The organism is Streptomyces sp. NPDC031340 (genome assembly GCF_055569945.1).
This window is the reverse complement of record NZ_JBVIIE010000035.1, coordinates 1-56,658: the sequence shown is the minus strand read 5'-3', so window position 1 is coordinate 56,658 and position 56,658 is coordinate 1. Positions and strand designations below refer to the sequence as shown.

49 protein-coding genes and 1 pseudogene (1 of these 50 only partly in view) are annotated in these 56,658 nt (G+C 72.2%); 29 read left to right on the top strand and 21 right to left on the bottom strand.

The annotated features are described in order from the left end of the window. A protein-coding gene (locus ACZ5GT_RS25835; RefSeq protein WP_469030808.1) for a M14 family metallopeptidase crosses the window boundary here: on the top strand, nucleotides 1-1,248 show its 3' portion. It extends 90 nt beyond the left edge of the window; the window shows 1,248 of its 1,338 coding nt (coding positions 91-1,338); its start codon lies off the left edge, out of view; it ends in the stop codon at nucleotides 1,246-1,248. 68 nt (nucleotides 1,249-1,316) lie between these two features. On the opposite strand, the gene ACZ5GT_RS25830 is transcribed toward ACZ5GT_RS25835, so the two are convergent. Further along, entirely contained in the window at nucleotides 1,317-1,835 is a 519-nt protein-coding gene (locus ACZ5GT_RS25830; RefSeq protein WP_469030804.1) for a hypothetical protein, read from the bottom strand. Between the two features lie 167 nt (nucleotides 1,836-2,002). Here ACZ5GT_RS25830 and ACZ5GT_RS25825 point away from each other — a divergent pair, with 167 nt between their 5' ends. Beyond that, a complete protein-coding gene (locus ACZ5GT_RS25825; RefSeq protein ID WP_469030801.1) occupies nucleotides 2,003-3,280 on the top strand; it encodes an amino acid deaminase in 1,278 nt (425 codons plus the stop codon). A 32-nt stretch (nucleotides 3,281-3,312) separates the two neighbouring features. After that, nucleotides 3,313-4,923, top strand: coding sequence for an N-acyl-D-amino-acid deacylase family protein (locus ACZ5GT_RS25820; RefSeq protein ID WP_469030797.1), 1,611 nt, complete (start codon nucleotides 3,313-3,315; stop codon nucleotides 4,921-4,923). A gap of 18 nt (nucleotides 4,924-4,941) precedes the next feature. Here the strand turns inward: ACZ5GT_RS25820 and ACZ5GT_RS25815 are convergent, their stop codons facing one another. Both ACZ5GT_RS25815 and ACZ5GT_RS25810 read right to left on the bottom strand, forming a co-directional pair. Further along, nucleotides 4,942-5,787 carry a S1 family peptidase gene (locus ACZ5GT_RS25815; RefSeq protein ID WP_469030793.1) on the bottom strand — a complete coding sequence of 282 codons (846 nt, stop codon included), beginning with the start codon at nucleotides 5,785-5,787 and terminating at the stop codon, nucleotides 4,942-4,944. 410 nt (nucleotides 5,788-6,197) lie between these two features. Next, nucleotides 6,198-7,082, bottom strand: coding sequence for a hypothetical protein (locus ACZ5GT_RS25810; protein ID WP_469030789.1), 885 nt, complete (start codon nucleotides 7,080-7,082; stop codon nucleotides 6,198-6,200). A 126-nt stretch (nucleotides 7,083-7,208) separates the two neighbouring features. Between ACZ5GT_RS25810 and ACZ5GT_RS25805 the strand changes: the two genes are divergently transcribed. The 3 genes from ACZ5GT_RS25805 to ACZ5GT_RS25795 all read left to right on the top strand — a co-directional run bounded on the left by ACZ5GT_RS25805 (nucleotide 7,209) and on the right by ACZ5GT_RS25795 (nucleotide 10,579). Further along, nucleotides 7,209-8,420 (top strand): pyridoxal phosphate-dependent aminotransferase, encoded by a 1,212-nt coding sequence (locus ACZ5GT_RS25805; protein ID WP_469030787.1) that lies wholly within the window; start codon nucleotides 7,209-7,211, stop codon nucleotides 8,418-8,420. 99 nt (nucleotides 8,421-8,519) lie between these two features. After that, complete coding sequence (locus ACZ5GT_RS25800) at nucleotides 8,520-8,954, top strand: SCO4983 family protein (RefSeq protein WP_469030784.1); 435 nt, start codon at nucleotides 8,520-8,522, stop codon at nucleotides 8,952-8,954. 350 nt (nucleotides 8,955-9,304) lie between these two features. Further along, nucleotides 9,305-10,579 (top strand): glycosyltransferase, encoded by a 1,275-nt coding sequence (locus tag ACZ5GT_RS25795; protein ID WP_469030781.1) that lies wholly within the window; start codon nucleotides 9,305-9,307, stop codon nucleotides 10,577-10,579. 59 nt (nucleotides 10,580-10,638) lie between these two features. Here ACZ5GT_RS25795 and ACZ5GT_RS25790 read toward each other — a convergent pair whose 3' ends face one another. Continuing rightward, a complete protein-coding gene (locus ACZ5GT_RS25790) occupies nucleotides 10,639-10,860 on the bottom strand; it encodes a hypothetical protein (protein WP_469030779.1) in 222 nt (73 codons plus the stop codon). Further along, nucleotides 10,857-11,108 (bottom strand): hypothetical protein, encoded by a 252-nt coding sequence (locus tag ACZ5GT_RS25785; protein ID WP_469030777.1) that lies wholly within the window; start codon nucleotides 11,106-11,108, stop codon nucleotides 10,857-10,859. The genes ACZ5GT_RS25790 and ACZ5GT_RS25785 overlap by 4 nt, the downstream gene beginning before the upstream one ends. Nucleotides 11,109-11,906: 798 nt before the next feature. Here ACZ5GT_RS25785 and ACZ5GT_RS25780 point away from each other — a divergent pair. The 4 genes from ACZ5GT_RS25780 to ACZ5GT_RS25765 are packed head-to-tail and all read left to right on the top strand — an operon-like array spanning nucleotide 11,907 to nucleotide 16,288. After that, complete coding sequence (locus ACZ5GT_RS25780; RefSeq protein WP_469030775.1) at nucleotides 11,907-12,980, top strand: hypothetical protein; 1,074 nt, start codon at nucleotides 11,907-11,909, stop codon at nucleotides 12,978-12,980. Then, nucleotides 12,977-14,146, top strand: coding sequence for a toxic anion resistance protein (locus ACZ5GT_RS25775; protein WP_469030773.1), 1,170 nt, complete (start codon nucleotides 12,977-12,979; stop codon nucleotides 14,144-14,146). The genes ACZ5GT_RS25780 and ACZ5GT_RS25775 overlap by 4 nt, the downstream gene beginning before the upstream one ends. After that, on the top strand, nucleotides 14,143-15,690 hold the full coding sequence (locus ACZ5GT_RS25770; RefSeq protein WP_469030771.1) for a substrate-binding and vWA domain-containing protein: 1,548 nt from the start codon (nucleotides 14,143-14,145) through the stop codon (nucleotides 15,688-15,690). Before ACZ5GT_RS25775 ends, ACZ5GT_RS25770 begins: the two co-directional genes overlap by 4 nt. Continuing rightward, a complete protein-coding gene (locus ACZ5GT_RS25765; RefSeq protein ID WP_469030769.1) occupies nucleotides 15,677-16,288 on the top strand; it encodes a hypothetical protein in 612 nt (203 codons plus the stop codon). The genes ACZ5GT_RS25770 and ACZ5GT_RS25765 overlap by 14 nt, the downstream gene beginning before the upstream one ends. Before the next feature lie 420 nt (nucleotides 16,289-16,708). Here ACZ5GT_RS25765 and ACZ5GT_RS25760 read toward each other — a convergent pair whose 3' ends face one another. Next, on the bottom strand, nucleotides 16,709-18,532 hold the full coding sequence (locus ACZ5GT_RS25760; protein ID WP_469030767.1) for a phosphoenolpyruvate carboxykinase (GTP): 1,824 nt from the start codon (nucleotides 18,530-18,532) through the stop codon (nucleotides 16,709-16,711). Between the two features lie 337 nt (nucleotides 18,533-18,869). Here ACZ5GT_RS25760 and trhA point away from each other — a divergent pair, with 337 nt between their 5' ends. The 4 genes from trhA to ACZ5GT_RS25740 all read left to right on the top strand — a co-directional run bounded on the left by trhA (nucleotide 18,870) and on the right by ACZ5GT_RS25740 (nucleotide 22,832). Then, the gene (gene trhA, locus ACZ5GT_RS25755) at nucleotides 18,870-19,616 is read left to right on the top strand and encodes a PAQR family membrane homeostasis protein TrhA (protein WP_469030763.1); all 747 of its coding nucleotides are present in this window, start codon (nucleotides 18,870-18,872) and stop codon (nucleotides 19,614-19,616) included. Nucleotides 19,617-19,746: 130 nt separating this feature from the next. Further along, a complete protein-coding gene (locus ACZ5GT_RS25750; protein ID WP_469030760.1) occupies nucleotides 19,747-21,435 on the top strand; it encodes an MFS transporter in 1,689 nt (562 codons plus the stop codon). A 5-nt stretch (nucleotides 21,436-21,440) separates the two neighbouring features. Continuing rightward, the gene (locus ACZ5GT_RS25745) at nucleotides 21,441-22,073 is read left to right on the top strand and encodes a TetR/AcrR family transcriptional regulator (protein WP_469030757.1); all 633 of its coding nucleotides are present in this window, start codon (nucleotides 21,441-21,443) and stop codon (nucleotides 22,071-22,073) included. Between the two features lie 33 nt (nucleotides 22,074-22,106). Continuing rightward, nucleotides 22,107-22,832 carry a Mut7-C RNAse domain-containing protein gene (locus tag ACZ5GT_RS25740; protein ID WP_469030753.1) on the top strand — a complete coding sequence of 242 codons (726 nt, stop codon included), beginning with the start codon at nucleotides 22,107-22,109 and terminating at the stop codon, nucleotides 22,830-22,832. A gap of 49 nt (nucleotides 22,833-22,881) precedes the next feature. On the opposite strand, the gene ACZ5GT_RS25735 is transcribed toward ACZ5GT_RS25740, so the two are convergent. The 5 genes from ACZ5GT_RS25735 to ACZ5GT_RS25715 all read right to left on the bottom strand — a co-directional run bounded on the left by ACZ5GT_RS25735 (nucleotide 22,882) and on the right by ACZ5GT_RS25715 (nucleotide 31,649). Further along, on the bottom strand, nucleotides 22,882-25,290 hold the full coding sequence (locus tag ACZ5GT_RS25735) for a galactose oxidase-like domain-containing protein (RefSeq protein ID WP_469030749.1): 2,409 nt from the start codon (nucleotides 25,288-25,290) through the stop codon (nucleotides 22,882-22,884). Next, a complete protein-coding gene (locus ACZ5GT_RS25730) occupies nucleotides 25,287-26,510 on the bottom strand; it encodes a glycosyltransferase (protein WP_469030746.1) in 1,224 nt (407 codons plus the stop codon). Before ACZ5GT_RS25730 ends, ACZ5GT_RS25735 begins: the two co-directional genes overlap by 4 nt. After that, the gene (locus ACZ5GT_RS25725) at nucleotides 26,507-28,156 is read right to left on the bottom strand and encodes an ArnT family glycosyltransferase (protein WP_469030744.1); all 1,650 of its coding nucleotides are present in this window, start codon (nucleotides 28,154-28,156) and stop codon (nucleotides 26,507-26,509) included. Before ACZ5GT_RS25725 ends, ACZ5GT_RS25730 begins: the two co-directional genes overlap by 4 nt. Continuing rightward, a complete protein-coding gene (locus tag ACZ5GT_RS25720; protein WP_469030741.1) occupies nucleotides 28,153-29,430 on the bottom strand; it encodes a glycosyltransferase in 1,278 nt (425 codons plus the stop codon). Before ACZ5GT_RS25720 ends, ACZ5GT_RS25725 begins: the two co-directional genes overlap by 4 nt. 191 nt (nucleotides 29,431-29,621) lie before the next feature. Continuing rightward, a complete protein-coding gene (locus ACZ5GT_RS25715) occupies nucleotides 29,622-31,649 on the bottom strand; it encodes a thioredoxin domain-containing protein (RefSeq protein ID WP_469030738.1) in 2,028 nt (675 codons plus the stop codon). Nucleotides 31,650-31,837: 188 nt separating this feature from the next. Here ACZ5GT_RS25715 and ACZ5GT_RS25710 point away from each other — a divergent pair, with 188 nt between their 5' ends. Further along, nucleotides 31,838-35,038, top strand: a complete 3,201-nt coding sequence (locus ACZ5GT_RS25710; RefSeq protein WP_469030736.1) for a tetratricopeptide repeat protein — start codon at nucleotides 31,838-31,840, stop codon at nucleotides 35,036-35,038. 48 nt (nucleotides 35,039-35,086) lie between these two features. Here ACZ5GT_RS25710 and ACZ5GT_RS25705 read toward each other — a convergent pair whose 3' ends face one another. Together ACZ5GT_RS25705 and mca are read right to left on the bottom strand one after the other, a co-directional pair. After that, nucleotides 35,087-35,338 carry a hypothetical protein gene (locus ACZ5GT_RS25705; RefSeq protein ID WP_469030733.1) on the bottom strand — a complete coding sequence of 84 codons (252 nt, stop codon included), beginning with the start codon at nucleotides 35,336-35,338 and terminating at the stop codon, nucleotides 35,087-35,089. Beyond that, nucleotides 35,331-36,212 (bottom strand): mycothiol conjugate amidase Mca, encoded by an 882-nt coding sequence (gene mca, locus ACZ5GT_RS25700; protein ID WP_469030731.1) that lies wholly within the window; start codon nucleotides 36,210-36,212, stop codon nucleotides 35,331-35,333. The genes ACZ5GT_RS25705 and mca overlap by 8 nt, the downstream gene beginning before the upstream one ends. 198 nt (nucleotides 36,213-36,410) lie before the next feature. Here mca and ACZ5GT_RS25695 point away from each other — a divergent pair, with 198 nt between their 5' ends. Continuing rightward, complete coding sequence (locus tag ACZ5GT_RS25695) at nucleotides 36,411-36,809, top strand: DUF4307 domain-containing protein (protein WP_469030728.1); 399 nt, start codon at nucleotides 36,411-36,413, stop codon at nucleotides 36,807-36,809. 178 nt (nucleotides 36,810-36,987) lie between these two features. Continuing rightward, nucleotides 36,988-37,488: a transcription elongation factor GreA gene (gene greA, locus ACZ5GT_RS25690; RefSeq protein WP_469030726.1), complete on the top strand. Its 501-nt coding sequence runs from the start codon at nucleotides 36,988-36,990 to the stop codon at nucleotides 37,486-37,488. 66 nt (nucleotides 37,489-37,554) lie between these two features. Here the strand turns inward: greA and ACZ5GT_RS25685 are convergent, their stop codons facing one another. The 3 genes from ACZ5GT_RS25685 to ilvA all read right to left on the bottom strand — a co-directional run bounded on the left by ACZ5GT_RS25685 (nucleotide 37,555) and on the right by ilvA (nucleotide 40,826). Continuing rightward, nucleotides 37,555-38,355, bottom strand: coding sequence for an ABC transporter permease (locus ACZ5GT_RS25685; RefSeq protein ID WP_469030724.1), 801 nt, complete (start codon nucleotides 38,353-38,355; stop codon nucleotides 37,555-37,557). Beyond that, a complete protein-coding gene (locus tag ACZ5GT_RS25680) occupies nucleotides 38,352-39,368 on the bottom strand; it encodes an ATP-binding cassette domain-containing protein (protein WP_469030722.1) in 1,017 nt (338 codons plus the stop codon). Before ACZ5GT_RS25680 ends, ACZ5GT_RS25685 begins: the two co-directional genes overlap by 4 nt. A gap of 228 nt (nucleotides 39,369-39,596) precedes the next feature. Beyond that, nucleotides 39,597-40,826 carry a threonine ammonia-lyase gene (gene ilvA / locus ACZ5GT_RS25675; protein WP_469030719.1) on the bottom strand — a complete coding sequence of 410 codons (1,230 nt, stop codon included), beginning with the start codon at nucleotides 40,824-40,826 and terminating at the stop codon, nucleotides 39,597-39,599. Between the two features lie 163 nt (nucleotides 40,827-40,989). On the opposite strand from ilvA, the gene ACZ5GT_RS25670 reads away from it, so the two are divergent. The 3 genes from ACZ5GT_RS25670 (at nucleotide 40,990) to ACZ5GT_RS25660 (ending at nucleotide 42,586) form a co-directional block, all read left to right on the top strand. Further along, nucleotides 40,990-41,496 carry a MarR family winged helix-turn-helix transcriptional regulator gene (locus ACZ5GT_RS25670; protein WP_469030930.1) on the top strand — a complete coding sequence of 169 codons (507 nt, stop codon included), beginning with the start codon at nucleotides 40,990-40,992 and terminating at the stop codon, nucleotides 41,494-41,496. Between the two features lie 297 nt (nucleotides 41,497-41,793). Continuing rightward, nucleotides 41,794-42,303 (top strand): sigma factor-like helix-turn-helix DNA-binding protein, encoded by a 510-nt coding sequence (locus ACZ5GT_RS25665; protein WP_469030716.1) that lies wholly within the window; start codon nucleotides 41,794-41,796, stop codon nucleotides 42,301-42,303. Nucleotides 42,304-42,337: 34 nt separating this feature from the next. After that, a complete protein-coding gene (locus ACZ5GT_RS25660; protein ID WP_469030714.1) occupies nucleotides 42,338-42,586 on the top strand; it encodes a hypothetical protein in 249 nt (82 codons plus the stop codon). A 3-nt stretch (nucleotides 42,587-42,589) separates the two neighbouring features. On the opposite strand, the gene ACZ5GT_RS25655 is transcribed toward ACZ5GT_RS25660, so the two are convergent. Then, entirely contained in the window at nucleotides 42,590-43,744 is a 1,155-nt protein-coding gene (locus ACZ5GT_RS25655) for a cystathionine gamma-synthase (protein ID WP_469030710.1), read from the bottom strand. A gap of 155 nt (nucleotides 43,745-43,899) precedes the next feature. Here ACZ5GT_RS25655 and ACZ5GT_RS25650 point away from each other — a divergent pair, with 155 nt between their 5' ends. Then, nucleotides 43,900-45,018: a hypothetical protein gene (locus ACZ5GT_RS25650; protein WP_469030708.1), complete on the top strand. Its 1,119-nt coding sequence runs from the start codon at nucleotides 43,900-43,902 to the stop codon at nucleotides 45,016-45,018. Between the two features lie 384 nt (nucleotides 45,019-45,402). On the opposite strand, the gene ACZ5GT_RS25645 is transcribed toward ACZ5GT_RS25650, so the two are convergent. Both ACZ5GT_RS25645 and ACZ5GT_RS25640 read right to left on the bottom strand, forming a co-directional pair. Further along, nucleotides 45,403-45,996, bottom strand: coding sequence for a DUF4291 domain-containing protein (locus ACZ5GT_RS25645; protein ID WP_469030705.1), 594 nt, complete (start codon nucleotides 45,994-45,996; stop codon nucleotides 45,403-45,405). 224 nt (nucleotides 45,997-46,220) lie between these two features. After that, nucleotides 46,221-46,601, bottom strand: coding sequence for a transposase (locus ACZ5GT_RS25640; RefSeq protein WP_469030928.1), 381 nt, complete (start codon nucleotides 46,599-46,601; stop codon nucleotides 46,221-46,223). A 209-nt stretch (nucleotides 46,602-46,810) separates the two neighbouring features. Here ACZ5GT_RS25640 and ACZ5GT_RS25635 point away from each other — a divergent pair. The 3 genes and pseudogenes from ACZ5GT_RS25635 to ACZ5GT_RS25625 all read left to right on the top strand — a co-directional run. After that, nucleotides 46,811-47,035 (top strand): annotated as a pseudogene (locus tag ACZ5GT_RS25635) (DUF4291 family protein); the annotation flags it as partial. A gap of 232 nt (nucleotides 47,036-47,267) precedes the next feature. Further along, nucleotides 47,268-47,816: a TetR/AcrR family transcriptional regulator gene (locus tag ACZ5GT_RS25630; protein WP_469030699.1), complete on the top strand. Its 549-nt coding sequence runs from the start codon at nucleotides 47,268-47,270 to the stop codon at nucleotides 47,814-47,816. Further along, complete coding sequence (locus ACZ5GT_RS25625; RefSeq protein ID WP_469030694.1) at nucleotides 47,813-48,466, top strand: hypothetical protein; 654 nt, start codon at nucleotides 47,813-47,815, stop codon at nucleotides 48,464-48,466. The genes ACZ5GT_RS25630 and ACZ5GT_RS25625 overlap by 4 nt, the downstream gene beginning before the upstream one ends. A gap of 264 nt (nucleotides 48,467-48,730) precedes the next feature. Here the strand turns inward: ACZ5GT_RS25625 and msrA are convergent, their stop codons facing one another. Then, nucleotides 48,731-49,243 (bottom strand): peptide-methionine (S)-S-oxide reductase MsrA, encoded by a 513-nt coding sequence (msrA, locus tag ACZ5GT_RS25620; RefSeq protein ID WP_469030691.1) that lies wholly within the window; start codon nucleotides 49,241-49,243, stop codon nucleotides 48,731-48,733. Nucleotides 49,244-49,670: 427 nt separating this feature from the next. On the opposite strand from msrA, the gene ACZ5GT_RS25615 reads away from it, so the two are divergent. Beyond that, a complete protein-coding gene (locus ACZ5GT_RS25615; RefSeq protein WP_469030688.1) occupies nucleotides 49,671-50,894 on the top strand; it encodes a glycosyltransferase in 1,224 nt (407 codons plus the stop codon). A gap of 2 nt (nucleotides 50,895-50,896) precedes the next feature. On the opposite strand, the gene ACZ5GT_RS25610 is transcribed toward ACZ5GT_RS25615, so the two are convergent. After that, the gene (locus ACZ5GT_RS25610) at nucleotides 50,897-53,620 is read right to left on the bottom strand and encodes a helix-turn-helix transcriptional regulator (protein ID WP_469030684.1); all 2,724 of its coding nucleotides are present in this window, start codon (nucleotides 53,618-53,620) and stop codon (nucleotides 50,897-50,899) included. A 254-nt stretch (nucleotides 53,621-53,874) separates the two neighbouring features. Here ACZ5GT_RS25610 and ACZ5GT_RS25605 point away from each other — a divergent pair, with 254 nt between their 5' ends. From ACZ5GT_RS25605 to ACZ5GT_RS25590, 4 genes are all read left to right on the top strand, one after another. Next, entirely contained in the window at nucleotides 53,875-54,183 is a 309-nt protein-coding gene (locus ACZ5GT_RS25605) for a hypothetical protein (protein WP_469030677.1), read from the top strand. Between the two features lie 353 nt (nucleotides 54,184-54,536). Then, nucleotides 54,537-55,289 (top strand): DUF4386 family protein, encoded by a 753-nt coding sequence (locus tag ACZ5GT_RS25600; RefSeq protein WP_469030670.1) that lies wholly within the window; start codon nucleotides 54,537-54,539, stop codon nucleotides 55,287-55,289. A gap of 516 nt (nucleotides 55,290-55,805) precedes the next feature. Further along, complete coding sequence (locus ACZ5GT_RS25595; RefSeq protein ID WP_469030664.1) at nucleotides 55,806-56,039, top strand: heavy-metal-associated domain-containing protein; 234 nt, start codon at nucleotides 55,806-55,808, stop codon at nucleotides 56,037-56,039. A 46-nt stretch (nucleotides 56,040-56,085) separates the two neighbouring features. After that, complete coding sequence (locus ACZ5GT_RS25590) at nucleotides 56,086-56,532, top strand: hypothetical protein (protein ID WP_469030657.1); 447 nt, start codon at nucleotides 56,086-56,088, stop codon at nucleotides 56,530-56,532. Nucleotides 56,533-56,658 lie beyond the last annotated feature (126 nt).

Here is a 56,658-nt window from a genome sequence, read left to right as displayed (position 1 = left end):
GTCTCGGCGACCGCCGACAGCGCGCACCGGAGGGCCCCCTCGGCCGGCGACGTCCGCCAGTACGAGATCCACGTCGACCACAGCACGCCGGTCACCCGCACCGCCATCGCGGCGGCCGGCGTGACCGTCGACGAGGCGGACGAGGAGACGGTGGTCGTCTCCGGGCGGTCCGACCAGATCCGCACCCTGCGGGCCGAGGGCTACGACGTCGCGCCCGTGGGCGCCGTTCCGGACAGGTCCCAGGGCGAAGCGCGGCTGTACGACTTCCCCACGGCCGACTCGAAGTACCACAACTACGCCGAGACCAACGCCGAGATCGACCAGCGGCTCGCGGCCTACCCGGCCATCATGAGCCGGCGGGTGATCGGCACGTCGTACCAGGGCCGGGACATCGTCGCCATCAAGGTCAGCGACAACGTGGCCACCGACGAGAACGAGCCCGAGGTGCTGTTCACCTTCCACCAGCACGCGCGCGAGCACCTGACCGTGGAGATGGCGCTGTACCTGCTGCGCGAACTCGGGGCGGGCTACGGCAGCGACTCCCGGATCACGGACATGGTGAACAACCGCGAGATCTGGATCGTCCCGGACCTCAACCCGGACGGCGGCGAGTACGACATCGCGACGGGTTCCTACCGCTCCTGGCGCAAGAACCGCCAGCCCAACTCCGGTTCGTCCTACGTCGGCACCGACCTGAACCGGAACTGGAACTACAAGTGGGGCTGCTGCGGCGGCTCTTCGGGGTCGACGTCGTCGGAGACGTACCGGGGCGCCGCGGCCGAGTCGGCGCCCGAGGTGAAGGTGGTCGCCGACTTCGTGCGCGGCCGGGTCGTCGGGGGCAAGCAGCAGATCACCGCCGGGATCGACTTCCACACCTACAGCGAGCTGGTGCTGTGGCCGTTCGGGTACACGTACTCCGACACCGCGACCGGGATGACGGCGGACGACTACAACGCCTTCCGGACGGTCGGGCAGAAGATGGCCGCCAGCAACGGCTACACCGCCGAGCAGTCCAGCGACCTGTACATCACCGACGGGTCCATCGACGACTACCTGTGGGGCGTGCACCGGATCTTCTCGTACACCTTCGAGATGTACCCCACGTCGTCCTCCGGCGGCGGCTTCTACCCGCCCGACGAGGTGATCGAGCGGGAGACGTCACGCAACCGGGACGCGGTGCTGCAACTGCTGGAGAACGCCGACTGTATGTACCGGTCGATCGGCAAACAGGCCCAGTACTGCGGCTAGTCGGCCGGCCGGGCGGCGGAGCGGCCGGCCGGCCGACTGCCCCCCGCCGCCCTGCGTCCGCCCGGGGTCTACTCGGCGTCGTCCTCGAAGTAGGCGTCGAGGACCGCGTCCAGCTGTTCGTCCCACTCCTGGAAGCGGCTCCTGGCCGGCGCCTCGATCTCGATCGGGTACCAGCGCCGGTCAGGGGTGTGCACCGTGATGGTGAGCCGCTTGCCGAAGCGGGGGACCGTGGTCTCCACCGCGCCGATCTCGTCCCAGCGGAACTCGCACTCCTGGTCGTCCAGGGAGAGGCGAACTCCCTTGCGGTCGGCGACGATCCGGGCCCGGCGGTCGGCGGCCTCGAAGACCGGCCCGTCGGCCGGCTCGTCGTCTACGGTGCCGTCCACCGTGTCGTCGTCCCCGGTGCCGTCCGCCGCGTCCTCGACGGCGTCGACGTCGGTGTCGGCGACGGCGTCACCGTCCTCGGTTCTCTCCGGCTCACCGGTCGCGGGCGAGGTGAGCCCGGGGATGAAGGCCGGGTCGAACCCGGCGCCCGTCACGGGCTCGCCCTTCAGGGGCTGGCTGCTCGAACCTATGCGCTGCTCCACAGCGGGCAGTATGGTCGACGATCCTGTGCCGGGGACAGCCAGCCCCGACTTCGTTATCAGACGCCTACACGAACACCGCTCAGCACCGCCGCCACCGCGAACCCCGTGCCCGGCAACACCGATCGGGCGCCGTCCACGTCCGGGTGGCGAACGATCAGGGAGGCTCCATGACCGCCGGCAGTCCCTCCGAAGCGCTCGCGCGCCTGGCCGGGGAACGCGTCGACCACCGTTTCAAGGGCCTCCCGCCGGACGCCGACGGCCTGACCGTCGGCGAGCTGGCCGCGCAGCGCCGCAACCTGTTCACCGGCGGTTTCACCACGCCCGTGCTCGCCCTGTCCGCCGAGCGCCTGGAGCACAACCTGGCGCTGATGGAGGCGTACGCGGCCCGCCACGGCCTCGCCTTCGCCCCGCACGGCAAGACCACGATGGCGCCCCAGCTGTTCCACCGGCAGACCGAGCGCGGCGCCTGGGGCATCACGCTCGCGGTGCCGCACCAGGTGCGCGTGGCACGGGCGTTCGGCGTGCGGCGGGTCTTCCTCGCCAACGAGGTCGTCGACCCGGCCGCCCTGCGCTGGATCGCCGCCGAGCAGGACGCCGACCCGGACTTCCGGCTGATCTGCTACGTCGACTCGGTGCGCGGGGTGGAGCTGATGGACACCGCCCTGCGCGGGGCGGCCCGCCCGCTGGAGGTGGTGGTCGAGCTGGCGGCCGGTGCCGGTGCGCGCACCGGCGTGCGGACCGAGGCGGAGTGCGCGGTCGTCGCCGACGCGGTGGCGGCGACGCGGACCCTGCGGCTGGCCGGGGTCGCCGGGTACGAGGGCGAGGTGCGGCGGGCCGACCCGGAGCGGGTGCGCGCGTGGCTGCGGCGGCTGGTCGCGCTCGCCGTCGGCTTCGACCGGGCGGGGCGTTTCGCCGGGCTCGACGAGATCGTCGTCAGCGCGGGCGGCAGCGCCTGGTTCGACACGGTGGCCGAGGTGTTCGCAGAGCTCCCCGCCCTGTCCTCCCCGGTGCTGAAGCTGCTGCGCTCGGGGGCCTACGTCTCGCACGACGACGGCCACTACCGAAGGCTCACCCCCTTCAACCGGGTGCCCGGGGAGGGCGCGCTGCGGCCGGCGTTCCGCCTGTGGGCCCAGGTCGTCTCGCGTCCCTCCCCCGACCAGGCGTTCGTCAACGCGGGCAAGCGCGACGCCGCCCACGACCTCGACCTGCCCGTCGCCCAGGTGGTACGCCGGGACGGGACCGAGCGCCCGGCCGCCGGGATCTCGGTGACCGCGCTGTCCGACCAGCACGCCTGGCTGCGCACCACCGCCGAGGCGGACCTCGAGGTCGGGGACTGGCTGGGCCTGGGCCTGTCCCACCCGTGCACGTCGTTCGACAAGTGGCCGCTGATCCCGGTGGCCGAGGCGGACGGCACGGTCGTCGAGTACATCCGTACGTTCTTCTGAGGCGTGCGGGGAGTCCGAGGAGGGAGCCGACCGTGGAGGACCTCGTCATCCGGGACGCGGACGTGGTGGACGGCAGCGGCGAGCCGTCGTACCGAGCGGACGTGGTGATCGACGACGGCAGGATCGTGTCGATCGTCAAGGAGGCCGCGGCAGCCGGCTGCCAGCGCCCCAAGGCCGTGCGGGAACTGGACGCCGAGGGCCTGGTGCTGTCCCCCGGCTTCATCGACATGCACGCGCACAGCGACCTCGCCCTGCTGCGCGACCCCGACCACAGCGCGAAGGCCGCGCAGGGCGTCACCCTGGAGGTGATCGGCCAGGACGGGCTGTCGTACGCCCCCGTCGACGACCGCACGCTCGCCGAGGTGCGCGACGCGGTCGCCGGCTGGAACGGCCACGGCGACGACGTCGACTTCGACTGGCGCTCCGTCGGCGAGTACCTGGACCGCCTCGACCGCGGGATCGCCGTCAACGCCGCCTACCTGGTTCCGCAGGGGACGGTGCGGGCGCTCGCCGTCGGCTGGGAGGACCGCGAGGCCACCCCCGCGGAGCTGGACCGGATGCGGCGACTGGTCGCGGAGGGCCTGGAGCAGGGCGCGGTCGGCATGTCGTCGGGGCTGACCTACCCGCCCGGCGGGTACGCGAGCGACGCCGAACTGACCGAACTGTGCCGGGTGGTGGCCTCCCACGGCGGCTACTTCTGCCCGCACCACCGCTCCTACGGGGCGGGCGCGCTGGGGGCGTACGCGGAGATGGTGGCGGTGGCCCGGGAGGCGGGCTGCCCGCTGCACCTGGCGCACGCCACCATGAACTTCGGCGTCAACGAGGGCCGGGCGCCCGAGCTGCTGGCCCTGCTGGACCAGGCGCTGGACGCCGGGGCCGACATCAGCCTCGACAGCTACCCCTACACCCCGGGCTGCACGACCCTGGCGGCGCTGCTGCCGGGCTGGGCGGGCCAGGGCGGTCCGCGGGAGACCCTGAAGCGGCTGGCGGACGACGCGACGGCCGAGCGCATCCGGCACCAGCTGGAGGCCGTCGGCTCGGACGGCTGCCACGGCGTGCCCGTCGACTGGGACACGATCGAGGTCTCCGGAGTGCGCGACCCGCGGCTGGCGGACCACGTGGGCCGCACCGTGCGGCAGTCGGCGGACGCCCGCGGCGAGACCCCCTGGACGACAGCCCGCCGCCTGCTGCTGGAGGACGGCCTCGGCACGACGGTCCTGCTGCACGTCGGCCACGAGGAGAACGTGCGGGCCGTCCTGCGCCACCGCGCGCACACCGGCGGCTCCGACGGCGTCCTGCACGGCGCCAGGCCGCACCCGCGCGCCTACGGCACCTTCCCGCGCTACCTCGGCCACTACGTCCGCGAGTTGGGCCTGCTGTCGCTGGAGGAGTGCGTCGCCCACCTCACCTCGCGCCCGGCGGCCCGGCTGCGGCTGCCGGACCGGGGGCTGGTCCGCGAGGGGTTCCGGGCCGACCTGGTCCTGTTCGACCCGCGGACGGTGGCGGCGGGCGCCACCTTCGAGGAACCGCGCAGGCTGCCGGCCGGCATCCCGTACGTGCTGGTCGACGGGCGGTTCGTGATCGAGGACGGCCGGCGCACGGACGTGCTCGCGGGGCGGGCGGTCCGCCGGACTCCGGTGTGACCGCCCGCCGTCGACGCGCTACGGCTTGGGCAGCGTGCACCCGACCGCGCTCAGGTTGAGCTTGTTGCCGGTGCCGAAGCAGGCCGGGATCTGGTAGGTCTCCTCGGCGTAGTTGATGCCCTGACGGACGGTCACGTTGCCGTTCTGGTCGACCTCGCAGGGGTTGTTCACGGTGCAGGTCTCGCCGTTCTCGTTGCCGGTGTTGTTGACGGCGACGACCTTGCCGGTGGCGTTGTCGACGACGGGCGATCCGGACGTGCCGCCGATGGTGTTGCAGGCGGAGGTGTAGCGGACGGAGTCCTTCCAGGTCCAGTCGCCCTCCTTGAGGCGGTAGACGAAGCCGTCGATGTTGCAGGCGTAGGTCTTCTTCCAGTAGCCGGAGACGACCGTGATGGCGGTCCCGGCGACCGGGTGGGTGTCGTTCAGCGTCAGCGCGCTGATCCCGTACGTGCTCTTGATCTGCGCGTACGTGGTGGTGAGCTGGTAGATCGTGACGTCCGTGTCGGTCATCGTCGAGTACGCGACCTTGCTGGCGCGCAGCGTGCCGACCCGGGTGGCCGAGGCGTTGAGCAGGCCGAACGAGCGGCTGGACGCCTGGTCGACGATGACCTCGCCGGGCGCCGGGAACCCGGTCTCCAGGCAGTGGCCGTTGGTGAGCACGAGCGCCGGGTCGGTGTCCGCGGAGTTCGGGAAGCGGATGACCGAGCCGGAGCAGTTGCTGAGCGAGACGGTGCCGGCGAAGTTGACGGCCTGGAGAGTGGGCGCGGCGGCGCGCTCGGTGGGCGCCGGTGCCGCGACCGCGGGTGCCGCACCCGCCCCGGCGATCACCAAGGCGAAGAGCGCGGCGCCGAGAGGCTTCTTCATGTGGGGTCCCCTCTTGCGACGGGGCGACCGGAGATCCTCCGGCCGCCCGCGAATTTGTCATGTGCATTGTGAGGGGAAGGGTGCGGATGAGCAAGGAGGTGTTTCCGGCCGCGACTTCGGCCACGGGGGGCACCCTCGGACACGGACCACCGGACGGGCGCCGGGGGGCGACGGCGGGCCTACGGCGAGCCCGGCCCACCTACGGGCGAGTCCGGCGGGCGTCGGCGGCCCCGACGAGAGTCGGGAGGCGCGGCGGGCGTCGCTCGGGGCTCCCGGCGGATCTACCGCGACTCCGACGCGCCCGGCCGTGGGCCTGAAGACGGGCCGCTCGGGGCAGGCGGGCCGCTCGGGGCGGACGGCGCGCGGGACGCGGGGCCGCCCGGGCGGACGGGCGGCGCCCGGGGTGGGGCTTACCTGGGGCCCTTGGTGGCTCCCCGGCCGCGGCCCGGGTTGCCGCCGTTGCCCCGGGCCGGCTCGGTCGTGGTGGCGACGGGCGTGGTCGCGGGCGCCGTGGCGGGGTCCGCGGTGGGGTCGCCGCCGCCCGCGGAGCCGCTCTCGGCGGTCGGGGAGGCGGACTTCGCCGCGGCGGCGGTGGCCGACGGGCTCGCGGACGGGCGTCCGCCGCCGGAGCCGGGCGTCGCGGCGCCGCCGGACGCCGGCGAGGCGGGCGCGACGGACACCCCGTCCTTCGTCTTCGCCCCCTCCTCCTGGCCCCGCACCCCCGGCAGCGGGCCGCCGGCCGAACCGGAGCCGAGGACACCGGCGACGACGGCGACGAGCAGCGCGCACGCTCCGCCCACGGCGACGGGGACCCGGCGCGCCGGCCGGCCGTGCCGCCGCGAGCCGCCGGCGGATCCCGGCCTGTCGTCCTCCGCGCGCTCGCCGGGCCGCGCGGGGTCGTCGTAGCCCACGTACTGCTCGTACTGTTCGAGCACGCCCGGACCGGCCGCGTAGGCGTCGGCCGGGTGCCCGCCGGTCACGTACCCGTCCGGCGGACACCCGTCGGCCGGGTGCTCCTCGGCCGCGTACCCGTCCGGCGGACACATGTCCGCCGGGGCGGTGATCACGGGCAGCTCGGCCGTCCGGTCGTACGCGTTCTGCCAGCCGTGCGCGGCCGCCGGATCGGCGTACTCCTCGTAGCGGGGGGCCGACCGGGGCATCGGCTGGTACACGTTCGGCGGCACCTGGGGCTCGTCCATGGCCGGATACGCGCCGTCGGCGCCGTGCGCACCGGTCGCGTCGTTCGCGGCATGTGCGCCGGGCGCCCCGTTTTCGTGCTGAGGGTGCCAGGACATGGCCGCGCATTGTAGGGACAGGTGGGGCTCCTGGGACAGTCGTAGGCGATAACCACCCAAACCACCGCGTCTCACGTGGCGGAAAACACGGCCCGAAGGGCGATACCGGGCCGTAAGCTCCCTGTTATGCAGGTGATCCAGTCGACCAAGCTCGCCAACGTCTGTTACGAGATCCGGGGTCCGGTTCTCGAGGAGGCGATGCGCCTGGAGGCGGCCGGCCACCGCATCCTCAAGCTCAACACGGGCAACCCGGCCGCGTTCGGCTTCGAGTGCCCGCCGGAGATCCTGGAGGACATCCTCCGCAATGTCTCCACGGCCCACGGCTACGGCGACGCCAAGGGCCTGCTGGCGGCCCGCCGCGCGGTCGTCATGCACAACCAGACCCTGGGCATCGAGACCGATGTCGAGCACGTCTTCATCGGCAACGGCGTCTCCGAGCTGATCGTGATGGCGATGCAGGGCCTGCTGGACGACGGCGACGAGGTGCTCGTGCCCGCGCCCGACTACCCGCTGTGGACGGCCGCGGTCTCGCTCTCCGGCGGCACGGCCGTGCACTACCGCTGCGACGAGCAGTCCGACTGGATGCCCGACCTCGCCGACGTGGAGCGCAAGGTCACCGACCGCACCAAGGCGATCGTCATCATCAACCCGAACAACCCGACGGGCGCGGTCTACGACGAGGCGATGCTCAAGGGCCTGACGGACATCGCCCGCCGCCACAACCTGCTGGTCTGCTCGGACGAGATCTACGACAAGATCCTCTACGACGGCGCCACCCACACCTCCACCGCGAAGATCGCCCCGGACCTGCTCACGCTCACCTTCAACGGCATGTCCAAGGCCTACCGGGTGGCCGGCTACCGGGTCGGCTGGATGTCGATCTCCGGTCCGCGCGCGCACGCCGAGTCCTACATCGAGGGCCTGACGATCCTGGCGAACATGCGCCTGTGCGCGAACATGCCGGGCCAGCACGGGGTCGTGGCCGCCCTCAGCGGACGCCAGACGATCAACGACCTGGTGCTGCCGGGCGGGCGGCTGAAGGAGCAGCGGGACACGGCGTACGAGCTGCTGACGCAGATCCCGGGGGTCAGCTGCGTGCGGCCGAAGGGCGCGCTGTACCTGTTCCCCCGCCTCGATCCCAAGGTGTTCAAGATCAAAGACGACCGGCGGATGGTGCTGGACCTGCTGCGCCAGGAGAAGATCATGGTCGTCCAGGGCACCGGGTTCAACTGGCCGGATCCGGACCACTTCCGGGTCGTGACCCTGCCCACGGTGGGTGACCTGCGGGACGCGGTGAGCCGGATCGGCACCTTCCTGGACGGCTACAGCCAGCCCTGACGCGGCGCAAGAGGACGAACGGCTCCATTTCCCGAACGGTGCCACTTTAGACGAAATCCAAGCTAGGATGGCTTCCTGTCAGAGCGCAGGAGGCCATCCATGTACGAACCGATCCGCACTGCTTCGCCCAGTCGGTCCGTCCGCACCACGATGGCCGGTACCGACACGAACACCGACTTCCCCCACCGCTCCCGCGAGGAGGAGCTGGACATCCAGCTCGCCGGCCATCTGGCGGCCCTGCTCGCCGTCACGGACGAACTGCGGGCGCTGAGCCCCTGCCCCGCCTGGGACGAGGCGGCCGAGCGGCTCGACGGCCAGGTGGCCCGGCTGCGCGGCGGACGGCCGCCGGCCCGCACGGCTGCGGCGCCCGCCGGCGCCGACCCCACCGCGCTGCACCGGCGGGCGCACGCCCTGGCCGGCCGCGCCCTGGTCGTGGCGGCCTCCCGCGCCGACACGGGCGCCGCGATCCTGGCCGCCGAGCAGATGGACGCCCACGCGGCGGCCCTGGAGCCGCGCGAACTCGCGTCCCGCTGAGCCCCGGAGGGCTCCCCCGGACGGCCCCGGTCCGCGTGCACCCGCAGCGACGCGCGGACCGGGCGCCATCATGTCGCGACAGTGCCGCCGCGCGGACCTGTCGCGACAGTGCCGCCGCGCGGACGTCCCGCCGCCGCTCCACGCCGACGCCGCAGACGCGGGCAGAACCGGGCAGACGCAGTCATTCGAGTGGTCTGCGTGCCACAACAGCCTGCCGAACGGCGATGCCGCCCGGTGGTGCTCGTAACGTCTGCGGAAGTGACGGTGGTTCGGCTCCGACCCCGTCGGCACCCGCACGGTCTTCTCGGCGCCGGCCTCCTGAGGGCATTCCAGCAAGCAGGGAGCAGCAGATGACGTCGACCGCCACCCCGAGATTCTCCGTCTTCACCCCCAGCCACCGGCCCCGTTTCCTCGACGAATGCCTCACCACCCTCCAGGCGCAGACCTGTCCGGACTGGGAGTGGATCGTCCTGCTCAACAACGGCGCCCGGTGGCGACCGGAGCGTCCGGACGACCGGGTCCGGGTGGAGATCGCGGACGACGCGGTCGGTGTCGGAGCGGCGAAACGCCGGGCCTGTGAACTGGCCCGCGGCGAGATCCTCGTCGAACTCGACCATGACGACCTGCTGGCGAAGGCGTGCCTGGCCGAACTCGGCACGGCGTTCGACGAGCATCCCGAGGCCGCCCTGGTCTACAGCAACACCGCGCAGATCACCGAGGACGGGAAGCGGGACGACAGCCGTTTCAACGAGACGCACGGCTGGCACTACGAGGACGTCCGGGTCGACGGCCGGGAACTGCTCCAGGTCAGGTCCATGGCCCCGACCCCGCACAACGTCGCGTACATCTGGTACGCGCCGAACCACGTCCGGGCCTTCCGCAGGGACGCCTACGACGAGGCCGGGGGGTACGACGCCACCCGTACCGTCCTGGACGACCAGGACCTGATGTGCCGCCTGTTCCACGTGGGCGACTTCCACCACATCCCCCGCTGCCTCTACCTCCAGCGGATGCATCCCGAGAACACCCAGCGTGATCCGGAGATCAACGCGCACATCCAGCGCGAGACGGTCGCGCTGTACGACAAGTACATCGAGGCCAACGCCCTGGCCTGGACCTACCGCAAGGGGCTGATCGCGCTGGACCTCGGCGCGGCCCGCCGCAAGCCGCCCGGTTACGTGGGGGTGGACAAGCGGCCGGGTGAGGGCGTCGACATCGTGGCGACCCTGCCGGACCGGCTGGACCTGCCCGACGGCTCCGTCGGCCTGGTGCGGGCCGTGAACTTCCTGGAGCACGTGCCCGCGAAGGTGCCGCTGATCAACGAGCTGTACCGGCTGCTGGCACCCGGCGGCATGCTCCTCACCACGACCCCCAGCACCGACGGCCGCGGCGCCCACCAGGACCCGAGTCATGTCGCGTACTACAACGAGAACTCGTTCTGGTACTACACCGACGACCAGTACCGCTCGTTCGTGCCCGACCTGGAGGCCAGGTTCCAGAGCTCGCGGCTGACCACCTGCTTCCCGTCCGAGTGGCACCGCGAGAAGAACATCTCGTACGTGGTCGCCAACCTCATCGCGATGAAGGACGGCGCCGAACGCTGCGGCGGCCCGCTGCTCGTCTAGTCACGGGCGGAAGCCGGGGGTGCCCCGAGCCCGGGTTCTCGGAGCACCCCCGGACGGGGTTACGGCGTCACGTTGGCGCAGACCACGTAGGCTGTGACCGACTGGCCGCCGGGGGCGGTGGCGGTCCACCGGGTGGGCGGCGTACCGCCGCCCGGGTAGTTCTCGGACGCGAATCCGTTGGCGGCGACGAGGTATCCGCCGCCGGTGGCGAAGTCACCGGTGTCGCACGTCGCGGTCGCCCTGCCGACATTGGTGTCGGTCCTGACGTAGGTGCTACTCACGGAACCCTGGGCTCCCTGAGCTCCCTGAGCACCTTGCGCGCCCTGGGCACCCTGGGCACCCTGGGCTCCCTGCGCTCCCTGCGCTCCCTGAGCGCCCTGCGCGCCCTGCGCGCCCTGAGCACCCTGAGCACCCTGAGCACCCTGAGCACCTTGGGCACCCTGCGCTCCCTGCGCGCCCTGAGCACCCTGAGCACCCTGCGCGCCCTGCGCTCCCTGCGCTCCCTGAGCACCCTGAGCACCCTGAGCACCCTGCGCTCCCTGCGGGCCCTGCGGCCCTTGCGACCCGGGCGGGTCCTGCGGGGTCGGGTTGCCGACGGGGGCGAAGTTCTGGATGTGCACCGCCGCCACACCGTCCGTGCCGGCCCGGTGGATCGCGTCGGCGATGGCCGCCCTGGGCACGTGGTGCGTGCCCAGTTGCCTCAGGACCATGCCGTCGCGGGGGTGCATCTCGTCAGCGATCGCCGCGGTGCTCGGGACGACGCTGAGCGCCACCGCGGCCGCGCCGGCCGACCACAGGGTGGCGGACTTCAGGCGCGCTGTTCGACTCGTTCTGCGACTCAAGACGACCTTCCTTACCGATTGGGAGGGGACAAGAAAGCGGGCGAGCGGGCGAGCGCTCCATGTTTTCGATTCACTCGCCCGCCTTGCCCCTCGCCCGAAAATGTCATTTATAACTATTACGAAGGAATGACTAATGGTCGACTTGTGTCGCGCGGGAAAATCACCTGGCCGGCGGCACATCCGCCCTTTTCTTAGGCCATTACGGTTACCTCTGTCACCCGTTCCGCCGTCCCCCCGAGGATGCAATGCGGTGCCCAGCCGGGTCAGGTGAAGCGCTCCGACTTCCATGAATCAGCGTGACGGAATTCGCTGAGAAATTACGCAACGAATTCGACCCCCTCCCCCTCGATGTCCGGAACGGCCTTGCGGACCGGGCGCCAGAAAAAGTGACGTCGGCCGTTCCGGTTGCGTACCGGGACGGCCGCTTCACTCCCCGTTCACCCCCGCGGCCCGGGAACGTTCCCTTCCGCGCACACGATCACCCTGTGAGACGCATCGCAGGAATCGTCCTCGCGGTCCTGCTGATCGGCGGCGTGGTGGCAGCCGTCGTGGCGGGCCGGAAGGCTGAGGACACGAGCACGGCAGCGAAGACCGTGCGCATGGTGATCGGATCGGAGAAGGCGGAGTACTTCGCCGATCCCGACGTGGTGAAGGCCCTGGCCGCCAGGGGTTACACCGTGCAGGCCGAGACCTCCGGGTCCTGGGCCATGGAGGGGCTCGACCTCAAGGGCTACGACCTCGCGTTCCCGTCCAGCCAGGCGCCCGCCGCCCAGCTGGCGGCCCGGTACAAGGTGCGCGGCAGCCTGCCGCGGCCCTTCTACTCGCCGCTCGTCGTGGTCGCCCACCGCGGCGCGGCCCGGGTGCTGGCGGCGAACGGCCTGGCGACCCTCGACACCGCGCACCGCGGCACCCTGGACATGGCCGCCTACCTCGACGCCGCCCGCCACGACCGCACCTGGCAGCAGCTCAAGGGCGCCGGCGCATACGGCGAGCTGGGCGGGACCCTCTTCGTCGCCAGCACCGACCCGGAAACCTCCAACTCCGGCGCCCTCTACCTCGCCGCCGCCTCCTACGTGGCCAACGGCGGCCGGGTGGTCGCGAGCGACGCCGACCTGAACCGGACCGCGCCGCTGCTGCGCAAGCTGATCAGCGTCCAGGGGGCCCAGCAGTCCGGCAGCGACGCGCTCTTCCGTGACTTCGTCAGCGGCGCCGGCAACCCGCTGGTGCTGGTCTACGAGTCGCAGGTCGCCTCCCTCCTGGCGGACCGGCAGCGGCCCGACGACCTCGTCGTGCTCTACCCGGACACCACCGTCGACAGCGACCACACCGTCGTACCGCTCACCCAAGACGGCCGGGCCCTCGCGCAACTGCTCTCCACAGACCCGCAGTTGCGCAGGCTCGCGGTGCGGCACGGGTTCCGTCCGCAGGGGGCGGCCGCCGAATTCGGCACGTCCGAGACCTATCTGAAGAAGGAACTGACCGGCGTCCGGCAGGCGCCCGTGCCCACCTCCGCGGTGCTGCACGAGATGGCGCGCCGGGCCAGGGGGGATGACAAGTGACCGACAACGGAGACGACTTCACCCTCACCCCGCCCGAGGCCGTCAGGCCCGTGCCGGCCGAGAGGGCCGGCGGGCTGGTGCCCGTGGCGGACGACGTCCGCACGGCGATGGCCGAGAAGGCCGCCGCGTACGTCCAGGGGCTCGCCGCCCTCGACGCGCGCTCACCCGAGTTCGCCGGCAAGGTCGGCGAGATCACCGCCCTCGGCTCCGGGGAGATGCGGGCCGCCGCCGCGCAGTCCAACCGGATGCTGGAGCGCACGGTGCGCAGCCTGCCGTCCAAGGGCGGCGACGCGAGCGCGAAGGTGGCCGGCTCGCTCGTCGAACTCAGGCGGGTGGTCGAGGACCTGGACCCGCGTGACCAGCCGGCCGGCCGTGGCCGCAGGCTGCTGTCCCGGCTGCCCGGCGGCAACAGGCTGCGCGACCACGTCGCCAAGTACGCCTCCGCGCAGGGGACGTTGCACGCCATCGTGGGCTCGCTGCGCGGCGGGCAGGATGAACTGCGGCGCGACAACGCCGCCTTGCAGACCGAGCGGGTCCGCCTGTGGGAGACCATGGGCAAGCTGCAGGAGTACGTGGTGCTGACCGAGGCGCTGGACGCGGCCGTCGAACGGCACCTCGACGAGACCGCGGATCCGCAGGCGGCCGACTCGCTGCGGGCCGACGTGCTCTTCCCCGTCCGGCAGAAGCACCAGGACCTGCTCACCCAACTCGCCGTGTGCGCCCAGGGCTACCTCGCCATGGACGTCGTACGCCGCAACAACGAGGAGCTGATCAAGGGCGTGGACCGCGCGGCCACCACCACGGTGTCCGCGCTGCGCATCTCCGTGATGCTGGCCTCCGCACTCGACCACCAGAAGAAGGTCGCCGACCAGGTCGACGCCCTGCGCGGCACCACCGAGGACCTGATCCGCGGCAACGCCGAGATGCTGGCCACGCAGAGCGGTGACATCCAGCGGATCGCCGCCGACCCGGCCGTCGGCGCCGAGACCCTGCGGTCGGCGTTCCAGCAGATCTACCGCACCCTCGACGCGATCGACACCTACAAGGTGCAGGCGACGGAGGCGATGGCCACGACGGTGGAGTCGCTCAGCGCCGAACTGCGGCAGGCGAGCGCCCATCTGGACCGCAGCCGGTCGCAGGGCGCGCTGGACGGAGGGCTCGCATGAGACGCCCACTGGCCGCCGTCCTGGCCGCCGTCGCCCTGCTCACCGCCTGCTCGGCACAACGGGACGACGACCCCGGCGCCGCCGGCGGCCCGGGCGCCGCCGAACCCGGCACGCTGCGCGTCCTGGCCTCCAGCGAACTCGGCGACATGACCCCGATCCTGGACCGGGTCCGCCGGGACACCGGCATCCGGGTCCGGCCCACCTACATGGGCACGCTCGACGCGGTGAACCTGCTCGCGGAGGGCAAGGCGGACGGGCGCTACGACGCGCTGTGGCTGTCGTCGAACGACTATCTGCGGCTGCGTCCCGAAGCGGCCCGCCGGGTGGTCTCCGAGACGCCGGTCATGTCGAGCCCGGTCGCCGTCGGCGTCCGGACGGCCACCGTGAAGGCGCTCGGCTGGCGCCCGGACGACGTCACCTGGTCCCAGGTCGAACAGGCCGTCCAGGACGGCAGGCTCACCTACGGCATGACCGACCCGGCCCGCTCCAACTCCGGCTTCGCCACGCTCGTCTCGGTCGCCTCCGCCCTCTCCGGCGCCCAGTCCGCGCTCACCGACGCGGACGTCACGAAGGCCACCCCGCGGCTGAAGGAGTTCTTCGCCGGGCAGAAGCTGACGTCGGGTTCGTCGGGCTGGCTGGCGACCGCCTACCGGCGGCGCGGCACCGTCGACGCCCTGCTCAACTACGAGTCCGTGCTGAAGTCCCTGCCGGGCCTGACGGTGATCCGCCCCCGGGACGGCGTCGTCACCGCCGACTACCCGCTCTCCTCGCTCCGTTCGACGACCGCGGCGGGCCGCAAGGACGTCCGCCGGCTGACCGAGGCGCTGCGCACGCCGGCCGTCCAGCGGCTGATCACCGAGCGCACACACCGCCGCCCGGTCGTGACCTCCGTGCGGCCCGCGGCCGGTCTCGACCCCGGCCGGCGGCGGGAACTGCCCTTCCCCGGCAGCCGGTCGGTGGCCGACGGGCTGCTCGACGCGTACGAGAACGAGCTGCGCCGCCCCTCGCGCACGGTGTACGTCCTCGACACCTCCGGCTCGATGGACGGCGACCGGCTGACCCGGCTGAAGACGGCGCTGCGCGACCTCACCGGCGACTTCCGCGACCGCGAGGAGGTCACCCTGATGCCGTTCGGGTCGGACGTGAAGAGCGTGCGCACGCACGTGGTCGACCCGGCCGATCCGCAGGCGGGACTGGACGCGATCCGCGAGGACACCGCACGGCTGTCCGCCGACGGCGACACCGCGATCTACACCTCGCTGGAGAAGGCGTACGGACACCTGGGCGCCGGCGAAGACACGTTCACGTCGATCGTGCTGATGACGGACGGCGAGAACACCACGGGCGCGAAGGCGGGCGAGTTCGACGCCTTCTACCGCTCGCTCACCCCGGCGCAGCGGCAGACCCCTGTCTTCCCGATCCTCTTCGGCGACTCCGACCGCGGCGAGCTGGCGCACATCGCCGACCTGACCGGCGGCCGCCTCTTCGACGCCCGGCAGGGCTCGCTGGACGGCGCCTTCGAGGAGATCCGTGGCTATCAGTAGACGCCTGGTGGGATACCTGGAGTCCCGCAAGAACATCACCGGCAGCGTGTGCGGGCTGGCCGGCCTCGCGCTCACCTTCGCCGGGGCGGCGGGCCCGTACTGGCCGGTCGTGGTGGCCGGACTGTACGGCGCGGGCGCGCTGATCGCGCCGCCGGAGCGTCCGGCGCTGCCGGACTTCCCCGATCCGTCCGCCCGGCTGGAGGCGGTGCGGGACGACTTCGAGCAGCTCGGCGGCTATCTGACGGACGTCGAGCTGCCGCCCGCGGCCGCCGGGCGGCTGACCGAGCTGACGCGGTTGCTGGCCGGGCTGCTGGACCCGGGATGGGCCGCCGAGGTGCTCGCCCAGGACCCGGAGGGCGTGCACGTGCTGTCCCGGACGGTACGGCAGGACCTGCCCGAGGCCGTCGACGCGTTCGTACGGACCCGGTGGTGGACGCGGCTGGCGCCGGGGCAGGAGCCTCCCGAGCGCCATCTGGAACGGCAGCTCACACTGCTGCAGGAGGAGGCGGAGCGGCTGGCCGCGTCCCTGCGCGAGGCGGAGGCGCGGCGGCAGGAGTCGCACACCCGGTACCTGGAAGGCCGGGGCGGGGCGACCTGACCGGGCACTGCGCGGATGGGGCCGGACAGGGCCGCAGGCTGAGCACGGCCGCAGGCTGGGCCGGGCACGGCAACAGCAGGCCTGCCCAGACCCGGAAGCGCCCCGGGCCGGGCGCGGTTCGACGCAAGGCGAGCCGACGCGAGTCGATCCGAGCCGACGCGAGTCGATCCGAGCCGACACCGCAGCGAGCGCGCCGGGCAGCGACAGCGACCTGAACCGGGCGCGGCAGCGAGCGTGCCGGGCTCGGAAACAGGCGAAGGCCTGCCATCACCTGCTCCCGTCGGGGCGGACGGAAGACGTGACGGCAGGCCCAGGGCCCCTCACGCCGTTGTGCGGGACCTCGCCGGCTTGTCACCGCGGCCGGCCGTGACGATCACTGGTCAGGGCAGATCGGACCGGCCGCGGAGCCTTGTCCCGGGCTCAGCCCAGGCGCTCCACCAGGGCGCGGTACTGGTCCCACAGCTCCTTGGGCGTGTGGTCGCCGAAGGTGTTCAGGTGCTCGGGCACCAGGGACGCCTCCTCGCGCCAGACCTCCTTGTCGACCGTGAGCAGGAAGTCCAGGTCGGACTCCGACAGCCCCAGGCCGTTCGTGTCGAGGGCCTCCTTCGTCGGCAGGACGCCGATCGGGGTCTCGACGCCGTCGGCCTTGCCGTCCAGGCGCTCCACGATCCACTTCAGGACGCGGCTGTTCTCGCCGAAGCCGGGCCAGACGAACTTGCCCTCGTCGTTCTTGCGGAACCAGTTCACGTAGTAGATCTTCGGCAGCTTGGACTGGTCCTTGTCCTTGGCCACGTTGATCCAGTGGGCCATGTAGTCGCCCATGTTGTAGCCGCAGAAGGGCAGCATGGCGAAGGGGTCGCGGCGCAGCTCGCCGACCTTGCCCTCGGCGGCGGCGGTCTTCTCGCTCGCCACGTTGGCGCCGAGGAACACGCCGTGGTTCCAGTCGAAGGACTCGGTCACCAGCGGCACGGCGCTGGCGCGGCGGCCGCCGAAGAGGATCGCCGAGATCGGCACGCCCTTGGGGTCCTCCCACTCGGGCGCGATGATCGGGCACTGGGCGGCCGGCACGGTGAAGCGGGCGTTGGGGTGGGCGGCGGGCTCGGCGGAGTCCGGGGTCCAGTCGCGGCCCTTCCAGTCCGTGAGGTGGGCCGGGGTCTCCTGGGTCATGCCCTCCCACCACACGTCGCCGTCGTCGGTGAGGGCGACGTTGGTGAAGACGGAGTTGCCCCACAGGGTCTTCATCGCGTTGGCGTTGGTGTGCTCACCGGTGCCGGGCGCGACGCCGAAGAAGCCGGCCTCGGGGTTGATGGCGTACAGGCGGCCGTCCTCGCCGAAGCGCATCCAGGCGATGTCGTCGCCGATCGTCTCCACCGTCCAGCCGGAGACCGTGGGCTCCAGCATGGCGAGGTTGGTCTTGCCGCAGGCGCTCGGGAAGGCCGCGGCGACGTACTTCGACTCGCCGGTGGGCGGGGTCAGCTTCAGGATGAGCATGTGCTCGGCCAGCCAGCCCTCGTCGCGCGCCATGACGGAGGCGATGCGCAGGGCGTAGCACTTCTTGCCGAGCAGGGCGTTGCCGCCGTAGCCGGAGCCGTAGGACCAGATCTCGCGGGTCTCGGGGAAGTGGGAGATGTACTTGGTCTGGTTGCAGGGCCACGGAACGTCCTGCTCGCCCTCCGCGAGCGGGGCGCCGATGGAGTGGACGGCCTTCACGAAGAAGCCGTCGGAGCCCAGCTCCTCCAGGACCGGCTGCCCCATGCGCGTCATCGTGCGCATGGACACGGCGACGTACGCCGAGTCGGTGATCTCCACGCCGATGGCGGACAGGTCCGAGCCGAGCGGTCCCATGCAGAAGGGGACCACGTACATCGTGCGGCCCCGCATGGAGCCGCGGAACAGGCCCTTCTCGCCCTGGAATATCTCCCGCATCTCCGCCGGGGCCTTCCAGTGGTTGGTGGGGCCCGCGTCCTGCTCCTCCTCGGAGCAGATGAAGGTCCGGTCCTCGACGCGCGCGACGTCGGTCGGGTCGGAGGCGGCGTAGTAGGAGTTGGGGCGCTTGATCGGGTCGAGTTTCTTGAAGGTGCCCTTCGCCACGAGCTCCTCGCACAGTCGCTCGTACTCGGCCTCGGATCCGTCACACCAGACCACGCTGTCCGGCTGGGTCAGTTCGGCGATCTCGTTCACCCAGGAGATCAGTTCCTGGTGGTTGGTGGGGATGACGGGGGGAGCCGCGATGTCGCGCGCCACGATTGCTCCTATAATGAGGGATTTTTTGTTGGAGGCCCCGTGGGGGCTGCGACCCGGATGCTTCGTGGCTGGATCTTCAGCGCTCATCCGGTGCCGACCGCACTCATTTGATCATCCGATCATACCGCCCATATGTCCAGAGGACCTCACAGGTGAGCGGAGTGAGGATTGCCACGTCCGTTTCGCGTTCACGGCGTTTATTTGCCCGTACGTAGCGTTCGCCTGAAGGTTCTTTTGCGTAACGCGCCCCGGGCGCGTGAGAGGATGGCGACTCCCGCCCCCGGTCAACACGCTGCCCCGCACCTCAACTTACGGTTGCGTAGGTACGATGGTCCGTATGACTGCGTCCGCCCCCGACGCGGCCACGGACTCGCCGGCCGACGGCCGTGGTCCCGCCGCGCACTCCGTGCCCCGTCAGATCAAGCAGCACGCCCAGCACCTCGCCGAGCCGCTCAAGCCGAAGCTGCGCGGCTGGCTGCACCTGGGCATGTTCCCGGCCGCGCTGGTCGCCGGCCTGATACTCACCGCCCTCGCCGACTCCGCCAGGGGCCGCATCGCCTGCGGGATCTACGCCCTCACCGCCTGCCTGCTGTTCGGCGTGAGCGCGCTGTACCACCGGGGCAACTGGAGCCCTCGCATGGACGGCATCCTGCGCCGGCTGGACCACGCCAACATCTTCCTGATCATCGCCGGCACGTACACCCCGCTGACCCTGCTGCTCCTGCCCGGCGCGAAGGGGCAGTGGCTGCTGTGGGGCATCTGGGGCGCGGCGGCCGCCGGCATCCTCTTCCGGGTCTTCTGGGTCGGCGCCCCGCGCTGGCTGTACACACCCTGCTACATCGCGATGGGCTGGGCGGCCGTCTTCTTCCTGCCCGACTTCATGCGCAGCGGCGGCATCGCCGTCCTGGTCCTGGTGGTCGTCGGCGGTCTCCTCTACAGCGCGGGCGGCGTGATCTACGGCATCAAGCGGCCGAACCCCTCCCCGCGCTGGTTCGGCTTCCACGAGGTGTTCCACACCCTGACGCTCGCGGCGTTCGTCGTGCACTACATCGGCATCTCACTGGTTGCCTACACCCACATCTGACAGCCCCCTTCCCCACCGCACGGCCACGGCTTTCGAGCCGTGGCCGTTTTTCGTGCGCCCGCGACGGGCCCCCCAGGCGGGAGCGGATACGTATTGACACTCCCTCTGTTTTGAGAGTTACTCTCATTTCATGGCTACTGTCATTCCTGCATCCGAGGTGCGGCACGATCCGCGCCGTTGGTGGGCCCTCGGGGCCCTGGTCGCGAGCATGCTGACGCTCGGCTTCGACATGACGATCCTCAACGTGGCGCTGCCCACCATGGCCGCCGACCTCGGCGCGACCACCGGCCAGCAGCAGTGGATGGCGGACGCGTACGTCGTCGTGTTCGCCGCGCTGATGCTCCCCGCGGGGCTCCTCGGCGACCGGTTCGGACGGCGCCGCATGCTGATCACCGGTCTCGCGGTGTTCCTCGCCGGCTCGCTGGTGGGTGCGCTGGCCGGGGACGTGCACTGGGTGATCGCGGCCCGGGCGTTCATGGGCGTCGGCGGCGCGCTGGTCACCCCGCTCGCGCTGTCCGTGCTGCCCTCGCTGTTCGGGCCCGACGAGCGCACCAAGGCCGTCGGCGTCATCTCCGCCGCCTCCGCGCTCGGCCTGCCGCTCGGCCCGATCATCGGCGGCTGGCTGCTCGACCACTTCTGGTGGGGCTCGGTCTTCCTGGTCAACGTCCCGATGGCGGCGATCGGCATCACCGCCTGCCTCTTCCTGCTCCCCGAGACGCGCGACCCCGCCTCCCCCAAGGTCGACGCCGTCTCCACCGCGCTCACCGCGGCCGGGCTCGGCGCCCTCGTCTACGCGATCATCGAGGCGCCCGGCCGGGGCTGGGGCGACGCGCTGGTGGTGGCGATGCTCGCCGGTGCGGTGGTCCTGCTCGCCGCGCTGGTGCTGCGCGAGCGCCGGGCCGCGCGGCCCATGCTCGACATGCCCCTCCTCGCCCACCGCGGCTTCCTGTTCAACACCCTCGCCGCGACCCTGGTCATGTTCGTCCTGTCCGGCCTGCTGTTCGTGCTGCCGCCCTACCTCCAGGCCGTCCTCGGCCACGACGCGCTCGGCACCGGTGTGCGCCTGCTGCCGATGATGGGCGGGCTGCTGGTCGCCGCGCGGGGCGCGCAGCCGGTGGTCGAACGGTTCGGCGCGCGGGCCGTGGTCACCGCGGGGCTCGCGGTGCTGGCCTTCTCCGCGCTGCTGGGCAGCCGTACGACCGTCGACTCCGGCTACGGCTTCACCGCGCTGTGGCTGTCCGTCACCGGCGTCGGCTTCGGCTTCTCCGTCGTCCCGGCGATGGACGGCGCCCTCGGCGCGCTGCCCCGCGACCGGGCCGGCAGCGGCTCCGGCCTGCTGATGACACTGCGCCAGGTCGGCGGCGCGCTCGGCATCGCGCTGCTCGGCAGCCTGCTCTCCGGTGCCTTCCGCGACCGGCTCGACGTCACCGGGCTGCCCGCGTCCGCCGCCGGCACCGCCCGGGAATCGGTGGTCGCCGCGCACATCGTCGCCGGCCGGACGCACTCCGCCGGCCTCACGGCATCCGCGAACGACGCATACGTGCACGGCATGGGCCTGGTGCTGCTGGTGTGCGGCATCGCGGCGCTCGTCGCGGCCCTGCTGGCCGGCGCGCTGCTCCCCGGCACACGGACCGCCGGAGCCGAGGCACAGACCGACGGGGCCGAGCCGCACGCCGCCGGATCCGAGCCACAGACCGACGGGACCGAGGTGCAGCACACCGGAGCCGAGCCGCACACCGCCGGGACCGAACCGCAGGCCACCGGGACCGAGCCGCAGGCCCCGGACATGGCCGTGCCGCCCGCCGATGCCCGACAATGAAGCCCATGACGGCCGCACCCTCCCCCCTCTCCCCCTCCGAGCGCCCCCGGCTGAGCCTGCGCGAGCGCAAGAAGATCAAGACCCGCGAGGCGATCCGCACCGCGACCTTCGAACTGATCGGGGAGCAGGGCTACGAGGCCACGACGATCGACCAGATCGCCGAGCGGGCCGAGGTGTCGCCGTCGACCGTCTTCCGGTACTTCCCGACCAAGGAGGACATCGTCCTCACGGACGAGTACGACCCGGTGATGCTGGAGGAGCTGCGCGCACGGCCCGTCGACGAGCCGTGGATCGATTCGGTGCGGCACATCATGGGCAAGGCGCTGGACCTGCTCGTGCGGGAGAGTCCCGAGGTGGTCCGGATGCGGGCGCACCTCGGGGTCCAGGTCCCCGCCGTCCGCTCCCGGATCTTCGAGAGCATGTCGCAGACCGCGCGCCTGATGCGCGGGGCCATAGCCGAGCGCTTCGGCCTGGACCCGGACAGCCTCGAGGTCCGCGTCTACGCGATGTCCCTCATCGGCGGCCTCATGGAGGTCAACATGTACTGGGCGGAGCACGACTTCACGGGCGACCTCGGGGACCTCATGCACCGTGCCCTCGACGTCCTGGAGCACGGCCTGCCCACCGAAAAGCCCTGAGACCGGACCCCTCTCCCGTGACATCCTGACCGGGTGAACGGTCCCGAGATCCACGTCGAGTTCGCCCCCGGCCTGGCCCTGTTCGTCCCGCACGGGCGCCGCGGCGCCGCCACCGCCCTGACCACCGACGGCGTCTCCTCGCTCGGCCACGTCGTGGAGTCGGCCGGCGTCCCGCTGACCGAGGTCGGGTCGCTGTGGGTGAACGGCCGCGAGGTGCCTTCCTCGTACGTCCCCACGGCCGGCGACCGCGTCTCGGTCCGGCCCGTCGAGCGCCCCCAGCGGGTGCCCGGCGCGCCCCTGCGTTTCCTGCTCGACGTCCACCTCGGCACCCTCGCCCGCCGACTGCGCCTGCTCGGCGTGGACACCGCCTACGAGTCGACGGACATCGGCGACCCCGCCCTCGCCGCCCGCTCGGCCGCCGAACAGCGGGTCATGCTCAGCCGCGACCGGGGTCTGCTGCGCCGCCGGGAACTGTGGTCCGGCGCGTACGTCTACAGCACCCGGCCCGAGGACCAGCTCCGGGACGTCCTGGACCGGTTCCGGCCCGAACTGCGGCCGTGGACCCGGTGCACCGCCTGCAACGGGCTGCTGCGGCAGGCCACCAAGGAGGAGGTGGCGCACCGGCTCCAGGGCGGGACGCAGCGGTCGTACGACGTCTTCGCGCAGTGCCGGGACTGCGGGCGCGCGTACTGGAAGGGCGCGCACCACGACCAGCTGGTGGCCATCGTGGAACGCGCCCTCGCCGAGTTCGCGGGCTGACCCCGGACCGGCCCGAGTCAGCCAGGGCCGGTCCGGGGTCGGTCCCGGGTCACCCCTTCTTCTTCACGTCGCCCTTCCCGCAGGCCGTCCCGTCCTTGTTCCGGTCCAGGCCGAGCGGGTCGTCGCGGCCGTTGAGCTTCAGCCGGCCGTAGTCGTTCTTCTTCAGCCACTCGCACCGCGCGGCCGCCGACTTCCTCACCCCGGGCGGGAAGGCCGTCGGCACACACACGTTGACCGAGCCGTAGTGCCGGTCGCAGCCCGCGACGAAGGCGCTGACCTTCTGCGAGGCGCGCTTCCTGCCGGGCCCGGTGACCTTGCCCGACAGGGAGTCGGCGAAGGAGTGGACGTGCGCGGAGGCGTCGTTCGCGGCGAGGGCCTGCGGGCCCTGGAGGTGCACCCACTTGGCCACCGAGGGCACCCCGTTGGCGTCGACCGCGAAGAGCATGTACCAGCCGGGCGGGGCCAGGTTGGGGTTGCTCGTCACGTTCAGGTCGACGTTGTTGCCGTCCACCGACAGCGGCAGGTCCACGAACCGCTGGTTGGGGTCGGAGGAGTGGGTGACGGCGGCCGGGCGGATCAACTCGGCCTTGGCGATGGGCCGGTCGACGGTGATCCGCTGGGTGTCGCCGTAGTTCCACTCGGTGTCGATCACCGAAGTGATCGTCGGCCGGGTGCCCTTGAGCAGGTAGGGCGGCGTGTAGATCGACACGTTGTGGTTCCAGGTGCCGTTGCCCGGGTTGTCGCCGGTGGTCATCACGCGGCCGTCGGGCAGCAGGAACGCGGACGAGTGGTAGCCGCGCGCCTCCGGGTCGGCGGTCACCGGGTCGAAGGTGTTCGTCTGCGGGTCGTAGAGCGAGGACTCGTAGACCGGGTTCGCGCGGTTGTGCAGCGCGCCGCCGGTCTCCAGCACCTTGCCGTCGGGCAGCAGCACGGCGGAGACGTACATCTTGCCCTGGCCGCCGGTCTCGGCGACCTTGCCCGCGCCGAGGTCGACCGTGCCCTGCGGGATCGGCGGGCCGGCGACGTAGGACGGGTCGGCCTGCTTGAGGTCGATGACGTCGGTGAGCCGGTTCGCGTCCGGGTTGGAGTCGATGTTGCCGCCGCCGAGGGTGAGCACCTTCTGGTCCTGCGCGGGCGGCAGCAGCACGCTCGCCGACTGGTCGCGCTGGTCCTTGTTCTGCAGACCGGGGACCTGCGTGATGGTGTTGGCGCCGTAGTCGTAGATCGCGCTTCCGGTGCCCGGGATGTTGTTGCCGAAGACGTGGCTGCCCGAGTAGAACAGGCGGCCGTCCTGCATGAGGATCATCGACGGGTACAGGCCCCAGTACGACCAGGTCTGGTTGACCTGCCACAGCGGCAGCCACTTCTGCTGCGCGTCGGACCAGTACTCGGCGGTCACCGAGCCGGTCGAGTCCTCGCGCAGGCCGCCGAAGGAGATGACGTCGCCGTTGCCGAGCTCGGTCGCCGACGGGTACCAGTGGCCGTCGTTGAGGTCATTGGTCCTGCTGTAGGTCTCGGTGGCCGGGTCGAAGACGTACGAGTCCTTGAAGCCCTCGTAGCCGTGCGAGCCGTCCGCCGCCGGGAACGCCTTGTTGCCGCTCATCACCAGCACCCGGCCGTCCTGCAGCTGGACGTGCCCGGCGCAGAACATGTCCTTCGGGGTGGGGATGATCTTGTAGCTGCCGTCGGCCGGGTTGTAGACCGCCGAGGTGAAGGTGCCCGCGTCGAAGTTCTCCTCGCTGTTGCCGGAGCCCGCGATCAGCAGCACCTTGCCGTTGTTGAGCACGACGGAGTGCATGGAGCGCACCGGGTTCTGCGTCGGCAGCACGTCCCAGCGGCCGTCGGCGCACTCCTCGGCGGTGGCGGTGCAGGTGGCCGGCGGGAGCGGGTCGGGGACCTGCTCCATGGTGTAGTCGTCGGTGGTCGCCGAGCCGGTGCCGTAGACCGACACGCCCCAGGTGATGCGGTCGGTGCCGGCCGGGATCTCGGGCGTGCGGACGGTGGCCTGGGTCCAGGCCGACTGCATCTCCAGGGTCTTGAGGTCGGTCCAGTACTGCCAGCCGGCGGTGGTGTCGTGCCGGAAGAGGGTGACGTTGGCGTCGGGCGTGGTCGTCTTGTACCAGAGCCCGAGGTCGTACTGCTTGCCCGCGGTCACCACCGGCGCGCAGTCCGCCGACTCGGTGATCAGCGCCTTGCGGTCGCCGTCGGCCCGGCGGGTCAGCGACACCTTCATCGCCGCCGAGCCGCTGTGCGCGTCCGACGTGGTCTCGAACGTGAAGTCGTTGTCGCCCCAGCCGGACTTCTCCCAGCAGTACGGCATCCCGTCGGTGCCGGCCGTCTCGAAGCCGGGGTTCTTCACCAGGTTGGCCGCCTGGGCGGACTGGGGCGAGGTCAGGAGCAGACCGGCGGTCAGGGCCCCCACCCCGACCAGTGCGGTCCTTCTTCGGCGCTTGTTCACACGGCTCTCCTTGCTGCGGTGCGGCTGCTGTCCTTCCCGGCACGCGCTCCGCGCGGTCGGCGCGGTCGGCGCGGGAGGTAGACCAGCGCTTCGGTGCCCATGAAGCGCAGGACGAACGTCGTCACCAGCGCGAGCGCGGTGGCGGGCAGCGCGCCGAGACCGAACCGGTGGACGAGCACCGCGATCAGCGGGATGCGCAGCACCAGGTCGGCGTTGGCGAGCAGCGCGAACCGGCCCACGCGGTCCCAGCGGTTGCGGTGGCGGCGGCGGTCGCGGAACAGCAGGTGCTCGATGAGCAGGAAGTTCCAGGCGACGCCGAACTGGTTGGCGAGGATCTCGGCCGGCACGTAGTGCACCCCGGCACGGGTCAGGGCCCACAGGCCGAACAGGTTCGGCACGAAGCCGCTCGCCCCGATCAGGCCGAACGCCAGCATCCGGGCGACCGGTGAGGCGGTGCGCAGGCCGGCCAGGTGGCGCAGGAAGCGCAGGCCCTCGCGCGCCGACGACTTCGACTCCCCGGCGAACCGGTCCTGGAAGACGAACGGCACCTCGGTGACCTCGCGCGGGCGGCTGCGGACCGCCAGCTCGAGGAGGATCTTGTAGCCGAGGGGCTTCAGGGCGTCCGCGGCGATGTCGCCGCGCCGGATGGCGAAGAAGCCGCTCATCGGGTCGCTGATGCCGCGCAGCCTGCGCGGGAAGAGCGCCTTGGTCAGCCAGGTGGCGCCGCGCGAGACGGCCACCCGGTAGCTGCCGGCCAGCCCGGCCCGGCTGCCGCCCTTGATGTAGCGGGAGGCGACCACCAGGCCGGCGTTCGCCCGCTCGCCGGTGGCCACCAGTTCCGGCACCAGGGACGGCGGGTGCTGGCAGTCGCCGTCCATGACGACGATCCAGTCCGACCCGGCCGCTTTCATGCCCTCCACGACGGCGCCGCCGAGCCCGCCGACGGGTTCCTCGCGGTGCAGCACGGTGACCGGGAACGGGCAGTCCTCCGCCGCCTCGCGGATGACCCGGGGGGTGTCGTCGGTGGAGTCGTCGACGAAGACCACCTCGCAGGGCAGCCTGGACGGCACCGACTCGGCGATCTGGTGCAGCAGTTGACGGACGTTCGCCGACTCGTTGAACGTCGGTACGACGATGGTGACGGCGCCGGGTTCGGGGACCTCGACGGCCCGCGCGGCGGGGTCGTGGAGCTCTCCGGGAGCGGTGTACTCGGGGGTCATCGGACGCCTCCGGAGGTCGTCTGGATCTGCCGGATCTCGATGCGGTCGGGCCCGGTGCCGAAGGTGGCGACCGGCGTCGAGTGCTCGATGGCGGCCTTGACGTTGGGCAGGTCGACGGCGTCGCGCCGCACGGTCGGGGAGGCGACCACGTAGTCGAGGTCCCGCCAGCCGCGCGGCATCGTCTTCGTCACGGCCGGGTCGAGGTCGGCCTTGTAGAACCAGATGACGCCGAGCCCGGGCCGGTAGCCCTGGTGCACGAGGTCCAGCCAGAGCGCGTCGTCGACGAGGACGCGGGTGTCCTCGGGGTCCTCGACCTCGGTGGCCAGCCAGTGCGAGGCGGCCCGGTAGGGGGCGTTGGCGTCGGTGGTGACGGCGGTGCGGTCGCCGTCGTACCAGCGCGGCACCACATAGGCGCCGGCGGCGACGGCGAGGACGGCGGCGAGCGCGTACCGGCCGCCGGTGAGGTACCGGCTCTCGCCCGCCGAACGACGCCTGCGCAGTACGGCGTGGGCGACGGAGGCCGCGCCCCCGGCGAGCACCAGGGCGAGGAAGGGCAGGGCCTGGATGACGTACATCGCGGGCAGGTAGCCGTTCGGGCGCATGGCGACCAGGGCCAGGACCGCCACCGCGAGCGACGGTCCGGCCAGGGCACGGGCGGTGACCGACCATCGCCAGGTGACCAGGAGCAGCAGGGCTCCGGCGAGGCCGCCGACGATCAGCACGCGGTCGTAGTACAGCCACGAGTGCAGCACGCCGTACGAGCCGGAGCCCGGGTCCAGGATGAAGCCCGAACCGGGCCTGGTCATCTGGTACTCGAGGCCGCCGAGCAGCGAGACGTGCCCGTCGCCGGGGATCAGCTCGCCCTTGAGGAGGGCGAAGAGGGGGTAGGAGAAACCGATCAGCGCGCAGGCCGTGACGGCGCCGGTGAGGGCGAACTTACGGGTGTCGCGGTGGCTGTGCCGCCACATGGTCAGCAGCACGGCCGGCAGGACGAGGAGCATCGTCTCCTTGGTGAGGACGGCCGTGGCGGCCGCCAGTCCCGCGCCGAAGTGGTGCCACAGGTGGCGGCTGGGGGAGGCGGCGAGGGCGAACGCCAGCAGCGTCCACATCACCGCGATGTTGTCGAGGAAGATCTCCCGCTGCAGGACCACCGACAGCGGCGAGAGCCCGAACAGCGCCATCGCCAGCCCGGCGGCCCAGCGCGGCAGCGACAGGCGGCGGGCCAGGACGTAGACGAGGACTGCGCTGACCGCGCTGATCACCAGCATCGCGGCGCGCATGCCGGCGACGGTCATCGCGCCGGGGCTGACCAGCGACGGGATCCAGGTCAGCAGGGCGATCTGGATCCAGCCCAGCGGCGGGTGGTCGTACCAGTAGGTGTAGTGGGCGAGGCCCCGGCCCTGCTGGACCGCCCAGGCCTGGGCGAGGTAGGTGCCCTCGTCGTCGCTGAGGGTCGGGTAGGCGGCGATGTTCCAGCCCTGCACGACGAGGATCGCGACCAGGAGCGCGCCGCACAGCAGGAGGTCGGGCCGGGAGGAGCGCAGCCGCCGCGGCGGGCTCGTCCGGCCGGCCGGGCCGGTTTCGGGCGCAGGCCGACGCTGCGCGGCGACCTGGACGGCGGTCACCGCGGGAAGGGTGGAGGTCACGCGGGGACGTCCTCTCGGAGGTCGCGGGTCACTTCGGCTCCGGCGAGATGGGCGCCGACATGGGTCGTCAACTCCCAGTCGTTCCGGCCGCGTTGCTCACGCCAGACGGCGCGGATCGCGGCCCCGGCGAGGAGGACCTGGTAGAACGGGCCGCCCACCACGAGCTTGGCGTAGTGGACGAAGCGGACGCGCAGCCCGTACTGCCTGCCGAAGTCGTGCAGTCCGACGACCTCGAAGACGAACGTGACCGCCGCGGTGACCAGGGGCAGGAAGGTCAGGAAGGCGATTCCGACGGGCACGTCGAGGAACAGCGCGACGGCCGCGTTGAGCGGGATGACCACACCGGAGAACGCCTGCAGGAACGGCGTCATGAGCGTGTACCGGGCGAGCAGCCGCTGCCCGAAGCCGGGGAGCTGCTTCCAGTCCTTCTTCCGGTACACCTGGAGGAAGCCCTGGTTCCAGCGGGTGCGCTGCTTCAGCAGCGACATCAGGGTGTCCGGGGTCTCCTCCCGGGTGACCATGTCGGAGTCGTAGGCGACGACGACCTTCTTGCCGACGCTGGACAGACGCACGCCCAGGTCGCAGTCCTCGGCGAGGCAGTCGGGGTCCCAGCCGCCGGCCTCCCGGAGCACGCCGGTCCGCACGAAGACGGTGTTGCCGCCGAGCGGGATGAACCCCTTCTGCGCGTGCAGGTGGAGGCGGGAGCGGAACCAGAAGAAGTACTCCAGGCAGTTGCGCAGGCTGTACCAGCTGGAGTGGAAGTTGATCAGCTGGACGCCGCCCTGGACGACGTCCGCCCCGGTGGTGCGGAAGGCGTGGTCGACGTGCGCGAGCAGCTCCGGATGGACCTGGTCCTCGGCGTCGAACACCCCGACGACGTCGCCGCGGCAGTGCGGCAGCGCCGTGTTCATGGCCTTCGGCTTGTTCTTCTTCTCGTGGGTGTCGACGACGACCCGCACCCGCGGGTCGCGCCCGGCCGCCCGCTCGGCGACGGCCGTGGTCTCCGGATCGTCATGCCCGACGATCACGATGATCTCGAAGTCGGTGTGCGTGGACTCCAGCAGCCGCTGGATCGTGTGGTCCAGCACGGCCTGCTCGTGCCGCGCCGGAAGCAGCAGCGAGAACGAGACATGCTCGTCCCCGTCGGGTCTGCTGAAGCGGGTGGAGGCGAGCACCTCGGGCGTGCGCCACGCGTGCATCTGCCACCACAGGGTGAACGCCGCCATCCAGAACAGGGCAAGCGAAACGGCAGCGATGAGTAACGACGTAAGCAAAAGATCCCCCCAGACCCCCGAAGCCCCCTGGCGCGAAAGGGGGTTGCCCTTCTCCCGCCACTGTGCAGAGATTAGGGGGGAACTGTGAAGCGCGCAGGGCCTTTCAGTGAAGAGCGCGTTTCGTCACAACGGGTCCGCAGAGTGAACAATTCGAACATCGGTTGCGTCGCGGTACCGCGTTCTGGGCTCTTTCAGCTGTTCAGCGCGGTGCGCAGCCGCTCCGGGTCGGTCGTCGGGGCATCGCAGGTGAAGTTGCGGCAGACGTAGGCGGCGGCCCCTCCGTCGATCAGCGGGCGCGCTTCGAGCAGCGGGAACTCGTCACCGTCCACCGTCCCGACCGCGACGACCGCGCCCGGGGCGGTGCCCAGGAGCGCCGTACGGTGCAGGGCCCGCGTCGCCTCGTCGTCCAGGGACGGACCGACGACCGCGACCTCGCGCGGCCCGTCGAGCCACGCCTCGGCGACGGCCAGCCCCCAGCCGATGAACCGGGGCACCCGCGGCCCGAGCGCCTTCACCACCCCCAACGCCCGCTCCGCCGCCGTGCGGTGAGGTTCGGAACCCGTGTGGGCGGTATAGCTCAGCAGGGCGCCCGCGGCCGCGGTCCAGCCGGACGGCGTGGCGTTGTCGGTCGGGTCCTGCGGCCGGCGGATCAACTGCTCCGCGTCGTCCGCCGTGTCGTACAGCGCGCCCGAACCGGCGTCCACGAAGCGGGCGAGGACATGGTCGAGCAGCAGCCCGGCGAAATCCAGCCAGACGCCCTCGCCGGTGACGGACGCCAGCGCGAGGAAGCCCTCGGCGACGTCGGCGTAGTCCTCCAGGACCCCCGCGTTGGCGCCGGCCCGCCCGTCCTTGCTGGTGCGCGTCAGCCGCGCGTGCTCGTCCAGGTGCAGCCGGACGAGGAGATCCGCGGCGCCGGCCGCGGCCTCCACCAGGTCCGGACGGTCGAAGCAGGCGCCGGTCTCGGCGAGCGCGGCGATGGCGAGACCGTTCCAGGCGGCGACGACCTTGTCGTCCCGGCCCGGAGCGGGCCGGGACGCGCGGGCGGCGAGCAGCCGGCCGCGGACGGACTCCACCCTCTCCGCGTCGAACACCCCCTCCTGCTGCGGCAGCCGCAGCACCGAACGGCCGTGCTCGAAGTTGCCCTCCTCGGTCACCCCGAAGTACTGCGCGGCGAGTTCGGCGTCGTCGCCGAGCACCTCCCGCAACTGCCGCGGATCCCACACGTAGTACGCGCCCTCGACGTGCCGGCCGCTGCCGTCGTCGCTGTCGGCGTCCAGCGCGGAGGCGAACCCGCCCTCGGCCGTGCGCAGTTCGCGCACCATGAAGTCGGCCGTCTCCAGGGCGACCCGGCGGGCCAGGCCGGAGCCGGTGGCGCGCCACAGGTGGGTGTAGACCCGGCACAGCAGCGCGTTGTCGTACAGCATCTTCTCGAAGTGCGGGACCACCCAGTCACGGTCCACGGCGTAACGCGCGAAACCGCCCCCGAGCTGGTCGTAGATCCCGCCGCGCGCCATCCGCTCGCAGGTGTCCACGGCCATCTGCAGGGCGCCCTCGGCACCCGTGCGGGCGTGGTGGCGCAACAGGAACTCCAGCACCATGGACGGCGGGAACTTCGGCGCGCCCCCGAACCCGCCGCGTCGCGCGTCGTACTCGCGGGTCAGGCCGAGCAGCGCCTGCGCGATCTCCGCCTCGCCGGGCGCCTGCGAACCGCCGAAGCCGATCTCCCGGCCGGCCAGGTCGCGCACGATCTTCCCGGCGACCTCCGCCACCTCCCCCGGCCGGTCCGCCCAGGCGGCCCGCACCCCCTCCAGCACCTGCCGGAACGACGGCATGCCGTGCCGGGGCTCGGGCGGGAAGTACGTGCCGAAGTAGAAGGGCTCGGCGTCCGGCGTGAGGAACACCGTCATGGGCCAGCCGCCCTGCCCGGTGGCGGCCTGCACGGCCTCCATGTAGACGGCGTCCACATCGGGCCGCTCCTCGCGGTCCACCTTGACGCTGACGAAGTGCTCGTTCATGAAGGCGGCGACCGCCTCGTCCTCGAAGCTCTCCCTGGCGAGTACATGGCACCAGTGGCAACTCGAATAGCCGACGCTGAGCAGCACCGGTACGCCTCGCCTGCGCGCCTCCTCGAACGCCTCGGCCGACCAGGGCCACCAGTCGACGGGGTTGTCGGCGTGCTGAAGCAGGTACGGGGACGTCTCATGGGCCAGTCGGTTCACCGTTCCACTCTCCCACGGGCCCGGGCGTCACGCGGAAGCGACCGCGGCGCGCCGCCCCCTCCGGCGAGCTCCCTCCTGTGAGGTCCCTCCGGTGAGCTCCCTCCTGTGAGTGATCGCCCTCTCGCGCTCCCGCTCGGCCCGAAGGACACTCGTACGTAAGGGAGTTACCGCCGGAGGGGGGACGGGACATGCGGGACAGTCATCGGGCGGAGGCCGAGCGGCTGCTGGCCCGGGCCGTGGAGGAGGAGGTGCGGCGCTCGGGCGGACGGGTCGACGGGGGCGTGCTGCTGTCGCGGGCGCGCGGGGGGCTGGACGCGATGGCGCAGACGGCCGCCGAGGAGTACGAGGCGTACACCCGCGCGCTGGACGAGGCGGAGGCCGGCCGGCTCACCTTCGCGCAGAGATACGCCAGAGAGGCTTCGGGGACCCCGCTGCTGGTGGCCGCGGTCGCCGCGCTGGCCGCCTGCGCGGCCGACCTGGCCCTCGGCACCGGCACGGGGACGGCCCTCGGCGCGGGCGCCACCGTCGGCGTGGCGGGCGCGGCGGCGACCGTCGTGAAGGTGGCCGGCTCCCATCTGCCCGCCGCGCACCACCGCGCCGGCGCCGTGAGTCAGCCGGGCGGGCCGGAGCAGCTGCGGCTGCAGTGGCTGACCGCTCTGGAGGTGCGGGGCATCCGTCCCTTCCTCGACCAGCAGCGCGTGCTCGCCGCCTCGACCGGCCCGAAGAAGACGGGTCCGCAACTGCGGGGCGCGGACAAGAGCGCGGCGGCCCGCGGCCGCAGCGTGCTCGCCCAGTCCTTCGGCCAACTTCCGGAGGCGGCGGGGCCGTTCGCCGGCCGCCGGCCGGAGACGGCGCGGATCCGGCAGTGGGTGCAGGCCTCGCGGGCGAGCACCGAGACCCGGCCGACGGTCGTGGTGCTGCACGGCGAGCCCGGCAGCGGCCGTACGGCGCTCGCGGTGCGCGCCGCGCACGACCTGAAGGACTACTTCCGCGGCGCGTGCGTGGTGGACCTGCGCGGCGGCAGCCCCGGGGAGCCACCGCTGCCGACCCGCGACGCCCTGCTGCACCTGCTCAACCGGCTCGGCGCGCCCCGCGAGCAGTTGCTGTTCCGCGAGCGTTCCTCGGCCGACCAGCAGGTCAAGCGGCTCAGCGAGCTGTACCAGCAGCATCTGACGGGCGTGCCGGTCACGGTCGTCCTGGACGACGCCGCCGATCCGGAGCAGGTCGGCCTGCTCGTCCCGGAGCGTTCCGACAGCCTGGTCCTGGTAACCGCTCGGCAGCCGCTGGAGCTGCCCGCCGGTCTGCCCGCCCGGGTGCACCAGCTGCCGGTGCGGGCGCTGGACGCGGCCGGCGCCGAGGAGCTGCTGGGCGCGGCGGCGCAGGACAGCTCCGGGCCGTACGACGCCGAGTCCGCCGACCGGATCCGGGAGTTGTGCGGCGGGCTGCCGCTGGCGCTGCGCGTCGCGGGCTCGACGCTGGGCCCGCGCTCACCGCGCCGGCTCGCGACGGACCTGGCCGCGTACGGTCCGGTCGCGCCGGTCGAGCGGGTGCTGTGGCTGGCGTACACCGATCAGTCCGAGCCGGCGCGCCGTCTGCTGCGCCGGCTCGCCCTGGCGGGCCGCGCCTCGCTGGGCGCGGCCGCGGCGGCCGCCCTGCTCGCGACGGACGAGGCGGAGGCGACCCGCCGGCTGACCGCGCTCTCCCGCGCGGGCCTGATCGACCATGTGCGCGGCAACCGTTACCGCCTGCACGACCTGGTGCGCGGCTTCGCGCAGGCCCGCCTCATGGACGAGGAGGACCCGGCCGAGCGCACGGCGGCCCAGGAGCGCCTGATCGTGAACTACGCCGAGCTCGCGGACTCGGTGCTGCGCCTGGTCGACGGCCACATGTCGACCCGCTCCGACCGTTTCAGCCCGCACGGCTTCACGTCCCTGGACGAGGCGCTGCGCTGGCTGGACGACGAGTCGAGCTTCATCACGGCCACCCTGCGGCACACGGAGGGCGTGGACCAGGGGGCGGTGCTGAACCTGCTCGGGGCGCTGTGCGACTACTGCCTGCTGCGCGGCGACCTGTACCGCCTGGGTGAGATCAGCGAGCTGGCGCAGGAGGTGGACCAGGGTCTGCTGGTCCGCTCGGTGCAGTGGCGCACCGGTATCGCGGCCCGCCAGCTGGGCGAGCTGGACAAGGCGCGCACCACGCTGGCGTCGGTGGTCGACCTGTACCGGGACGCCCACCACGACGCGGGTGCCGCCCGTGCCCTGTGTTCGCTCGGCATCACGTTCCATCACCAGGGCAACCTCACCGAGGCCGCGGCGAAGCTGCGCGAGGCGCTGGAGCTGCAGGCGCCGCCCGAGCTGGCGACGGACCGTGCGTGGACGATGCACGCGCTGGCGGCGGTGGAGCGCGACCGCGGCCGGCTGGCGGAGGCGCTGGAGCTGCTCACCGAGTCCCTGGTCCTGCACGGCGCGGGCGAGTCCGTGCACGGCGAGGCCTGGGCGCACTTCCAGCTCGGCCAGCTCTCCCTGCGCCGGGGCGACGTGCCGCGCGCGGAGGCGGAGCTGCGCGCGGCCCTCGACCGGTACGGCCGCACCCGCGACGCCCGCGGCGAGGCGTGGGCGATGACCCAGCTGGCCCGCGCCCGGCTGGTGGCCGGCGACCCGTCGCCCGCGGTGGACGGGCTGCGCGGTGCGGCGGCCCGCCACCGGGAGAACGAGGACGCGCGCGGCGAGGCGTGGACGGTGTACTACCTGGGCCAGGCGCTGGAGGAGACCGGGAACCTGGACCTGGCCGTGCGCGAGCTGGAGCGCTCGCGCACGATGTTCTCCCGGATGCGGGACGTGTACGGGCTGGCCTGCGCCCGGCACCACTCGGCGCGGGTGACCCGTGACCTGCGCGCGGCGCAGACGGGGTCGTTGCGCAACTCGGGTTTCGCCCGTCAGCTCCTGGTGGACGCGCGTGCCGACTTCCAGCGCATCGGTGTGGCGCACGGCGAGGCGTGGACGTGTCTGGAGCTGGCGGTGGTGGACGCGGGCAACGCGCGGACGCAGCAGGCGCTGGGCCTGTGCGACGAGGCGACCGGGCTGTTCGCCTCGTACGGTGACCGGCGCGGGGAGGACTGGGCCCGTTTCCTGCGCTGCACGCTGCTTCCGTACGCGGCGCCGGGCGGGGTGGAGGTCGGTGCGGCGGTCGCGCAGGAGGAACTCGCCGAGCTGTCCCGCACGGGCCACCGGCTGCGCGACGAGAAGCTCGACGAGTACGTCGACGCCTACCGGCTGCTGCTGGAGCGGGGCGTGAACCTGGACGCGGGCTGGCAGGCGTGGCGGCTGGGCATGGTGCCGAGCCGCCACGCACGGGAGGTGATGGGGGTGGCGGTTCCGCCCACCCCCTGACCGACGACGCCCTCCGGCCCGCTGAACCACCCAGCCGGCCCGGGGCCGTCAGCTGCGGTGTGCCTTCGGGTCGGCGGTGGTGGTGGTGTCCGCGTCGGCGTCCGGGTCGGACGGGTCCTTGAACTTGACCTTGCCCATGTGGCGGTTCATGGACTTCATCAGGCCCCACACCGCCAGTGCCATCGCCGCGAAGACGATGAAGCCGAGGACGCCGGGGGTGACCTTGTTCTCGTCCACCTCCTTGGCGAGGGGGACGAGGTGCGTCATTGCCAGGCTCACGCTTGCGCTCATATCAGGCATTGTCGCGGATGCCCGCAAACAGGTCGTCCTCGGGGAGGGAGGTGTCGACGAGCGACTTCGCCAGCTCGTACTCCTCCGTCGGCCAGACCGCCTTCTGGATCTCCATCGGCACCCGGAACCAGCCGCCGTCGGGGTCGATCTGCGTGGCGTGCGCGAGCAGGGCCTTGTCGCGGATCTCGAAGAAGTCGGCGCACGGGATGTGCGTGGTCAGCGTGCGCTCCTTGCGCTCGAACTCCTTCCACCGCTTCAGCCACTCCCCGTAGGGCGACTCCAGGCCGCGTTCGAGCATCGCGTTGTGCAGCGCCTCGGTGCGGGGGCGGTTGAAGCCCTGGTTGTAGTAGAGCTTCAGCGGCTGGTACGCCTCGCCGTACTCGGCCTCCGGGTACTTCTCGCGGTCCGCCGTGCCCTCGAACGCCACCATCGAGATCTTGTGGGTCATGATGTGGTCGGGGTGCGGGTAGCCGCCGTTCTCGTCGTAGGTGGTGATCACCTGGGGGCGGAAGGCGCGGATCTTCTTCACCAGTTCGCCGGCCGCCTTGTCGACGTCCTCCAGGGCGAAGCAGCCCTCCGGCAGCGGCGGCAGCGGGTCGCCCTCGGGCAGGCCGGAGTCGACGAAGCCGAGCCATTCCTGCCGCACGCCGAGGATCTCCCGGGCCTCGTCCATCTCCTTCCTGCGTACCTCGTGGATGTTCTCCTCGACGTACTTGTCGTCCTGGAGCTTCGGATTGAGGATGGAGCCGCGTTCCCCGCCCGTGCAGGTCACCACCAGCACGTCCACCCCCTCGGACACGTACTTCGCCATGGTGGCCGCGCCCTTGCTCGACTCGTCGTCGGGGTGGGCGTGGACGGCCATCAGTCGCAGTTGGTCAGTCAAGACTCAATCCTCGGTAAGTCGGCGCCCGGTGAGGCGCGGTCCAACGGTGCCGTCCCGGACGGACGTCGTAGAGGGGCGGCGGTCGGGTGGCGTGCGGGAGGCTTCTATAGTGACCGAATCGGGGGGCGGATAATTCCGGGGTACGGCTTCGGGAGCCCCTTTCGGGACATGAGTCCCGACCCTGCCGAGAGGACGATCATGAGTACGGCGAGTACGCGACTGCCGGAGGGCCGTTACGGCCGTTCCTCGGACGAGCGTGCCGACCGGACGCTCAAGGTCGCCGGTGTGGTGTTCGGCGCCCTGCTGCTCGCGCTGATCGGCTACTTCGCCTATCACTACGTCGGGCAGAGCAAGATCAGCGCCGAGGTGATCACCTTCGACACCGGGCAGAACGCGGTGAAGGTGCACCTGGAGGTCCGCAAGGACGCCGACGCGAGCGGCTACTGCACCCTGAGGTCGCAGTCCGCGGACGGCGCCGAGGTGGGCCGGGCCGACTTCCGCTTCGACGGGCACGCCACGCGGATCGACAAGGTCGTCACGCTGCGTACCACGTCCCGGGGCTCGACGGCCGAGCTGCTCGGCTGTCACAGCGACTGAAACCACCGGGCCTCTCACCGAATACCGGCGGGCTGACCTGGGCCGACGTGATTCTGGTGGCTTATGTCCTCCCCCTTCGGTCCGTGAATTGTTAGGCTCGTGGTTTCGCCCATCTGTGAAGGAACATTCTTCTGGGTAGGGCGATGCTTTGTCTTCCCAGTACCTACGAGGAGCACCTGTGACCCAGACCAGCGAGAACGTCACCTGGCTGACTCAGGAGGCGTACAACAAGCTCAAGGACGAGCTTGAGTACCTTACTGGTCCCGCGCGCACGGAGATCGCCGCCAAGATCGCAGCCGCGCGCGAAGAGGGCGACCTGCGTGAGAACGGCGGGTACCACGCGGCCAAGGAGGAGCAGGGCAAGCAGGAGCTCCGTGTGCGCCAGCTGACCCAGCTCCTGGAGAACGCCAAGGTCGGCGAGGCTCCGGTCTCGGCGGACGGCGCCGTCGCGCCGGGCATGGTCGTGACGATCGCCTTCGACGGCGACGAGGACGACACGCTGACCTTCCTGCTCGCCTCCCGTGAGTACGCCAGCTCGGACATCGAGACCTACTCGCCGCAGTCCCCGCTGGGCTCCGGCGTGATCGGCCACAAGGTCGGCGAGGACGCGGAGTACGAGCTGCCCAACGGCAAGAAGGCCTCGGTGACGATCCTGAAGGCCGAGCCGTACAACGGCTGACCCGCTCCACCTGTGCTGTGACGGCCCCCGGCGTCGCGCTTGTCGCGCTGACGCCGGGGGCGTCTGTCATGCCGTGGCCGACCGGTACTTGCGCACCGCGAGGGTACGGAAGACCAGGATGATCACGACCGACCAGATCAGCGAGGCCAGCACGGGGTGCTGCATGGGCCACGCGTCGGGTGTCTTGAAGCCCGGGGGGAGGTTCCCGAAGAGTTCCCGGCACGCCTGCACGGTGGCGCTGAACGGGTTCCACTCCGCGATGTGCCGCAGGAACGTCGGCATCTGGTTGGCGTCCACGAACGCGTTCGAGATGAACGTCAGCGGGAACAGCCAGATCAGACCGCCCGAGGTCGCCGCTTCGGGAGTGCGCACGGACAGGCCGATCAGTGCGCCGATCCAGGAGAACGCGTAGCCGAGCAGCAGGAGCAGCCCGAATCCGGCGAGGACCTTGCCGAAGTTCTCGTGCGTGCGCCAGCCGACGAGCAGTGCGACGACCGCCAGGACGACGAGGGTCAGCGCCGTCTGCACCGAGTCCGCGATGGTGCGGCCGGTCAGCACGGCACCACGGGTCATGGGCAGGGAGCGGAAGCGGTCGATGAGTCCCTTGTGCATGTCGTCGGCGATGCCCGCGCCGGCGCCCGCCGTGGCGAAGGTGACGGTCTGGGCGAAGATGCCGGCCATCAGGAACTCGCGGTAGGCCTGGGTCGAGGTGGACGAGCCGACCTGGATGGAGCCGCCGAACACGTAGGTGAACAGCACCACGAACATGATGGGCTGGACCAGCCCGAAGATGACCATCTCGGGGATCCGGCTCATGCGGATCAGATTCCGGCGGGTGATCACCAGGGAATCGCTCACGGCGCTCACTTGGCGGCCTCCTTCTTGGGTCGGCGGTCCTTGGCCGCGGCGTCGGCCGTATCGCCGTTCGCCTCGTCCTTGACCTCGGCCACGTGGCCGGTGAGGGAGAGGAAGACGTCGTCCAGGGTGGGGCGGCGCAGGCCGATGTCGTCTATCTCGATGCCGAGGACGTCCAGCTCGCGGATGACCTCGGCCAGCAGCTTGGCGCCGCCGACGACGGGCACGGTGAGCTTGCGGGTGTGCTCCTCGACGGTGACCTCGCCCTTGCCGAATCCGCCCAGGACCGTACGGGCGGCAGGGATGCGCTCGCGCTCGTGCACCACGACCTCGACGCGCTCACCGCCGGTGCGTGCCTTGAGCTGGTCGGAGGTGCCGCGGGCGATGACACGGCCGTGGTCGACGACCGCTATGTCGTGCGCGAGCTGATCGGCCTCTTCCAGGTACTGGGTGGTCAGCAGCAGGGTCGTACCGCCGGAGACGAGCTGCTTGATGACGTCCCACAGCAGCTGGCGGTTGCGCGGGTCCAGACCGGTCGTGGGCTCGTCCATGAACATCACGGGCGGTGAGACGACCAGGGCGGCCGCGAGGTCGAGCCGGCGACGCATGCCTCCGGAGTAGGTCTTCGCGGTGCGGTCGGCGGCGTCCGCGAGGTCGAACTGGTCGAGCAGTTCCGCGGCCCTGGCCTTCGCGGCCTTGGCGTTCATCTGGTAGAGCCGGCCGACCATCTGGAGGTTCTCCCGGCCGGTCAGGTACTCGTCGACGGCGGCGAACTGGCCGGACAGGCCGATCGAGCGCCGCACCTCGTTCGGCTGCTTGAGCACGTCGAGGCCCGCTACGACCGCCCTGCCGCTGTCGGGGCGCAGCAGTGTGGTCAGGCAGCGGACAGTCGTCGTCTTGCCCGCGCCGTTGGGCCCGAGCAGGCCCAGGACGGTGCCCTCGGGGACATCGAGGTCGACGCCGTCCAGTGCTTTTACGTCGCCGAAGGTCTTCTTCAGACCCTCGGCATAGATGGCGCCTGGCATAACGGTCTCCACGTCGTCGGGGAATCTTCGGAAAGCGTAGGTTCGTACGTTTTGCTCCGCCCGGCGGGCGGTGAGGGTGGTGACGGCACAGACACACCGTAACGCGATGTATCGCGTCTCTCAACGCATTTACCCGAACGAGCGACGAAGAAGCCTCTGAGCTGGGCTTTCAGCCCGAGAAGCGGCGGGTCGCCCCCGGCCGCCGGCCGGGGAACAGGACCCGGCGGCTCACTCGATGACGGTGTAGCCGGCCTCGCGCAGGGCCCTGCCGACCTCGACGCAGTGCTCCGGCCCCTTCGTCTCCAGGTGCAGCTCGACCTCCGCCTCCGTGAGCCCGAGCCGTGGGTCGGTCCGGATATGGCTCACGTCGAGCACGTTAGCGTCCACCACTGACAACGCCCCGAGAAGCGTCGCGAGGGCACCCGGCCGGTCCGTCAGACGCAGCCGGACGGCCAGGTAGCGGCCCTGCGCGGCCATACCGTGCCGCAGCACGCGCTGCATGAGCAGCGGGTCGACGTTGCCGCCGGACAGCACCGCCACGACCGGCGGCTCGAAGGTCCGCGGAGCGCTCAGCAGCGCGGCGACCGGGCTCGCCCCGGCCGGTTCGACGACCAGCTTGGCCCGCTCCAGGCACAGCAGCAGCGCGGTGGACAGCTCGTCCTCGCTGACCGTGCGGACCTCGTCCACCAGGTCGCGGACGATCCCGAACGGCACGTCGCCGGGCCGCCCCACCCTGATGCCGTCGGCCATGGTGACCGGATGCTCCATCGACACCGGACGGCCGGACGCCAGCGAGGGCGGGTAGGCCGCCGCGCCCTCCGCCTGCACGCCCACGATCCGCACGTCCGGCCTGAGCGCCTTCACCGCGACCGCTATACCGGCCGCCAGGCCTCCCCCGCCGATGCCGACGACGATCGTGCGCACCTCCGGGCACTGCTCCAGGATCTCCAGGCCCACGGTGCCCTGCCCCGCGATGATGTCGGGGTGGTCGAAGGGGTGGATGAACACCGCGCCCGTCTCGGCCGCGTACGCCTGCGCGGCGGCCAGTGTCTCGTCGACCACCTGCCCGTGCAGCCGCACCTCGGCGCCGTACTCCCGGGTCGCGCTGATCTTCGGCAGCGGGGCGCCCTTCGGCATGAACACCGTCGCGCGCACCCCGAGCAGCGACGACGCCAGGGCGACCCCCTGCGCGTGGTTGCCCGCGCTGGCGGCGACCACCCCGGCGGCCCGCTCCTCGGGCAGCAGCCCGGCGATGCGGACGTAGGCGCCCCGCAGCTTGAAGGAGCCCGTCCGCTGGAGGTTCTCGCACTTGAGGTGCACCGGCCCGCCCACCAGCTGGGACAGGTGCCTGCTGCCTTCCATCGCCGTCACCCGCGCCACGCCCGAGAGCATCTTCTGGGCGCCGCGCACGTCGTCGAGGGTCACGGGACGATAGGAGTCAGCCGTGCTGTAGCTCATGACTCAAGCATCGCAGTTCACGGGCGGGCGGCACCGTAATGACCACGCTCCGAGACTGGTTTGCGCAGCGCCGGTACGGCCCACGCCCCGGCCGCGTACTCTGTCCCCCATTCCAGCACCCCCTTCATGAAGTGAGCCCCCGGCCATGCCCACAACACCTGAAATGTCGATGGACATGACGACCGCCGGTGACACCGGTCTCCTCGAAACGCTGCAGCACGAGGTGGCGGTCTTCGCCCGCCGCGCCGAACAGACCCGGCTCGGCGGAGTCGGGCAGGTGCGCAACTCCATGGACCGCGCCGCCTACCTGCTGCTCAACCGCCTCGACAAGGAAGGCCCGATGGGCGTCAAGGCGCTCGCCGCGAGCATGGGCATCGACTCCTCGACGGTCACCCGGCAGGTTGCACCGCTCGTCGACACCGGGCTCGTGAAGCGGACCTCGCACCCCGACGACGGGCGGGCCGTGGTCCTCCAGCTGTCCCCGCGCGGTCAGTCCCGGCTGGCGGAAGTGCGTTCCTCCCGGCGGCAGTTGATGGCCGAGCTGACGCAGGACTGGGCGCCGGAGGAGCGCGAGACGTTCTGCGCGCTCCTCACCCGCTTCAACGGCGCGCTGTCCGCCCGGATGGCGACGCAGGGGGTGTCCGGCCCGGAGGCCCCGCAGGCGTCGTAGTCCGGCGAAAATCGCTCGCCCTCACCTCCGGCCCGGCCCCCACGCACGCGGGTCGCGGCCGCATGCCCGCGTGCGGCGGAGTGCGCAGGTGAGCGGGGGTGCACGAGGGCGTACGGCGCCGCCGGGGCGGGCGGCGCGGCGGAGTTCCGCCGCTCGACCGGCGTACCCGAGTGCGCCTTGCTCTTGACCGAAAGGCCGCGCCTGGCCTCATATGAGACCGGGTCCTCGTCGCACGCGGTTCCGCCGGGCCGTGGCGGCCGGGCCCGGGTCCCTGAGGGCGTTCGGGCGGGAGGAGCGGTGCGACGACGGCATGCGTCCCGGGGCGAGCGCCGAGAGCGGGAGTTCGAGGCGTTCGTCGCGGGTGCGGCAGGGCGACTGCTGCACGCCGCCACGCTGCTCACCGCGGAGGCGCCGGACGGCAACCCGCGCGCGCGGCGTCTGCTGACCCACGCCCTCGCGCACACCTACGCGTGCTGGGACCGGCTGCGCGGCGAGGACCCGTACGACCGCGCCCGCCACTACCTGGCCACCCGCTTCGCCCGCGCGGCCTGGCACCAGTACGGAGGACTCGGCCGGGGCCGTCCCGCCCCGGACAGCGCGCTGGCCCCGCTCACACCGCAGGAGCGTCTGATCATCGTCCTCAGGCTGTACGAGGGGGTCGGCGAGGAGCAGACGGCAGCGCTGCTCGGCCTCCCGGCGGAACGCGTGCGGACGATCTGCGACCGGGCCACGGCGACGCTGCTGCACCCGCCGCGCCGGCCGGCCGCCCCGGCGGTGCGGGGCGGCGCGAAGGCGGTGCCGTCGTGAGGGGCGCCGACGCCGCCGGCAGGGGGTGGCGGGCATGAACCGGGCCCAGCGGGAGGCCGCCGTACGGCAGATCATGGACCGAGTGCCGCCGCCCGTGCCGCCGGAGCTGCACGCGGAGGTCGTGCGCCGCGGCTCGCGCCTGCTGCGCCGCAGGGCCGCCGCCCGCCGTCTGCTGTACCTGCTGCTGCTCGCCGCGTGCGTGGCGTTCCTGGTGTGGGCGGTGACGGCGCGCCCGTGGGTGGAGCCGCCCTCGCAGACGACCCCACCGCTCACCGACTGGTGACGCCTAGCCGAGCGCCTGCTGCAGGTCTTCCAGGAGGTCGTCGACGTTCTCGATGCCGACGGACAGCCGCACCAGGTCGGCGGGCACCTCGAGGGCCGAGCCGGCCGCGGATGCGTGCGTCATCCGCCCCGGGTGCTCGATCAGGGACTCGACGCCGCCGAGGGACTCCCCGAGGGTGAACACCTCGGCGCGGTTGCACACCTCGACGGCCGCCTCCTCGCCGCCCTCGACCTGGAAGGACACCATGCCGCCGAAGGCGCGCATCTGCTTGGCGGCGACCTCGTGTCCGGGGTGGTCGGGCAGCCCCGGGTACAGCACGCGCGTCACCCGCGCGTGATGGCTGAGCATGTCGGCGACCTTGGCGGCGTTCTCGCTGTGTCGGTCCATGCGCACCGCCAGCGTCTTGGTGCCGCGCAGCACCAGCCAGGAGTCGAACGGCCCGGCGACCGCGCCCATCGCGTTCTGGTGGAACGCCAGCTCCTCGCCCAGCTCGGGGTCGCTGACGATCAGGGCACCGCCGACGACGTCGGAGTGGCCGCCCATGTACTTGGTCAGCGAGTGCACGACGACGTCCGCGCCGTGCGCCAGCGGCTGCTGAAGGTACGGCGTGGCGAAGGTGTTGTCGACGACGAGCCTGGCACCCGCGTCCCGGGCGACCTGCGCGACGGCGGCGATGTCGGTGACACCGAGCAGCGGGTTGGAGGGGGTCTCCACCCACACGGCCTTGGTCTTCGGGGTGATGGCGGCCCGGACGGCGGACGGGTCGGAGCTGTCGGCGACCGACCACTCCACGCCCCACCGGGAGACGACCTTGGCGAACAGCCGGAACGTGCCGCCGTACGCGTCGTTGGGGATGACCACGTGGTCGCCCGGGCTGAGCAGCGTACGCAGCAGGCAGTCCTCGGCCGCCAGTCCGGACGCGAACGCGAGACCGCGGCGGCCGCCCTCGAGGGCCGCGAGGTTCTCTTCCAGGGCGGTCCTGGTCGGGTTGGCGCTGCGGCTGTACTCGTAGCCGCCGCGCAGGCCGCCGACGCCGTCCTGCTTGTAGGTCGAGACCTGGTAGATCGGCGGGACGACCGCGCCGGTGAGGGGATCGGCGGTGTTGCCCGCATGGATCGCGAGGGTCTCGAAGTGCTGACTGATGTGCCTGTCGCTCATGCGCACCGAGACTAGTGCGCTCGCGGCCGGGGCGACGGCCGACCAGGATCCGGCGGCGGCGCGACGGCCCGTCTCCCCGAACCCCGCGCGATGGTTTTCCACAGGTCCGCGGACCGGGTTGGCCAATTGTCGGCGGTGTCTGGAACGCTTGAGGCATGGAGATTCTGTGGGTCCTCATGGCGCTGGTCATGATCAGCTTCGTGCTGCTGCCCCTACTGCGGCGGCGGCGCGGCATGATCGAGCAGGTTCCGGCCGGCCACCCGGACGCCGCCGACCCGGAGAACTACGGGTTCGTGCGGGAGGAGGAGCTGGACGTCCGCATGCCCGGCCCCGACCAGGACCTGCTGGACGTCCTGGACCTGGTGCAGCGCACCCAGGACTACCGCGCGGCGGCGCAGCTGCTGGCCGGCACGGGGACGGAGGACGAGGCGCGCTGGCAGCGGGTGCAGGCCTTCGCGGGCGCCGCGTCGCTGGAGCTGCTGCAGCGGCCGGGCGGGGTCGGCGAGATGCCGGGCGGGCAGTGGCTGCGGGTGTGGCGCGTCGAGCAGCCCAAGGACGCGGGCGGGGCCGCCGTGCACGCGGAGTTCCTGGTGCAGCAGGCGTGGCGGACGTCGACGCCGGGCACCGACGAGTTCCGCATCATCATGGAGGAGGCGAGGTCGGCGTGCGCCGACGCGGCCCTCCTCGCACCCGGCGATCCGATCCCGTACATCGTCGAACTGTCGGTGGCCCGCGGACTTGCCTACCCGCGGCCCGAGTTCGAGCAGCTCTGGCTGAAGATCCTGGACCGCGCGCCGGCGCACATGGGCGCGCACCTGGCGGCACTGCACTACTGGTGCGAGAAGTGGCACGGCTCCCGGGAGCTGGCGTACTCCTTCGCGGAGGCCGCCGCCGCCCGCGCCCCGCGGGGTTCCCTGCTCGCGGCGATGCCCCTCTTCGCGGTCTTCGAGCACCTCCCCGAGGTGAACCTGGTCAGCAGCTTCTACCAGAGCGAGGTCGTCACCAAGGCGATCCACGGCGCGCTGCACGCCGTCCACTCGGCCCGCCCGGACGACCCGATGCTGGCGCACGTACGCCACATGCTGGTGTTCTTCCTGGTGCGCGCCGAGCGCTGGTCCGAGGCCATGAACCAGCTCATACACATCGACGGTCACGTCGGCGCCCTGCCCTGGACGCTGTCTGCCGACCCGGCGGCGGAGTTCGCGGTCTACCGCGCCCTGGCGGTGGCGGGCTACGAGGCGAACGGCGGCAGCCCGGCGACCCTCCCGCACTGACCACACGGAACCGGTGCGGCCGGTGCGGCCGGACCACCCGGCGGACCCCGCACGTAAGTCGAGGTGGCCGGACCCGCACCTCCGGCCCCCGGAACACCTCAACACCGCAAGTTCCCGCACAGCCCCACGCCCCGACTGCCCGCCATCCGCGTCGGCCGTTTCCCTGCGGCGTGGAAGCGGGACAGGATGACGTGGATCATCAAGCCGCGTTCACATACCTTGTCCATGCCGCTGGCACGACGGTGAACCCTGCCGGCGAGCTGCTCCTCGCCGGTGGGGTGGACAGCGTCCCTGCGATGGGAGATCACCCTGACTTCCGTCCTGGCGAGCCTGTGCCGTCATGTGACCCGTGGGTGATGCCGACCGCTGTGTCCGGACCGCCGGTCAGGGACGCAGGTGGGCCAGTAGTTCGTCACCGGCGGGGTAGCTCTGTTCCTGGGGGAGCAATCGGGTCGCTGTGTCCAGTTCGCCTCTGCTGACGAGCGTGTGGATCTCGTTGGCGAGCGGGGTCACGTCGCGGAGGGACACGATCCACTCGTCCGCGTAACGCGACGACGCCTCGCCCGAGAGTCCTAGTTGCAGCGAGCGCTGCGGCAGGGGACGCAGGTTCAGGTCGCGTTCGGGGTCCCACTGGACACGGGCCGGTGCGCGCTTGAGTTCACGCCGCCAGGTGTCGCGATCAGGATGCAGGCCGCGGACGTAGCTCGACAGGCAGGCATTGCGCACCGCCCAGTCGAAGCCGACGCGAGTGATCTCGATGGCAAGAACGGTCTCCTGCCCAGCACTGGTGCCCCAGTTGGAGCGGTACATCATCCACAGGAAGCTGGGTTTGATCCACGTCATGCGGTTCCGCCGCCACGAAGAGGGAAAGCGGCCGTCGCGGACGGCGGGCAGCCCGATTTCAGGGGAGTACGCCTGGTAGACGGTGATCTTGGATGCCGTGTGGAGCGCGCGGATCCCGCGGTGCGGTTCTTCCATGGCGTACAGCGTGGGGTCGGCCGGCTCGGGCGGCCACCGATTTTCGGCTGCTGCTCGCTGCGACGGAGCACGCCGGCCGCGGCACCGAGCGAGTCGCCGGTCCGGACGGCTCGCGAGGCCGCTGTCCGGCGGCGGCACACCAATCGCGGCCAGAGCCTCCGGCGGCCATGGGTCGGATACGAGGTGTTGATGCAGTGTCGACGGCAGCGATTTCGTGCGCCAGGTCAGCCGACCGATGAAGTGGATGCTCCTATGGCTGTCAAGCCGCTGGAGCGAGGTCGGTTTGGGGGGATTCGTTCGGTTGGTGTGCTGGTCAGGGCGCGGTAGACCTCGCGGGCGACGAATCGCTTGAGGCAGCGCATGATGTCCTTCTTGTTCAGCCCTTGCTTGGTGCGGCGTTCGACGTAGGCGCGGGTGCGTTCGTCGAAGCGCATGCGGGTGAGCACGATGGTGTGCAGGGCGTTGTTGGCGGCCCGGTCGCCGCCGCGGTTGAGGCGGTGGCGGTGGGTGCGTCCGGACGAGGCCGGGATCGGCGCGACCCCGGCCAGGTGCGCGAACGCGGCTTCCGAGCGCATCCGCTCGGGGTTGTCCCCGGCCGAGGCCAGCAGCTGGCCGGCGGTCTCGGGACCGACGCCGAACAGCTCCAGCAGCTGAGGTGCGGCCTGCTTGACCAGGGGTGCGATCTCGGCGTCCAGCTCGGCGATCTCCTCGTCGAGCGCCTGGTGACGGCGGGCCGGTCGCCGCAGCGCCGCCCGGGTCGCGGCCAGGGGCCGGGACAGGTCCTCGCCGGGCCGCAGCCGGGCCAGGGTGCGTTGAGTGGGCGCTGCGCAACGCGTGCCTGTCGAGTTGCGTTCTTGGGCTGCGCTCCGACCGCAGCACCCGGCAACGCGAGTTGAAGCGCTCGCCGACCCGCGCCCAGTGGAACCCTGAGCGTGATCTGCGCATCGGGCCCCTGCCGTACCGCTCGCTGCGGCTCGGGCTCTCCGGTGAGGCCGTAGAGCGTTACGCGGACGAGTGGACGGCCTCTATCGACGTGACGCGGGAGGCTCCAGGCTCAGCGGCCCGATCGGAGTTCGGCACCCTCAAGCTTGACGGCTAACAGCGTTAGCCCTAGAGTCACGGCGTGCGGCTAACGGCGTTAGCCGAATTGGCCCAGTCCCGACGCGGAAGGACCACCGTGACCACGACCACGACCACGACCACCGGCAGTGCCCGGCCCGTCGCCGGACCCGGCCGGCCCACCGGCACCGCCGTCGCGCGGACGGCGCGCCGTGGCTGACCGGGCGCAGCAGATCACGGACGCCGCCCGGGAGTTACTCGAGGCCGAAGGGCCGGACGGGTTGTCGATGCGGCGTATCGCCGAGCGCGTAGGCATCCGGGCACCGTCGCTGTACAAGCACTTCCCCGACAAGGGCGCCGTCGAGGCTGCTCTCCAGGCGCAGGGCATGGCCCAGTTGGCGCAGGACCTGGAGGCCGCCGAAGCCGGGGCCGACGAGGGACCGGCCATGCCTGCGCTCGCCCGCGCCTACCGGCAGCACGCCCTTGCCAACCCGCACCTCTACCGCATCACCCACACCCGGCCGCTCGCCCGCACCGCGCTGCCCGAGGGGCTCGAGGAGCGCGCGGCGATGCCGCTGGTCCGCGCGGCGCACGGCGACGTGGACATCGCGCGCACGCTCTGGGCGTTCGCGCACGGCATGGCCGTACTCGAACTCGACGGCCGCTTCCCGCCCGGCGCGGACCTGGACGCCGCATGGCGCATCGGCTGCGCGGCGCTCACCCGTGCCGTCCACGACGAAAGTCAGGGAGATACCGCATGACCATGATCGCTGCCGGGCAGGCCACCGCCACCGCTTCCCGCGCCGCCGGATACACGCACGCCGCGGCATGGATCGTCGGGCTCGCCGTCGCCTGGGGTGCCACACCCGAAGCCGGTGACACAGACGCCCACATCGCGACCGCGTACGCCGACCGGCCGGTCCAGGCGATCGCCCAGGCGCTGCTCGTGCACGGCGTGGCGGCCGCAAGCCTGGCGGTCGTCGGATCCGGACTGATCGGCTGGGCCCACCGGACCGGCAACGCCACGGCTCGCTTCGCCGGATGGGCCGGGACGGCCGCGGCCGCGCTCGCGGCCGTGCAACTCGTCCTGGAGCTGATCGCCGTCTCCGGAGCCGATCCGGCGTCACCGGGCAGGACGGGCACACTGTTCGAGGCGGTCCAGCGCCTGGACGGCGTCAAGATGTTCGCGCTTGCCGCGCTCGCCGCCGCTGCCTGCGTGGCCTCGCGGCACGACGCACTGCTGCGGCGTTGGGAGACCGTCACCGGCTGGGCCCTCGCCGTCACGATCACCGCGTCCGGCATCGGCTACCTGCTGCTGTCTACCGTCCTGACCCCGATGGCGTTCGCCTCACTGCCCCTGCTGCTGGTCTGGATCGCCGTGCTCGGCGCAGCCCTCGGCCGCCGGTTCTGAGCCGAGCCCCAGCCACAGGACCGCCGGGCATCGACACCTCGTCGACACCCCGCGACCCGGCCCACCCCGCGAGGTGGGAAGCAAGAGCACCCTGCCAGGGGCTGCCCGCGTCCTGTGCCGTCGGCCTCGCCATGGACGGCCGAGCCTCGGCCCGTGGCCTTCCTCGGCCTGTGACCTGTCCTCGGCCCGTGGCCTTCCCCGTCCGGGGCCTTCCCCGTCCGGGGCCTTCCGCGCCCGTGGCGTCCACCGGGGCGTTTCTCGCGGTCAGTCCTTCGTGCGGGCCGGCAGCCGCCATCCCGGGCGGGGGAAGTGGCAGGTGTAGCCGTTCGGGTAGCGCTGCAGGTAGTCCTGGTGCTCGGGCTCGGCCTCCCAGAAGGGGCCGACCGGCTCCACCTCGGTGACGACCTTGCCCGGCCACAGGCCGGAGGCGTCCACATCGGCGATCGTGTCCTCGGCGATCCGCTTCTGCTCGTCGTCGACGTAGTAGATCGCCGAGCGGTAGCTGAGGCCGATGTCGTTGCCCTGTCGGTTCTTGGTGCTCGGGTCGTGGATCTGGAAGAAGAACTCCAGGATCGCGCGGTAGTCGGTCTTCGCCGGGTCGTAGAGGATCTCGATGGCCTCCGCGTGCGTGCCGTGGTTGCGGTACGTCGCGTTCGGCACGTCGCCGCCGGTGTATCCGACCCGGGTCGCCGTCACGCCCGGAAGCCGGCGGATCAGCTCCTCCATCCCCCAGAAACATCCGCCCGCCAGCACGGCCCTCTCTGTCTGCGCAGCCATTGAGGCCCTCCCATTACTTGTCAGCTCGGTCACTCGCGCCGCCCGGCTCGCATCCCACCGGCACCCGATGCGCAACCTCCTCAACGCATGAGGCGTCCAAGCGATTCCGTGCCCGCTCAGCGGGTCCTGCGGTCGCTGTTCCGGCGCCGGCGCCGGCTCCTTCGGACGGCGACGCCGCGCGGGAGGGGCGGCCTGCCTGGGATTCCTGCGGGTGCGGGCTGTCGCCGTGTCGGCCGCGGCGTCGGGTCGAGCCGTCGGCGCGCAGGGGGCGTAGGGGCGCTTCTCGGTGCGGCTCCGGCGGGCGGGATCGTCACCCGTCTCTCTCCCGCTTCACCGTATATCGCATGGGGGATCTTGCCGCAAGGCCCCCATATTGGGCGAACATGGGCGCTCCGCGTGACAGGCGCGGCGGAAGAGGGGAGTTGCCATGCGGGTGCTGTTGTCCACGATCGGCTCACGGGGAGAGGTCCAGCCGGTGATCGCTCTGGCCCGGCAGCTGCAGGAGCTGGGGCAGGATGCCGTCGTGTGCGCGCCTCCTGACTTCCAGGAGTGGGCGAAGTCCCTGGGCGTCACCTACCGTCCGGTCGGCCCGGAGCTGCGTGCCACGGCGAAGCGGCCGGCGGGGGCCGTGCCCACGCCCGAGCAGCGGCGCCAGATGATCGAGGGCACGGTTGCGGATCAGTTCGCGGCGGTGGGTTCGGCCGCTGTGGGGTGCGATGTGATCGTGGGAGGCGGCGCTCTCGCGATCGTCGCCCGCTCGGTGGCCGAGCAGCGCAGCATCGGCTACGTGTACGCCGCGTTCGCCCCGGTCACGCTGCCGTCGCCGCACCACGCACCGCCTGTGTTCGGGCTGCTGGGACAGGAGCAGGCGGACCCCGCGGTCGACCACCGGACGCTGTGGGCTCAGGACGCACAACGCTGGAACGTCCTGTGGGGCGCCGCGCTCAACGCACAGCGCGAGGCCGCGGGACTCGCCCCGGTCGGCGACGTGAGCCGCCACATCTTCACCGGCTCCCCTTGGCTGGCCGCCGATCCGACGCTGGCGCCATGGCCCGGGTCGGCGGAGCTGGACGTGGTGCAGACCGGGGCGTGGATCTTGACGGACGACCGGCGGCTCGCGCCCGAGCTGGAGGAATTCCTCGACGCCGGCGCGCCGCCGGTCTACTTCGGATTCGGCAGCGTACGGGCTCCCGAGGGCATCGCCCGGACGGCGGTGGCAGCCGCCCGCGCACTCGGCCGCCGGGTGATCCTCGCCCGCGGCTGGGCCGGGCTCGCCCTCGACGAGGCCGCGCCCGACTGCCTGGTGGTCGGCGAGGTTAACCAGCAGGCGCTGTTCCGGCGGGTCGCCGCGGTCGTGCACCACGGTGGGGCGGGCACCACGACCACCGCCGCCGCGGCGGGGGTGCCTCAGGTGATCGTTCCGCAGACGTTCGATCAGTTCTACTTCGCTCACCGCGTCGACCGGCTGGGAATCGGCGGTGTTCACGCGGGGAGTGAGCCGACCGCCGGTTCGCTCACCGCGGTGCTGGACCGTGCCCTCGGGCCGCGGACGGTCGAGGCTGCCCGTGCCATGGCGGGCCGGGTGGACACGGACGGTGCCCTGACCGCGGCACGTCGGCTGCTGGAGAAGGCCGCCGTCATCACCCGTTGAGGTCAGAGGTCGAGGGGGAGGGCGGTGAGTTCGGCGCGGGAGGTGACGCCCAGCTTGGCGTAGCAGTTCCGCAGGTGGAAGTCGACGGTGCGTGAGCTGACGAACAGCTGGGCGGCCACGTCCCGGTTCGACAGGCCCTGCCGGACCAGGCCGGCGACCTGGCGTTCCTGCGGGGTGAGCGCGGTGGCGGTGGTGACGTCGCGGCGGCGGGCGGTCTCGCCGGAGGCGCGCAGTTCCTGCGCGGCCCGTTCGGCCCAGGGGGCGGCGCCGAGGTCCTCGAACAGCGCCAGCGCGGTGCGCAGGTGCTCGCGGGCGTCGACGCGGCGGCGGGCGCGGCGCAGGTGCTCGCCGAAGGCCAGGTGGGTGCGGGCCCGGTCGGGCAGCCGCGGCGAGCCGGCGTGCGCGGCGAGTGCCCGCCGGAAGTGGGCCTCGGCGTCACCGTCCCCGGTTGCGCCGGCGACGAGGGCGCGGCCGTGCTCGACGACCGCGGTCGCGGCCGGTGCGCCGGTGCCCGCGGCGAACCGCTCCAGCTCGGCCAGCCAGGTGTGGGCGAGGTCGGTACGGTCGCCGCGGACGGCGGCGTCGAACAGGTCGAGGGCGGCCAGACGGCGCCACGCCGGTCCTTCGATCTGCTCCAGGTGGTGCAGCGCGGTCGCCGGCTGTGCGGCCGTGCGCAGCCCACGGGCCCAGTGCGCCAGGTCGGCGACGAGACGGTCGGTGATGCCGATCGGGTGCCGGTCCCGGATCTCGGCGACCCGGTCCAGGTGGCGCTCGGCGTCGTCGTCCCCGCGCAGCGCCGCGACCAGGGCGAGTTGCGCGGTGGGCAGCGCGGTCAGCCCGGGGTGCCCGGTGCCGGCGGTCAGCGGCAGCGCCTCGGCGGCGGCACCGGCGGCCTTCGACCAGGCGCCGGTCGCGATCTGGAAGTGGACGCCGCGGGTGAGGGCGTGCTCGGCCATGGTGAGCGCGCCGGCGCTGCGGGCGGCGGTCAGCTGCTGCTCGTGCAGTCGCAGCCCGCGCTCGTCGTCGTCGATCAGCATCGCGGCGATGCCCAGGTTGGGCTGGAGCATGTGGTCGTCGACCGGGTCGGCGTCGGTGAGGGCGAACGCGCGCCGGAAGGACTCCGCGGCGGCCGGCCAGTCGCCGCGGGAGACGGCGCCGAAGCCGTGCAGCAGGGCCCAGCCGGCCCGCACGCGGGGCGGCGCGTCCGGTGCGGGCTCGGTCACCAGCGCGGTCGGGTCGACCGCGCGCGGGGACCGGGCGCCGAACGCCGTGAGCGACGCGGCGAGCATCGCCAGCTGGGCCGCCAGCGCCGCGTCCACGCCGGTGGCGGCCTCGGCGGCCTGGAGGACGAGGTCGTAGCCGTCGTTCAGCGAGCGGGTGTTCCACTCGATCTGCCCTTGCAGGGCGAGCAGTCGCGCCCGCAGCAGCGGATCGGTCACGTCCGCCGCCGCGGCCTGGGCGAGTGCCGAGCCGCGTGCGGGATGGGCGCCGAGCCAGGCCGAGGACGCGGCCAGGTACAGCCGCCGGCCGCGGGCCTCACTGGCCTCGTCGAGTTCGGCGGCGCGGGCCCACGCGGCGGCCGCCGCCTCGTGGCCACCGCGGGCCGCGGCCCGCTCGGCGACCCCGTCGAGGGCGGCGACGACGTCCTCGTCGGGCCGGTCGGCGGCGGCGGCCAGGTGCCAGGCCCGCCGCTCGGGGTCGCCGGTCAGCACGTCGGCGAGCGCACGGTGCGCGGCTCGGCGCTGCGCGCTGGTGGCCGCCCGGTAGACCGCCGAGCGCACCAGCGGGTGGTAGAGGGCGACGGCGTCGCCGTCCACCCGCAGCAGCCCGGACCGCTCCACCGCGTCCAGGGCGGCATCCGGGGCGTCGAGGCGCTCGGCGGCTTCCCGGACCACGGTCAGCCGGCCGGTGTCGTCGGTGGCGGCGACCAGCAGGAACCTCTGCGCGGGCTCGTCGAGGCGGCGGCAGCGGTCGAGGAAGGCGCGCTCCACGCCGCCGGTCAGCGGCAACGGGGTGGGCAGCGGGGCCCGGCCGGCAAGTTGGTCGGCGGTGAGCACCCCGGCCAGCTCGACCAGCGCAAGCGGGTTGCCGCCGGTGTCCGCGACCAGCCGGCCGCACACCGCCGGGTCGACGTCGGTCCCGGCGCGGGCGGACAGCAGCGCGTCGGCGTCGGCGCCGCTCACGCCGCCGAGTACGACGGCGGGCAAGTCCCCGGCGTCGAAGCGGCGGGCGTCGCCGTCGCGGGCGGCGAACAGCAGCGCCACGCGCTCGGCCTGCAGCCGGCGGGCGGCGAACAGCAGGGCCGCCGCCGACGCGTCGTCGAGCCAGTGCGCGTCGTCGACGAGGACCAGCAGCGGCGCCTTCTCGGCGGCGTCGGCGAGCAGGCTCAGCGTGCCGAGGAACGCCAGGAAGCGGTCGCCCTCGCCCTCGGCCTCACCGATCGCCGCGCGCAGCGCGGCGGCCTGCGGTGCCGGCAGGGCCTCGATCCGGGCGCGCAGCGGCCACAGCAGCCGTTGCAACGCGGCGAAGGCCAGCGGCGATTCGGACTCCACGCCGGAGGTGCGCAGCACCTGGAGGTCCGGCGCGGTGGACAGCGCGTCCGCCAGCAGCGTCGACTTGCCGGACCCGGCGACGCCGCGCACCACCAGCGCGCCGCCGTCGCCGGCGCGGGCAGCGTCGAGCAGCGCGGCGACCGCCGCGCGTTCGAGGTCTCTTCCGGCCAGCACGAGCCCAACGATATCGGGCACCTCCGGCACACCGGACGGCCCCGGCACCGGCCCCGGACGGAGGTCCGACAACACACCGGACCGCCGTCGGCATCGCCGCCGGCGTCGCGGCCCGAGCCCGGCGGAGAACCCGGTGATTTCCCCGGTGAGACGCACCCCGTCCGGCAACGACTCTGCTGTCTGACCGGCACCGCCATCAGCACCCCGAGGCTCCCGTGACACCGCCCGACCCGCACGCCACCCGGAGGCATGCCGTGTCCAGCACATCGCCCGCTCCGGGCGCCACCCCCGAACCCAACGAACCCCTGGCGCGCCGCACGTCGCTACGGCTGTCCGCCACTCTGCTCCTCGCGGGACAGGTCCTGTACCTCGCGGTCACCCAGTTCCCCAGCGGCGGCGACGCGCACGACCACCACGCCGTGTTCGGGGCCCACGTCGGCAGCGCGGTCCGGGCGCTGGTGCACCTCGGCCGATGCGCGGGGATGGCGATCCTCGTCGCAGCACTGCTCGCCCTGTTCCTCGCACTGCGAACCCGGCGATCTCCCCGGCGATTTCCCCGGTGAGACGCAGCCGCCCCGGGGCCGACTCTGCTACCCGACCCCAGCGTCACCACCACGACCACCTCGCGGAGTTCCCATGCTTCCCGGCACCCCCGCACCCTCATCGGCTCGAGCACCTTCACGGGCGAGGGCAGAACCTGCGCACACCGCAGGCACGCGGTCTCCGAGCAGATCGCCGGCATCCACGACGCCGGCTCTGTCACCGCCGACCAGGCCTTCGCGACGACCGCCGTCGCCGACATCGCCGCCGTCGACGAGGCCGGGCCCGCGCTCACCCCATGACGTTCCGTGCCGTCTCATGACGTTCCGTGACACATCCATCCCGCTCCATCCCGCACATCACCCGGAGGCTTGCTGTGCCCAGCACATCCCCCGCTCTGAGCGCCACTCCCGCGCCGCCCGAACCCCTGGCACGTCGTACGTCGCTGCGTCGCTCCGCCATGCTGCTTCTCGCGGGACAGCTCCTGTACATCGCGGTCACCCAGTTCCACACCGGCGGAGACGCGAATGACCACCACGCCGTGTTCGCCGCCTACGCCGACAGCGAGGTCTGGACACTCGTGCACGTCGGCCAATTCGCCGGCATGGCGATCCTCCTCGCAGGGCTGCTCGCCCTGTTCTCCGCTCTGGATGATCACAACGGAACGGCGAGATGGGCGGGGCGGTTCGGTGCCGCTTCCGCGGCGGCGACGCTGGCGCTGTACGGCGTCCTGCAAGCAGTGGACGGGGTCGCCCTCAAGCATGCCGTGAACGCGTGGGCGAGCGCCCCGGCCGGCGAGAAGTCGGCGCGCTTCGCGAGCGCCGAGGCCATCCGCTGGCTCGAGTGGGGAGTGAGGAGCTACCAGGACTTCGCCCTGGGCCTTGCCCTGCTCCTGTTCGCGGTCGCCGCCGTGCGGACGGCTTGGATCCCGCGGCCGATAGTCCACCTGATGGGGCTCTCCGGCCTCACCTACCTGGTGCAGGGCTGGGTCGTCGGCTCCGCGGGCTTCTCTCGAACGGAGTCGATCGCCATCGTGCTGGCCTTCGTCCTGGACGTGTCGTGGATGATCTGGCTGGTCGTGGCCACCTGGAGGATGCAGGATTCGGAGGCCCCCTCGCCGGGCCGATGAAGCCGTGGACCAGGCGCTGGTCACCTTCGGCATCACCGGCGACCGCGCCTACGCGTAGCCGACGCTCGGCCCTGGCCACGACGCCCCACAGGTACCCGGGGCCGGGCCGACACCCTGTCTTCGACCGGCCGAGGACCGAGGACCGCCTCGGCCACCTCACCGGGGGCGGCTTACCGCGACGCCGGCCCCGGTCTCCGCACTCGGGAGCGCTCAGAACGACCACGCCCCCAGGCGGCTCGGCCGCCTCGCCGCCCCGCCCGCGAGACAAAGAGCACGTCCGCCCCAGACCCCGCGCCCGGCCTGTCGACGGATTCAGCGATCGAGGGCTTGCGGCCGCCCGCCTCACCGCGCCACGCCAGGTGGCAGGCCCGGCACCGGCGCCACCGCGAACGATTCCGCGAGCAGGTCCGGGACATGCCCGATCCCGGCGGTTTTCCCGGTGAGACGCACCCGTCGCCGGGCCGACTCTGCTACCCGACCCCAGCACCACCACCACGACCACCTCGAGGAGTTCCCGTGCTTTTCGGCACCCCGCGCACCTTCGTCGGCTCGACCACCTTCGAGGTCACCGGCATGACCGGCGGGCACTGCGTCCGCGCCGTCACCGAGGAGATCTCGGGCGTCGCCGGCGTCGAGTCCGTCACCGTCGACCCGGCCACCGGCAGCGTCACCGTCACCGTCTCCCGGCCCGTCGACCGCGCCGCCATCGCCGCCGCCGTCGACGAGGCCGGTTTCACCCTCGTCCCGTGACCGTCCCCCGTCCCCGACATCTCCACCCCATACCTGGAGGCATACCGTGCACAACCGAACCGCCATCCCGTCCGCAGCCCCCGCGCCCACCGACGCCGCGGCGCACGACGGCCACCGCCTGAGCGCCAGGAAATTCGCCCTCCACTTCGCCGAGATGGTCGTGGCCATGGCCGTCGGCATGGTGGTCCTGCACCCGGTGTGGATGTACGTCCTCGGCGCCGCCGCGCTGATGCACAACCCCTACACCGGCGCGCTGATCATGGCGACGAACATGACGGTGGCCATGTCCGCGTGGATGAGGTTCCGCGGCCACCGCTGGCGGCCCATCGCCGAGATGGGCGCGGCCATGTACCTGCCTTTCCTGGTGCTGTTCGTGCCGCTGGCGCTCGAACTCATCGACAGCGGCGCCCTGATGCTGTGGGGCCACCTGCTCATGCTCCCGGCGATGGCCGCGGCCATGCTGCTGCGTCCGCACGAGTACGCCCACTGCTGATACCCGACCGCGGGGGGGGGGGGGGGGGGGGGGTGCCCCCCCCCCCCCCCCCCCCCCCCCCCCCCCGGCCGGTCAGGCGACCGTGCACTCCTGGTCGCCCAGTTTGAACGAGGCCGGCTTCGGGTT

What these genes read in the sequence shown, in the direction of transcription:
- ACZ5GT_RS25825 (WP_469030801.1), top strand. Translation starts at nt 2,003, where the DNA reads ATGACCGCCGGCAGTCCCTCCGAAGCGCTCGCGCGCCTGGCCGGGGAA.
- ACZ5GT_RS25815 (WP_469030793.1), bottom strand. Translation starts at nt 5,787, where the DNA reads ATGAAGAAGCCTCTCGGCGCCGCGCTCTTCGCCTTGGTGATCGCCGGG.
- ACZ5GT_RS25810 (WP_469030789.1), bottom strand. Translation starts at nt 7,082, where the DNA reads ATGTCCTGGCACCCTCAGCACGAAAACGGGGCGCCCGGCGCACATGCC.
- ACZ5GT_RS25805 (WP_469030787.1), top strand. Translation starts at nt 7,209, where the DNA reads ATGCAGGTGATCCAGTCGACCAAGCTCGCCAACGTCTGTTACGAGATC.
- ACZ5GT_RS25800 (WP_469030784.1), top strand. Translation starts at nt 8,520, where the DNA reads ATGTACGAACCGATCCGCACTGCTTCGCCCAGTCGGTCCGTCCGCACC.
- ACZ5GT_RS25795 (WP_469030781.1), top strand. Translation starts at nt 9,305, where the DNA reads ATGACGTCGACCGCCACCCCGAGATTCTCCGTCTTCACCCCCAGCCAC.
- ACZ5GT_RS25770 (WP_469030771.1), top strand. Translation starts at nt 14,143, where the DNA reads ATGAGACGCCCACTGGCCGCCGTCCTGGCCGCCGTCGCCCTGCTCACC.
- trhA (WP_469030763.1), top strand. Translation starts at nt 18,870, where the DNA reads ATGACTGCGTCCGCCCCCGACGCGGCCACGGACTCGCCGGCCGACGGC.
- ACZ5GT_RS25750 (WP_469030760.1), top strand. Translation starts at nt 19,747, where the DNA reads ATGGCTACTGTCATTCCTGCATCCGAGGTGCGGCACGATCCGCGCCGT.
- ACZ5GT_RS25745 (WP_469030757.1), top strand. Translation starts at nt 21,441, where the DNA reads ATGACGGCCGCACCCTCCCCCCTCTCCCCCTCCGAGCGCCCCCGGCTG.
- ACZ5GT_RS25730 (WP_469030746.1), bottom strand. Translation starts at nt 26,510, where the DNA reads ATGACCCCCGAGTACACCGCTCCCGGAGAGCTCCACGACCCCGCCGCG.
- ACZ5GT_RS25710 (WP_469030736.1), top strand. Translation starts at nt 31,838, where the DNA reads ATGCGGGACAGTCATCGGGCGGAGGCCGAGCGGCTGCTGGCCCGGGCC.
- ACZ5GT_RS25705 (WP_469030733.1), bottom strand. Translation starts at nt 35,338, where the DNA reads ATGCCTGATATGAGCGCAAGCGTGAGCCTGGCAATGACGCACCTCGTC.
- ACZ5GT_RS25695 (WP_469030728.1), top strand. Translation starts at nt 36,411, where the DNA reads ATGAGTACGGCGAGTACGCGACTGCCGGAGGGCCGTTACGGCCGTTCC.
- ACZ5GT_RS25680 (WP_469030722.1), bottom strand. Translation starts at nt 39,368, where the DNA reads ATGCCAGGCGCCATCTATGCCGAGGGTCTGAAGAAGACCTTCGGCGAC.
- ilvA (WP_469030719.1), bottom strand. Translation starts at nt 40,826, where the DNA reads ATGAGCTACAGCACGGCTGACTCCTATCGTCCCGTGACCCTCGACGAC.
- ACZ5GT_RS25670 (WP_469030930.1), top strand. Translation starts at nt 40,990, where the DNA reads ATGTCGATGGACATGACGACCGCCGGTGACACCGGTCTCCTCGAAACG.
- ACZ5GT_RS25660 (WP_469030714.1), top strand. Translation starts at nt 42,338, where the DNA reads ATGAACCGGGCCCAGCGGGAGGCCGCCGTACGGCAGATCATGGACCGA.
- ACZ5GT_RS25655 (WP_469030710.1), bottom strand. Translation starts at nt 43,744, where the DNA reads ATGAGCGACAGGCACATCAGTCAGCACTTCGAGACCCTCGCGATCCAT.
- ACZ5GT_RS25650 (WP_469030708.1), top strand. Translation starts at nt 43,900, where the DNA reads ATGGAGATTCTGTGGGTCCTCATGGCGCTGGTCATGATCAGCTTCGTG.
- ACZ5GT_RS25645 (WP_469030705.1), bottom strand. Translation starts at nt 45,996, where the DNA reads ATGGAAGAACCGCACCGCGGGATCCGCGCGCTCCACACGGCATCCAAG.
- ACZ5GT_RS25625 (WP_469030694.1), top strand. Translation starts at nt 47,813, where the DNA reads ATGACCATGATCGCTGCCGGGCAGGCCACCGCCACCGCTTCCCGCGCC.
- msrA (WP_469030691.1), bottom strand. Translation starts at nt 49,243, where the DNA reads ATGGCTGCGCAGACAGAGAGGGCCGTGCTGGCGGGCGGATGTTTCTGG.
- ACZ5GT_RS25615 (WP_469030688.1), top strand. Translation starts at nt 49,671, where the DNA reads ATGCGGGTGCTGTTGTCCACGATCGGCTCACGGGGAGAGGTCCAGCCG.